At 70.9% G+C, this 57,671-nt stretch carries 40 protein-coding genes (2 of these 40 cut by a window edge); 24 read left to right on the forward strand and 16 right to left on the reverse strand.

Annotated elements, in window-relative coordinates:
• The 4 genes in view from ABTZ59_RS22540 to ABTZ59_RS22555 are tightly spaced (at most 11 nt apart) and all read left to right on the forward strand, a layout consistent with a single transcriptional unit that may run on beyond the window.
• Positions 1-7,617: the 3' portion of an SDR family NAD(P)-dependent oxidoreductase gene (locus ABTZ59_RS22540; protein ID WP_351410913.1), read on the forward strand. 1,629 nt of this gene lie to the left of the window's left edge; the window shows 7,617 of its 9,246 coding nt (coding positions 1,630-9,246); the start codon falls outside the window, past its left edge; the stop codon is at positions 7,615-7,617.
• A gap of 11 nt (positions 7,618-7,628) precedes the next feature.
• Positions 7,629-10,073 (forward strand): beta-ketoacyl synthase N-terminal-like domain-containing protein, encoded by a 2,445-nt coding sequence (locus ABTZ59_RS22545; protein ID WP_351410923.1) that lies wholly within the window; start codon positions 7,629-7,631, stop codon positions 10,071-10,073.
• Positions 10,070-10,861, forward strand: a complete 792-nt coding sequence (locus ABTZ59_RS22550) for a thioesterase II family protein (protein ID WP_351410930.1) — start codon at positions 10,070-10,072, stop codon at positions 10,859-10,861. Before ABTZ59_RS22545 ends, ABTZ59_RS22550 begins: the two co-directional genes overlap by 4 nt.
• Positions 10,858-11,415 carry a flavin reductase family protein gene (locus tag ABTZ59_RS22555; protein ID WP_351410939.1) on the forward strand — a complete coding sequence of 186 codons (558 nt, stop codon included), beginning with the start codon at positions 10,858-10,860 and terminating at the stop codon, positions 11,413-11,415. The genes ABTZ59_RS22550 and ABTZ59_RS22555 overlap by 4 nt, the downstream gene beginning before the upstream one ends.
• A 72-nt stretch (positions 11,416-11,487) precedes the next feature.
• Here the strand turns inward: ABTZ59_RS22555 and ABTZ59_RS22560 are convergent, their stop codons facing one another.
• The gene (locus ABTZ59_RS22560) at positions 11,488-12,606 is read right to left on the reverse strand and encodes an MFS transporter (protein WP_351411371.1); all 1,119 of its coding nucleotides are present in this window, start codon (positions 12,604-12,606) and stop codon (positions 11,488-11,490) included.
• A gap of 184 nt (positions 12,607-12,790) precedes the next feature.
• On the opposite strand from ABTZ59_RS22560, the gene ABTZ59_RS22565 reads away from it, so the two are divergent.
• The 9 genes from ABTZ59_RS22565 to ABTZ59_RS22605 all read left to right on the forward strand — a co-directional run bounded on the left by ABTZ59_RS22565 (position 12,791) and on the right by ABTZ59_RS22605 (position 24,160).
• Positions 12,791-13,408, forward strand: a complete 618-nt coding sequence (locus ABTZ59_RS22565; protein ID WP_351410971.1) for a TetR/AcrR family transcriptional regulator — start codon at positions 12,791-12,793, stop codon at positions 13,406-13,408.
• Between the two features lie 103 nt (positions 13,409-13,511).
• Positions 13,512-16,073 (forward strand): hypothetical protein, encoded by a 2,562-nt coding sequence (locus ABTZ59_RS22570; RefSeq protein WP_351410986.1) that lies wholly within the window; start codon positions 13,512-13,514, stop codon positions 16,071-16,073.
• A 46-nt stretch (positions 16,074-16,119) separates the two neighbouring features.
• Positions 16,120-18,648, forward strand: a complete 2,529-nt coding sequence (gene pigE / locus ABTZ59_RS22575; protein ID WP_351410993.1) for a prodigiosin MAP biosynthesis aminotransferase PigE — start codon at positions 16,120-16,122, stop codon at positions 18,646-18,648.
• Positions 18,649-18,653: 5 nt separating this feature from the next.
• Positions 18,654-18,923 carry an acyl carrier protein gene (locus ABTZ59_RS22580; protein WP_351411000.1) on the forward strand — a complete coding sequence of 90 codons (270 nt, stop codon included), beginning with the start codon at positions 18,654-18,656 and terminating at the stop codon, positions 18,921-18,923.
• The gene (gene fabF / locus ABTZ59_RS22585; protein WP_351411013.1) at positions 18,920-20,161 is read left to right on the forward strand and encodes a beta-ketoacyl-ACP synthase II; all 1,242 of its coding nucleotides are present in this window, start codon (positions 18,920-18,922) and stop codon (positions 20,159-20,161) included. The genes ABTZ59_RS22580 and fabF overlap by 4 nt, the downstream gene beginning before the upstream one ends.
• A 332-nt stretch (positions 20,162-20,493) precedes the next feature.
• On the forward strand, positions 20,494-20,727 hold the full coding sequence (locus ABTZ59_RS22590) for a hypothetical protein (protein ID WP_351411022.1): 234 nt from the start codon (positions 20,494-20,496) through the stop codon (positions 20,725-20,727).
• Positions 20,728-20,866: 139 nt separating this feature from the next.
• Positions 20,867-21,979 (forward strand): GNAT family N-acetyltransferase, encoded by a 1,113-nt coding sequence (locus ABTZ59_RS22595; RefSeq protein ID WP_351411027.1) that lies wholly within the window; start codon positions 20,867-20,869, stop codon positions 21,977-21,979.
• 13 nt (positions 21,980-21,992) lie between these two features.
• Entirely contained in the window at positions 21,993-22,517 is a 525-nt protein-coding gene (locus ABTZ59_RS22600; protein WP_351411033.1) for a truncated hemoglobin, read from the forward strand.
• A complete protein-coding gene (locus tag ABTZ59_RS22605) occupies positions 22,514-24,160 on the forward strand; it encodes an FAD-dependent monooxygenase (RefSeq protein ID WP_351411043.1) in 1,647 nt (548 codons plus the stop codon). The genes ABTZ59_RS22600 and ABTZ59_RS22605 overlap by 4 nt, the downstream gene beginning before the upstream one ends.
• Positions 24,161-24,218: 58 nt before the next feature.
• Here the strand turns inward: ABTZ59_RS22605 and ABTZ59_RS22610 are convergent, their stop codons facing one another.
• Positions 24,219-24,716: an SAM-dependent methyltransferase gene (locus ABTZ59_RS22610; RefSeq protein ID WP_351411048.1), complete on the reverse strand. Its 498-nt coding sequence runs from the start codon at positions 24,714-24,716 to the stop codon at positions 24,219-24,221.
• Between the two features lie 50 nt (positions 24,717-24,766).
• Between ABTZ59_RS22610 and ABTZ59_RS22615 the strand changes: the two genes are divergently transcribed.
• From ABTZ59_RS22615 to ABTZ59_RS22635, 5 genes are all read left to right on the forward strand, one after another.
• Positions 24,767-26,065 (forward strand): MFS transporter, encoded by a 1,299-nt coding sequence (locus ABTZ59_RS22615; RefSeq protein ID WP_351411054.1) that lies wholly within the window; start codon positions 24,767-24,769, stop codon positions 26,063-26,065.
• 47 nt (positions 26,066-26,112) lie between these two features.
• On the forward strand, positions 26,113-26,649 hold the full coding sequence (locus ABTZ59_RS22620) for a DUF6879 family protein (protein ID WP_351411059.1): 537 nt from the start codon (positions 26,113-26,115) through the stop codon (positions 26,647-26,649).
• A 28-nt stretch (positions 26,650-26,677) separates the two neighbouring features.
• Entirely contained in the window at positions 26,678-27,388 is a 711-nt protein-coding gene (locus ABTZ59_RS22625) for a PIG-L deacetylase family protein (RefSeq protein WP_351411378.1), read from the forward strand.
• 95 nt (positions 27,389-27,483) lie between these two features.
• Positions 27,484-28,320, forward strand: a complete 837-nt coding sequence (locus ABTZ59_RS22630; protein ID WP_351411070.1) for a class I SAM-dependent methyltransferase — start codon at positions 27,484-27,486, stop codon at positions 28,318-28,320.
• A gap of 183 nt (positions 28,321-28,503) precedes the next feature.
• Entirely contained in the window at positions 28,504-29,814 is a 1,311-nt protein-coding gene (locus tag ABTZ59_RS22635; RefSeq protein ID WP_351411079.1) for an AMP-binding protein, read from the forward strand.
• Between the two features lie 66 nt (positions 29,815-29,880).
• Here ABTZ59_RS22635 and ABTZ59_RS22640 read toward each other — a convergent pair whose 3' ends face one another.
• From ABTZ59_RS22640 to ABTZ59_RS22665, 6 genes are read right to left on the reverse strand one after another with little or no spacing between them, the layout of a single operon-like run.
• The gene (locus ABTZ59_RS22640; RefSeq protein ID WP_351411097.1) at positions 29,881-33,003 is read right to left on the reverse strand and encodes a ThuA domain-containing protein; all 3,123 of its coding nucleotides are present in this window, start codon (positions 33,001-33,003) and stop codon (positions 29,881-29,883) included.
• Between the two features lie 44 nt (positions 33,004-33,047).
• Positions 33,048-33,920 (reverse strand): sugar phosphate isomerase/epimerase family protein, encoded by an 873-nt coding sequence (locus tag ABTZ59_RS22645; protein WP_351411113.1) that lies wholly within the window; start codon positions 33,918-33,920, stop codon positions 33,048-33,050.
• Positions 33,917-35,158 (reverse strand): ABC transporter substrate-binding protein, encoded by a 1,242-nt coding sequence (locus ABTZ59_RS22650; protein ID WP_351411119.1) that lies wholly within the window; start codon positions 35,156-35,158, stop codon positions 33,917-33,919. Before ABTZ59_RS22650 ends, ABTZ59_RS22645 begins: the two co-directional genes overlap by 4 nt.
• Entirely contained in the window at positions 35,155-36,162 is a 1,008-nt protein-coding gene (locus ABTZ59_RS22655; RefSeq protein ID WP_351411131.1) for an ABC transporter permease, read from the reverse strand. Before ABTZ59_RS22655 ends, ABTZ59_RS22650 begins: the two co-directional genes overlap by 4 nt.
• Positions 36,159-37,145 carry an ABC transporter permease gene (locus tag ABTZ59_RS22660; protein ID WP_351411391.1) on the reverse strand — a complete coding sequence of 329 codons (987 nt, stop codon included), beginning with the start codon at positions 37,143-37,145 and terminating at the stop codon, positions 36,159-36,161. The genes ABTZ59_RS22655 and ABTZ59_RS22660 overlap by 4 nt, the downstream gene beginning before the upstream one ends.
• 26 nt (positions 37,146-37,171) lie before the next feature.
• Positions 37,172-38,668: a sugar ABC transporter ATP-binding protein gene (locus tag ABTZ59_RS22665; RefSeq protein WP_351411145.1), complete on the reverse strand. Its 1,497-nt coding sequence runs from the start codon at positions 38,666-38,668 to the stop codon at positions 37,172-37,174.
• Between the two features lie 165 nt (positions 38,669-38,833).
• On the opposite strand from ABTZ59_RS22665, the gene ABTZ59_RS22670 reads away from it, so the two are divergent.
• Complete coding sequence (locus ABTZ59_RS22670; RefSeq protein ID WP_351411153.1) at positions 38,834-40,033, forward strand: ROK family transcriptional regulator; 1,200 nt, start codon at positions 38,834-38,836, stop codon at positions 40,031-40,033.
• Between the two features lie 147 nt (positions 40,034-40,180).
• Here the strand turns inward: ABTZ59_RS22670 and ABTZ59_RS22675 are convergent, their stop codons facing one another.
• Entirely contained in the window at positions 40,181-43,201 is a 3,021-nt protein-coding gene (locus ABTZ59_RS22675; RefSeq protein ID WP_351411162.1) for a 3-keto-alpha-glucoside-1,2-lyase-like domain-containing protein, read from the reverse strand.
• Between the two features lie 307 nt (positions 43,202-43,508).
• The gene (locus tag ABTZ59_RS22680; RefSeq protein ID WP_351411175.1) at positions 43,509-44,273 is read right to left on the reverse strand and encodes an SDR family NAD(P)-dependent oxidoreductase; all 765 of its coding nucleotides are present in this window, start codon (positions 44,271-44,273) and stop codon (positions 43,509-43,511) included.
• A gap of 125 nt (positions 44,274-44,398) precedes the next feature.
• On the opposite strand from ABTZ59_RS22680, the gene ABTZ59_RS22685 reads away from it, so the two are divergent.
• The 5 genes from ABTZ59_RS22685 (at position 44,399) to ABTZ59_RS22705 (ending at position 49,743) form a co-directional block, all read left to right on the forward strand.
• Complete coding sequence (locus ABTZ59_RS22685) at positions 44,399-44,914, forward strand: MarR family winged helix-turn-helix transcriptional regulator (protein ID WP_351411183.1); 516 nt, start codon at positions 44,399-44,401, stop codon at positions 44,912-44,914.
• Between the two features lie 142 nt (positions 44,915-45,056).
• Positions 45,057-45,767, forward strand: coding sequence for a response regulator transcription factor (locus tag ABTZ59_RS22690; protein WP_351411400.1), 711 nt, complete (start codon positions 45,057-45,059; stop codon positions 45,765-45,767).
• Between the two features lie 68 nt (positions 45,768-45,835).
• The gene (locus ABTZ59_RS22695) at positions 45,836-46,147 is read left to right on the forward strand and encodes a hypothetical protein (RefSeq protein WP_351411405.1); all 312 of its coding nucleotides are present in this window, start codon (positions 45,836-45,838) and stop codon (positions 46,145-46,147) included.
• Positions 46,148-46,237: 90 nt separating this feature from the next.
• On the forward strand, positions 46,238-48,064 hold the full coding sequence (locus ABTZ59_RS22700; RefSeq protein ID WP_351411189.1) for a flavin-containing monooxygenase: 1,827 nt from the start codon (positions 46,238-46,240) through the stop codon (positions 48,062-48,064).
• On the forward strand, positions 48,061-49,743 hold the full coding sequence (locus ABTZ59_RS22705; RefSeq protein WP_351411196.1) for a hypothetical protein: 1,683 nt from the start codon (positions 48,061-48,063) through the stop codon (positions 49,741-49,743). Before ABTZ59_RS22700 ends, ABTZ59_RS22705 begins: the two co-directional genes overlap by 4 nt.
• A 151-nt stretch (positions 49,744-49,894) precedes the next feature.
• Here the strand turns inward: ABTZ59_RS22705 and ABTZ59_RS22710 are convergent, their stop codons facing one another.
• The 6 genes from ABTZ59_RS22710 to ABTZ59_RS22735 all read right to left on the reverse strand — a co-directional run.
• Complete coding sequence (locus ABTZ59_RS22710) at positions 49,895-52,114, reverse strand: NADP-dependent isocitrate dehydrogenase (RefSeq protein ID WP_351411206.1); 2,220 nt, start codon at positions 52,112-52,114, stop codon at positions 49,895-49,897.
• A gap of 102 nt (positions 52,115-52,216) precedes the next feature.
• On the reverse strand, positions 52,217-52,603 hold the full coding sequence (gene rbsD / locus ABTZ59_RS22715) for a D-ribose pyranase (protein ID WP_351411219.1): 387 nt from the start codon (positions 52,601-52,603) through the stop codon (positions 52,217-52,219).
• Positions 52,600-53,580, reverse strand: coding sequence for a ribokinase (locus ABTZ59_RS22720; protein ID WP_351411238.1), 981 nt, complete (start codon positions 53,578-53,580; stop codon positions 52,600-52,602). The genes rbsD and ABTZ59_RS22720 overlap by 4 nt, the downstream gene beginning before the upstream one ends.
• 50 nt (positions 53,581-53,630) lie before the next feature.
• Positions 53,631-55,607 (reverse strand): ABC transporter permease/substrate-binding protein, encoded by a 1,977-nt coding sequence (locus ABTZ59_RS22725; protein ID WP_351411243.1) that lies wholly within the window; start codon positions 55,605-55,607, stop codon positions 53,631-53,633.
• Positions 55,597-57,153 carry a sugar ABC transporter ATP-binding protein gene (locus tag ABTZ59_RS22730; RefSeq protein ID WP_351411254.1) on the reverse strand — a complete coding sequence of 519 codons (1,557 nt, stop codon included), beginning with the start codon at positions 57,151-57,153 and terminating at the stop codon, positions 55,597-55,599. Before ABTZ59_RS22730 ends, ABTZ59_RS22725 begins: the two co-directional genes overlap by 11 nt.
• Positions 57,150-57,671, reverse strand: the 3' portion of a protein-coding gene (locus ABTZ59_RS22735; protein WP_351411264.1) for a LacI family DNA-binding transcriptional regulator. It continues 648 nt past the right edge of the window; the window shows 522 of its 1,170 coding nt (coding positions 649-1,170); its start codon lies off the right edge, out of view; the stop codon is at positions 57,150-57,152. Before ABTZ59_RS22735 ends, ABTZ59_RS22730 begins: the two co-directional genes overlap by 4 nt.

The following is a 57,671-nucleotide window of genomic DNA, read 5'->3' on the forward strand; positions in this document are numbered from 1 at the left end:
GTGACCCTCGCCGAGGGGGTGGCCCCGGAGGGCGGCCAACTCGGGGACGCGCTGCCCCGCGACGTCATCGATCTGCCCGCCTATCCCTGGCAGCGCACGCGCCACGCGCCCGAGACCCTGCCCACCGGGCCGGTGACGCCCGCGGCTCCGGACGGCGCGGCGGCCCCGGCCGACGTGGCGCGCCCTCCCTTGCCGACCGCGCACCGTACGGTGTGGCAGCCGGCCGAACCGACCCGTGCCGCGCCCCCCGATTCCCTGATCCTCGCGGGCGACGACCAGGAACTCCTGGAAACGCTCGTCCGCGAAGCGACCGCCCGGGGGGTGCGGGGGACCCTGCTCACTCCCGTGCCTCCCGGGTGGGCCGACGGCTGGGCCACCGCGGAACTCCCCACCGACGCCCGGGCCTGGGAGCGGTTCTGGGCGGACCGCGAGGACCCGGAACCGGGGGCCCTGCTGCTGGTCATGAAGGGCGACAGGCTGCCCGCCGGTCCGGACACCGACGAGCCCGGCGCCGCCGGATCCGGCACCGCGGACCCCTCGGTGGACCCTCTGGCCGACGGGGCGGCCCTCTGCGCCGCCGTGACGGCCGCCGTCTGCGCCGCCGCGGGCGGCGAGGCGTACCGCGGCCGCGCGTTCGTCCTCACCCGGGCCGCGGTCCGCACCTCGGACGGCGACCGCACGGTGTGCACGGGACACGGACTCCTCCACGGGCTCGCCCCGGTGCTCGGACTGGAACTGGGCACCGCCTGGGGCGGGATCATCGACCTGCCCCTCGCCCCCGGGGATGACGACACCGGCGCCCTCCTCGACTTCGTGGCCGACCAGTTCACGTCGGCGGCGCCCGGTGTCGAGGACCTGGCGGCGATCCGCGACGGCCGGGTCATGGTGGCCCGGCTGACCGAGGCCGCCGGGCACACCGCCGAGCTGACCGTGCGTGAGGACGCGACCTACGTCGTCACCGGCGGGCTCGGCGCCGTCGGCAGGGAACTCGTCGCGGACCTCGTGCGCCGGGGCGCACGCAACCTGCTGCTCATCGGCCGCCGTCCGGAAGGTGAGCTGGGCGCGGAGGCGGCGGCACTGCTCAGGAACCTCGCCCGGAGCACCGACCGCACCGTCTACCGGGGCGGCGGCTGCGACACACCGGAGGCGCTGGAACGGGCCTGCGGGGTACTGGCCGACATGCCGCCCGTGAGAGGTGTGCTCCACGCCGCGGGGACCCTGCGGCGGAGTCCTGTCAGGGAGACGGGCGCCGAAGAATTCGCGGCCGCCCTGAGCGGCAAGGCCGCCGGCGCCTGGTGGCTTCATCTGGCCGGCTGCGCCTGGCCGCTGGACTTCTTCGTCCTCACGTCCTCGGTCTCCGCCCTCTGGGGCACCGAGGGCTGTGCCGCCTACTCGGCCGCCAACGGCGCCCTCGACACCCTCGCGGCGCATCGCAGATCGCTCGGGCTCCCCGCGGTGAGCATCGCCTACGGTCCCTGGGCGCTCGGCGGCGAGGGCATGGCCGACTCGGCCCTGCGCGAGCGTTCCGCGCGCATGGGGGTCGGCACCCTCGACGCCGATACCGGCCGGGCGGCCCTGACCGGGCAGGCACCCGGCGCCGATGGCCGACTGGTGGTCTGTCCGCTGGATCTGCCCCGGCTCCGCCAGGTGATGGCGGGGCTCCGGCCACGCGGCCTGTTCGGTACGCACGACACCACGCCCGCCGCACCGGCGGTGGCTGCGGGTGCGCACCCCTTCCTCGACGGGCTGACGCCGGGCGAGCGTCCGGCCGCGGCGCGGGCCATGGTGACCCGTCTGCTCGCGGCCCAGCTCAGCCACGCCGACAGCACCGCCGTGCGGGAGAACGTCGGCTTCTACGACCTCGGCCTCGACTCGATCATGGCCGTCGATCTGACGGCGCGGCTCTCCGAGGTGTTCGGGACGACCGTCCAGGTCGCGGATGTCTTCGACCACCCGACGGTCGCCGAACTGGCCGCGTTCCTGCTGTCCAGGAGCGACGGGGCCCCGGCGCCGTCCGAGGGACGGCCCGCGGCGGCGGCGAGTGGCGGCGCCGCGCGGGCGGTGGCCGAGCCGCCCCCCACCGTGGCCGGGACGACTCCCACCGCGGCCGAGACGGCCCCCACCGCGGCCGAGACCACCGGCGAACCCATCGCCATCGTCGGCATGGCCGGCCGATTCCCCGGCGCCGACTCCGTCGAGGAACTGTGGGAACTCCTCCGCGACGGCCGTGACGGTGTCACCGCGGTGCCCGCCGGGCGCTGGGACACCGCCGCGGTCCGCCCGGGTACGGTCACCACCGACCAGGGCGGTTTCCTGAGCGACATCGACCGCTTCGACGCGGGCTTCTTCGCCGTCCCGGCGCGCGAGGCCGAGAACCTCGACCCCCAGCAGCGGCTGCTCCTCGAATCCGCCTGGCACGCGATGGAGGACGGCGGTATCGACCCGTCGTCCCTGCGCGGATCCCGCACGGCCGTCTTCGTCGGCGTCAGCTATGCCGATTACGCGAGGCTGTTGACCCAGGACGGCCTGGAAGGGGTCGACGCGTACTACAGCACGGGCACCGCGCTCAACGCGGCGGCCGGCCGCATCGCCTACACACTCGGGCTGAACGGGCCCGCCGTCGCGGTGGACACCGCGTGCTCCTCCTCGCTGGTGGCCCTGCACCTGGCCGTCGGCTCGCTGAGGTCGGGCGAGAGCGACACGGTGCTGGCCGGTGGGGTGAACGTCATGCTCGACCCGGCCTCGTGGGCCGCCGTCAGCCAGGCGCACATGCTGTCGCCCGACGGCCGCTGCCGTACCTTCTCGGCCGACGCGAACGGATTCGTGCGCTCCGAGGGCTGCGGTGTCGTCGTCCTCAAACGGCTCGGCGACGCCCGGCGCGACGGCGACCGGGTGCTCGCCGTCATCCGCGGCAGCGCCGTGAACCAGGACGGTGCCTCGTCCGGGCTGACGGCCCCCAACGGCCGGGCGCAGGAGAGCATGCTGGAGGCGGCTCTGACCCAGGCCGGTGTCGCCGGCTCCGACATCTCCTATCTGGAGGCGCACGGCACCGGCACCGCGCTCGGCGACCCGATCGAACTCGGCGCCGCCTGGCGGGTCCTCGGCGCGGGGAGGGAGCCGGACCGGCCGCTGCGCGTGGGATCGGTGAAGAGCAACATCGGCCACTGCGAGTCGGCGGCGGGCATGGCGGCGCTCTTCAAGACCGTGCTCGCGCTGCGGCACGACCTGATCCCCGCCAACCTCCACTTCGGGCAGCCCAACCCGCATGTGGACTGGTCCGGGATGAATGTGCGCGTCGTGGACACCGCCACCGCCTGGCGGCGCGGCGACGGGCCCCGGGTCGCCGGCGTGTCCGGATTCGGCTTCACCGGCACGAACGCCCATCTGGTGATCGCCGACGCCCCGGCCGAGACCCCGACCCTCCATCGGGTCACCGTCCCGGCCGTGCCCGCGGCGGACGCGGAGAGCCGGCCGAAACCGCCTGCGCGCCTCATTCCGCTCTCCGCCCCCGACCCCGCGGGGCTGGAGCGTCTGACCTCGGCCTGGGCCAGGAGACTGGAGAACGCCACCGAGGAGGAGTTGGACTCGCTGGCCGCCACCGCCGGTGCCGGGCGTGCCCACTTCCCGTACCGCCGCGCTCTGCTCGGCGCGACCCCGGAGCAGCTCTCCGACCAGCTGGGCACCCCGGCCGAGGCCGCCCCACGCGCGCCGCGTGTCGCGTTCCTCTTCACCGGCCAGGGCAGCCAGTACCACGGCATGGGCCGCGAACTGTACGAGAACGAACCGGTGTTCCGGGAGACCTTCGACACCTGCGACCGGGTGCTGACACCACTGCTCGGCGCGTCCCTCGCGGACCTCGTGTACCACGGCGACGACCGGACCGCCCTCAACGAGACCCGGGTCACCCAGCCCGCCCTTGTCACCCTGGAAATGGCCCTGGTCAGCCTCTGGGCGTCCTGGGGTGTCCGCCCCGCCGTCGTCATGGGGCACAGCGTCGGCGAGATAACGGCCGCCATGGCCGCCGGGGTGATGGACCTGCCCACCGGCCTCGGGCTGATCGCGCACCGTGCCCGGCTGATGCAGGGCACCGAACGCGGCGCGATGCTGGCCGTCGTCGCCACCGAGGCGGACGTCAGGGGCTGGACGGCGGACACCGGGCTGGACATCGCGGCCGTCAACGGCCCGGAGTCCGTCGTGGTGTCGGGCGCGCCCGACGCGGTCGAAAGCCTGGCCGTCCGGCTGAAGACGCGGGGGGTGCGCGCCCGTAGGCTCAGCGTGTCGCACGCCTTCCACTCCAGCCTGCTGGATCCCTCGCTGGCGGAGTTCGACGCGGTTCTCGCCCCGCTGGAGTTCACCGAGCCGGACCTGCCCATCGTCTCGAACGTGACGGGCCGCCTCGCCGCGCCCGGCGAGTACGACGCCGGATACTGGCGCCGGCACGCACGCCGGCCCGTGCGTTTCCTCGACGGCGCGCGCCAACTCGCCCTTCTGGGCGTCGACATCTGCCTGGAGATCGGCCCGGACCGTACGCTGGTCAACCTCGTCAAGGGCGCGGGACTCGCGGAGCCCCCCGGGCTCGCCTCCTCACTGCGGCGGGGGACCGGTGACCGCGCCGCCCTGCTCGCCGCCGCGCGGCAGCTGTATCTGGGCGGCCAGACCATCGACTGGGAACAGGTGACCCCGCGTCGCTCCCGGCCGCGTGCCGGCGCGCCGCGCTATCCCTTCGCGCGGACGCGGTACTGGACCGGGGCGGGCGGGCGTGCCGCCGCCCTGGGAACCCGGCCCGTGACCCGGGGCCCCGCCTGGGGGACCGAGTTCCACTCGCCCGCCCTGGGCGGCCGGGTCTGGACCACCGAGCGCAGTACCGCGTACCCGGCCCACCTCACCGACCACCGGCTCTACGGCACGGTCTCCGTGCCCGGCGCCTCCCAGACGGCCACCGTCCTTTCCGCTCTCGGCAGCGGCGGCGTTCCCGTTGTGCTGGCGGATCTTCACTTCCCGCGCGCCCTGGTGCTGCGGGACGGGGAGCGTTACGAGCTCCAGATCGTGGCGGAGCCGCCGGGACGGCAGTCCCGTGGCGTCAGCGTCCACAGCCTGCTCGACGGCCGGACGGGGCGCTGGCAGGAGCATCTGGTGGCGAGGATCGCCGACGCGGGCAGCGGGCCGGAGACCGACCCGCACCCGGTGACGCCACCCGACCCCGCGGCGTTCATGGCGAGCGCGGACAGACACCTCTCGGGAGCGGACTTCTACCGGCATCTGCGCGCGCTCGGCTACCACTTGGGACCGTCCTTCCGGTGGATCGGTGACGCGTACATCCGTGGCGACGAGGCACTTGTCCGCTTCGTCGAACCCACGGAGATGAACGAGTCCCCGGACGGCTACGAGATCCACCCCGGTCTGCTCGACTCGTGCCTGCAGAGCGCCGTGGCGTTCGCGGTCACCGGCGAGCGGGTGACGGAGGAGGACGGGCTGGCCATTCCGTTCTCCATCGCCCGGCTGTCCTTCCCCCGCCGCCCGGTCCCCGGCCGGGAGTTGTGGGGACATGTCCGCGCGGTACGCGAGACCGGACCGGACGACGGCCTGCTCCAGGTGAGGTCCGCGGACCTGCGTATGTTCGACAGCGGTGGTGCCACGGTGCTGGCGGTGGACGACTTCCGGTTCCGCCGTGCTCCACGTGATCTGCTCCAGCGTTCGCTGAGGGAGGGCGTACGCCACACGTACGACCTCACCTGGACGGTGCGGAAGCCGGCCACGGCCTCCGTGACCGGTCCGGTGAGGAGCCGGCGGATCGCCCTGCTGGGCGCCGGCACCGAGCTCGGCCGCGCGGTGCGCGAGGCCTGCGCGGCGCACGGCCACGAGGTGGACCCCGTACCGGACGGCGGGGCCGGCACGCTGAGAGCCGACCTCGTGGTGGACGCCCGGTTCGTACCGGGCCGGGAGGGTGGCGTGGGACCGGCGGACGCTCTCGCCGCGGCACGGGAGCTGACCGGCACCCTGCACGCGGTGGACCGGACCATTCCGTACGCCGTGCTGGGCGACATGGGCGACATGGGCGGCGACCGCGCGGAGGGCGGCGGCGTCGGCGCTCCGGTCCGCGAGGCGGTATGGGGCCTGCTCGCCTCACTGGAGGCCGAGCAGACCGACCGGCGGCTGCTCCGGGTCGGGCTCGCCGCCGACTGGAACCCCTCGGTCCTGACCGAGGCGCTGATCCGGTCGCTCGACGAGGGTGTGCCCGAGCCGCGGCTCGTGATCGGCCCGGACGAGGTGCGGGTCGCCCGGCTCGTCCCGTACGACGCCGGCCCGGGGCCGGAGCCGGACGCCTCCGCGAGCGGTGGCGCGGCCCTGATCACCGGGGGGCTCGGCGCGCTCGGCCTGAGCACCGCCCGGTTCCTGGCCCGTCGCGGTTTCACGGCGATCACGCTCATGGCCCGCTCGGCGCCGGATGCCACGGCCCGGGCCGTCATCGACGAACTGGCCGCACGTGGCGTCCGGATGGGCGTCGTGCGAGGAGACGTCACCGATCCGGCGGCCTGCCGTGCGGCCGTGGCCCGAGCCGGACAGGAGGCGCCGCTGCGTACGGTGCTGCACCTCGCGGGCGTCACCGACGACCAGGCGTTCGACCGGCTGGACACCGACTCCTTCGACGCCGTCTTCGCCGCCAAGGCGCACGGGGCGGCGCACCTCGCCGATGCCCTGGCCGGCCAGGAACTGGACGCCTTCGTGCTCTTCTCGTCCGCGTCGGCGGTCCTCGGCAACGCCGGACAGGTCAACTACGCGGCGGCCAACGGATATCTGGACGGTCTGGCCATGACGCTGCGCGCCGCGGGCGTCCCCGCCACCAGCGTCAACTGGGGCCCATGGGCGCCGGAGGCCAGGGGTGGCATGGCCGCCTCCGCCGCCGTCGAACGGGCCATGGAACGGCGAGGTCTGCGGTCACTCACCGACGAGGAGGCCGAAGCGGTGATCCGGGCGGTCCTGTCCGGCGGCCCCAGGGGCCGGCTCGTGGCGGTGGCCCTGGACCGTGAGAGGTACGCACAACAGCTCGCGGACCATCCCAGGGCCGCCCTCGTACGGTCACTCGCCACCCGCCAGGTCCGTCCCACCGGAGCGGAGCCGGCTCGTGGCCGGCTGACGGAACAGCTCACCGGGCTCGACCGTGACGACCTCGTGGACCGGCTCCGCCAGGCCGTGCGGACCGTGGCCGGTGAGGTGCTGGGGGACGAGACCGCCATCGTCGACGACCTCGGGTTCACCGAGACGGGGCTGGACTCGATCATGGTGATCGACCTGCGGACGCGGCTGTCCCACGCCCTCGGCACGGACCTGCCCGCCACGGTGGCGCTCGACCACCCCACCGTCGACCAACTGGTGTCCTACGTCACCGATCTCCTCTTCGCGGCCGAGCCCTCCGAGCCCTCCGAGCCCTTCGGACCCTCCGGACCGTCTGCCGACTCGGCGGAACAGACGACAGCGGCACCACTCACGGCACCGGCCGCACCGGCCGCACCGGCCGCACCGGCTGACTCCGGTACCGGTCTGGAGGACCTGTCGTTCGAGGAGCTCGTCCAAGCCGTGCAAGCAGATGTGGTGACAGATGTGGTGACAGAGAAATGAGGGCGCACACCATGGAACCCGCGCAGATCCGGCAGCTCATGGAGGATCAGCTCAGGCACTCCCGGCGGCTCCAGGCACGAATTCAGGAGCTTGAGGACGAGCGGCACGCACCGCTCGCCGTGGCGGGCATGAGCCTGCGGCTGCCCGGGGGGCTCGACACTCCGGACGCCTACTGGGACTTCCTGCGCGCAGAGGGCACGGCCGACTCGGAGATTCCCGAGGACCGCCCCGGCCTGCGCGCGGCGTACGACCCGGTCCCGGGCAAGCCCGGCCGCTCCTACGTCGACCGAGCCGGCTTCCTCTCCGACATCGCCCACTTCGACGCCGAGTTCTTCGGTATCTCGCAGCGCGAGGCCAAGCTGCTCGACCCGCAGCAGCGGATGCTGCTGGAGACCGCGTGGGAGGCGATGGAGCGGGCGGGCATCGCCGTCCGCCGCTCCGACCGGCTCGACGTCGGCGTCTATCTGGGCATGATGGCCTCCGAGTACGGGGAGCGCCTGGCGGACCGCTCCGATCTGACTCGTATCGACCCGTACTTCACGACCGGCGGGGGGCTCTGCTTCGGAGCCGGCCGCATCAGCCATGTGATGGGTTTTCGCGGGCCGGTGCTGAGTGTGGACACCGCGTGCTCCTCGTCGCTGAGCGCCCTGCACCTCGCCGTCCGGGCGCTGCGCGACGGCGAGTGCCGCTACGCCCTGGTCTGCGGGTCCAATCTGCTGCTCTCCGCCGGCCTGATGGTCTCGCTCTGCCAGACCCGCGCCGTCTCCCCGGACGGCCGGTCGAAGTCCTTCCTCGCCTCGGCCGACGGATACGGACGGGGCGAGGGAGTCGGTGCCCTCGTCCTGATGCGGCTGGACGACGCCGAGAGCGAGGGGCGCCCCGTGCTCGCCACCATCCGGGGCTCGGCGGTCAATCACGACGGGGCGGCCGCCGGGCTCACCGCGCCCAACGGCCCTGCCCAGCAGGAGGTGTTCCGCGCCGCGCTCGCCGATGCCCGCGTAGGACCCGGTGAGCTGGGCTACGTGGAGGCGCACGGCACCGGTACCGCGCTCGGTGACCCCATCGAGGTCGGCGCCCTCGACGAGGTGGTCGGCGCGGCCGTACGCGAGCGGGGCGTGCCGCTGCCGATCGGCAGCGTCAAGGCCCGCCTGGGGCACCTGGAAGCGGCTTCCGGTATCGCCGCCGTCATCAAGACGGTGCTCATGCTCCAGCACGGTGAGATACCCGCCGCGCTGCCGGACGACGGCGCGGAACTGAACCCCCACATCCCGTGGGACCGGCTGGCCCTCACCGTGCCGCGCCGCGCGCGGCCCTGGCCGCTGGCCCGCAAGGTGGCCGGGGTCAACTCGTTCGGCATGAGCGGCACCAACGCCCATGTCGTTCTTGAGGCGTACGAGCCGGCCGGGCGGCCGGCACCCGCCGTCACCGGCCGTCCGGAACTGCTCACCCTGTCGGCCAGGGATCCGGTGGCCCTCGCGGAACTCGTGGGCGCGGTGAGCGGCTATCTCAAGAAGACGGACGAGGCCCAACTCCCCTCGCTCTGCCACACGTTGCGCACCGGGCGAGCCACCTTCGCCCACCGGATCGCCGTCACAGGAACGACGGCCGGTGAACTCGCCGACGGGCTCGCCGACGGACTCGTGACGGCACAGAACCTTGCTCCCGCCGTCGCGCGCGGGGAATCGGCCCTCCGCACGGTCGTGTTGCGGTTCTCCGGCGACGAGACACGGCTGGCCGAAGGGCTCGCCGAGCTCGCGGACGCCTTCCCCGCGGCGGTCGCCGGACAGACGGGGCAGGAGCGGGGGCCGGGCGGCGCGCTGGCCCGGCTCGTCGGGCGGTTCGGGATCCGTGTCCGTCCGGAGCGCGACACCGGGGCCGCGGAACCCGCGCGCCTGGAGTGGGAGTCTCCCGACGGCACGCGCTCGGTGCCTCTCGTCGGGCACGACCACGGCACAGCGCCCGGGTTGTTGCTCGCCGCTCTCGCCGGACTCTTCCGGGCGGGCGCGGATCTGAGGTTCGGAGAGCTGGGCGCGGCCGGTACCCCGCTGCTCGGCGATCTGCCGACGTATCCGTTCCAGCGCAAGCGCTTCTGGATCGACGAACCACCGGTCGGTGCGGGCAGCGCCCAACAGGACGCGGCCGTCGCCGGCCGACGGCGGGGCGCACCCGCGCCCGTGGACCGGGAGGCCGTGCGCGCCTACCTCATGGCCGAGCTCGCCGACGCCCTGCACGCCTCCGAGGAGCCTGACGCCAACGGGTCCTTCCTGGACGCCGGTGGTGACTCCATGCTGTCGGTCCTGTTCATCACCAAGGTCGAGGAGAACTACCGGCTGGGTCTGACGGCGGAGGAGCTACCGCTGGATCTGCCGCTCGGAGAGCTCTTCGGCCGGCTGGCCGACGACATCGCCGACCAGGCCCGTACCGCCGCTGCCGACGGGCGGGAGCAGGGCGTATGAGTCATTTCGTACGCCCACGGAACCTGGCGCGGCCCGCGCTCCGTCTCGTGGCCTTCCACCACGCGGGCGGATCGGCCGCCTCGTACTTTCCGCTGACCCGGCGGATGCCCGCCGACTGGGACGTGCTGCTGCTCGATCTGCCGGGCCGGGGCAAGCGCTACGCGCAGCCCGCCCTTGAGGACATGGACGAGATCGTGGCGGCGGTTACCGAGGACGTCCTGCCCTGGGCCGACGGGACGCCACTGGCCCTGTTCGGGCACAGTCTCGGGGCCGTCGTCGCCCACGAGACCGCGCGGGCGCTGGAGGCACGCCGCGCCGGACCCGGCTGGGTCGGTGTCTCGGGCCGGGGGGCACCGGGCCACGAGGTACTGACGAGGCTTCCCGACCACGACAGTTCGGACGCGGAGCTCATGGCCCGGCTGCGGGACATGGGCGGCATGCCGGCCCAGCTCGACGCCGTACCGGAGTTCCGCGACCGCTTCCTCCGGGTCGTCCGCAGCGACCTGCGCGCCGTCGCGGAGTACCGCCCCGACGCGCACCGCCCGCCGCTGGCCGCGCCGCTGACCGTCTTCGCTGCCACGCACGACTCCTGGGCGCCGCTCGCGTCCATGGCCGCCTGGGCCCGGCAGACGCGCGGGCGGTTCACCGAACGCGTCTACTCCGGCGGGCACTTCCACTTCCTCGGCGGTACGCGCGAGTCGTTCACCACGGACATGGTCGACGAGATACGGGCCGCGCTGCTGCCCATGTCCACCGTTCCGCCCTCTCCCGTCCACACGTCCCCGTGACCTATCAGCAGGAGGCGAGCACCATGGTGCCGGAAGCCGACCAGCCCGACATCCGTCCGCTCATGGCCGGGTTTCCCACCGGCGTCGCGGTGGTCACGACACTCGCGCCCGACGGGGAACCGTGGGGGATGACCTGCACCTCGCTGTGCAGCGTCGCGCTCGATCCGCCGACGCTGCTGGTCTGCCTGCGTCAGGGCAGTCCGACGCTGGAGGCCGTGAAGGGCAGCGGGGCCTTCGCGGTGAACATCCTGCACAGTCAGGCCCGTTCGACGGCGGAGCTCTTCGCCTCCGGCGCGAAGGACCGCTTCGAGAGGGTCCCGTGGCGCACGATGGGACCGATCGGAGGCCCGCACCTGTACGAGGCGGCGCACACGATCGCGGACTGCGCGGTCCAGGACGTGCAGTTGGTCGGGGACCACGCCGTGGTCATGGGGCGGGTCGTCGCCATCACGCAGTTGCAGTTGCAGCTGCCGCTGCTGTACGGCATGCGTCGCTACGGGTCCTGGATCGACGCCGCCGAGGACAGCCACCTGTACTACGACTTCATGTCCTGAGGCGCCCCGGCGGCCGAGGCGCGACGATGGTCCGGGCCGGTGCTGTGACCGGAAACCATTCCGGCCACAGCACTAGACACTGGCCCGGACAATCCGCCTGCCGCCCCAGGAGCAGAGGCCGGCCACCGCGAAGACGGCCGTCACCAGGGCCCAGCCCGCCGCGAAGCCGCCGGTCGCGTCGACCAGCAGACCGAAGGTGACCGGCCCCACCACGAACCCCGCGAAGAAGCCCATGGAGACCAGGGCCGACGCGTGGCCCGTGGAGCCGAAGCCGCTGCCCTGGGTCACCGCCACCATGGAGACCGCGTTGGCCGCGGCGGCCGAGCAGCCGAGGCCCACGGCTCCGATCCATACGAGCCAGGTCGCTCCGGTGGCCGCGGGGAGCAGAGCCCCGGACACCACCGAGGCGACGCTCAGGATGAGGAGCGACCTGGGGACGTCCAGCCGGTCGCTGAGCCGGGACCACAGCACTCGGCTGGCGATGCCGGACACGCCGATGGCGGCGATGAGCGCACCCGCGCTCCGTTCCCCCATGGACAGCCGCTGGTGCGCGTAGAGCGGCAGATAGGTGTTGAGGGCGGAGAGCCCGCAGCCGACGCACAGCGATACGGCCATCAGCCACCGGGTGGGGAGATTGGGCGCCTTGGGGAGGGCCGGCCGGAGTTTCGCCGGCCGTCCGGTGTCCCTGGGCAGCAGCAGCGCGGCCGCCAGTGCGGCCGCCAGCGCGACCGGGATGACGAGGGCGAGAGCGGCGCGCCAGGACATCGCCTCGGCCAGCGTGGGCAGGGTCAGTCCGGCGGTGAACGCGGCGAGCGGTACCCCCGACTGCTTGATCCCGACGGCCACCGCCCGCCGCTCGGCCGGTACATGAGTGGTGATCAGCTTGTTCGTCGACGGATTGGCGAGCGACTGGGCCGCTCCGCCGAGCACCAGCGCGGCGAGCAGGAACCAGTACGTCCTGGTGGCGATCAGCAGGGCGAAGTCGGCTGCGACGAGCGTCATCAGCACGGTGAAGGCGCGCCGGCCCCCCAACACGTCCGCCACCTGTCCCGCGTACAGGGAGAGAACGGTCGCCGAGCCGAAGGTCACCGCGGTCAGCACCCCCAGTCGCGAGCTCGACATGTCCAGATCCTCGATGAGGAAGGGCCCGAGCGCGCCTATCGCGTAGAGAACGAACATGGAGAGACCCATGCCGCCCGTCACGAGTACGAGGAGCGATGGCGGGACACGGGCGGTGTGTATCGGCCCTTTTTCGCTCGGATCGGCCGGCACGCTTGCACCCCCTGTCTTCGATGTGAATATATGACAACTCTAGACGGGGACTATAGCAAGGGGGGGTGTGGTGCTGGGCCCGAAAATGCCGGACACCAGGCGTGTGCGAGCGCAGTTGACGCGTCGGCGCATTCTCGACGCCGCTATGGAGCTCTTCTCCGAGCACGGCTACGAGGCGACGACCATCGCGTCCATCGCCAGGGAGGCCGGCGTCGCCGTGCAGACGGTCTACTTCTCGTTCGGGAACAAACAACAACTGCTCAGGAACCTGCTCAGTCTTCATCTCCCCTGCGACGACACCGCCGGAGCCGCGGAGCCCCACGCCGGGATCGCCGAGGCGCTCGCCGTGGCCGACCCGCGAGCGCAGCTCAGGCATCTGGTGCGACTTACCCGTGCGATCAACGAGCAGGCGGCCCCGCTCCTTGAGGTGCTGCGCAACGCGGCTGTCGCCGAGGACGACGGCGGGGACATGTGGCAGACGAACAAAGAGCAACGGCGCCTCTTCCAGCGGCAGTTCGTACACGCTCTGGCGGACGGGGAACTCCTGCCGGACGGGCTCGGACCCGAGCGGGCCGTCGACATCTGCTACGCGCTGCTGGGCCCGGAGCTGTACCACCTGCTCGCCTCGGAGCGGAAGTGGACACAGGAGCAGTGGGAGGACTGGGTCCACGAGGGCCTGTGCAGGCACTTGATCAGGGGCGGCGACCAACCGGACGGCTGATCCCTCTCCAGAGGTTATGCAGATCTCCTTCAGATCCCCTTCAGCGCGAGCCGTGCAGACTGCTGGGCGGAGTGGGTCATGCGTGTCCGACGGGGGAGTGACTGTGGGAAGCGACAGCGACAAACGGCCCCGGTTCCTCGTCGTCGCGGTGGGCGGGCGAGCCGCGTTCCACGGGACGATCGCCACCGCCCTGTCGGATCTGGCCGGCCGTACCGGACCGGCCGCTGCGGCGGACACCGGCGCGTCCGTACGGGAACTCGTGGCCCCCGGATCCCCTCCGCCCCCCACGGCTTCCCCGGAACCCGCGCCGGACGCCTATCGCCACGCGGTGGTGCGCGCCCGCAGGTTTCTGGACCGCGCGCTGCCCGACGCCGAGATCCGTCTGGTCAGCGCCGAAGGTTTCGCCGACGCCGCGCACGAACTACGGCGACTGACGGCCGACGAGCCGCGCGACGGCGACGACGCGCTGGCTCTCGTCCTGGTGGACGCGGGGCCCGGCGACGTACCGACGGCCACGCCGGGCGACGGCGACGGCCTCGGCGCGGGCCTCGCCCTCCTGCGCGCGGCGGTCGCCGCTTCCGTACGGTGCGACGTCGGGCCCTACACCGTCTTCGTCTACGACGAGGCGCCTTTGGGACCCGCGCTGCTGGCGCACCCCTACACCCGGCGGCGACTGCCCGCGCTGCCCTGGGTCCTGGCCGCCGACATCGTCTGCGCGTTCACCGACTACGTACAGGTCGGCCGCACCGGAGCCCCACTGCGCGGTGCCGCCCCGAGCACGCCCGCGCTGCTCGGCGACGAGCTGGCCGGTTTCCTGGACGAGCGGGCCGGCTCGGGCTGGGGCCTGCACTACTACACGGGCTCCGTCGTGTCCGGTCTGATCGAGGACCTGGAGGCGCGTGCGGATCGCGGCGGCAATCCCGTGCTGCGCGGTCCGAGCGAACACAGCCTGGCCTGCGGGGCACTCGCCCGGTGGCAGCTGGACGAGACGCCCTTCCTGATCGTCGTCACCAGCGGGATGGCCGACGAGTTCCGCGGCACCCTGGCCAATCTCCGGGACGCGCGCGCCCGGGGATTCATCGTCTGCGCCGAGTCGCCGCGGGACACGTGGTTTCCGTTCCAGGGCACGGTGCACGGCGCGGAGGACACCAGAGAGGTACTGCGGGCCAAGGGCATCCCGTTTCTCTATCTCGACGACCCCGAGCGGTTGACCGACCAATTGAACGAGGCGTTCGCGGCCTACGAGGCCGACCGCGGGCCGGTCGTGCTGCTGGCCACGCCCGAGGTGCTGCGCGCGACGGCGGTCACGGCCCGGACGCCACCCGCGCGGCACCCCGCCGGGACCCGCGCCGCGCCGGCCTCCCGGCCCGTCCGGGAAACCGCCCCGCGCGCACGGTTCACCGTCCACGAGGACGCTATGGCGCCTGTCGTGGAGATCGTCAATCGCGGCCCGGACAGGCTGCTGTGGCAGTGCGGCAGGCTCAGTACCGAGGAGCGCGATCTCGTCCACGACATCGCGGCGCGGGCCGGGATCGCCCTCGCCGACTCCCTCACCCGGCCCGGCTCGGTCGCCCGCTACCGGGACGGCGCGGTCGTACCGCAGTACCTCGGCACACTCGGCGTCTTCGGCTACTCGGACCGTATCCATGACTTCCTGCACCGCGGCGGACGGCTGCGGCCACGGGACGAACAGTGCCTGTTCTTCCTCAAGAGCCGGATCGCCGAGGCCGCGACGCCCTTCTCCCCGCGAGCGCTCGCCCGCTCGCTGCGCATCGCGCAGATCACACGGGAGCAGGAGCATCTGGCGCCCTTCGCCGACCACCGGCTGAGGTGCGACGCACTGGAGTTCCTGCGTGAGCTGCGCCGGCGGCTCGATGTCGCGGAACCGCTGCGGGCGCGGCGCCACCGCGCCATCGGGGAGAGCCGCGACAGCGCCTCCGACATCGTGCACACCCTGCCCCTTGTGCCGATGAGCCCCAACTACTTCTTCGACCGCCTCGGCTCGGTCCTCGACACCCTGATCACCACGCACGGGTACACCTACACCGGCGTCTTCGACGTCGGACGTGGCGGGCTCTCCGCCATCCGTAACCTGCCGCGCACCGGGCCCGGATTCTCCGGCTGGTACGGACGGGCCCTGATGGGCGACGCCCTCCAGGCGCTGCCCGCGGTGGCTCTGACCCGCGATGACAACGTCCTCGCCTTCGTCGGGGACGGCGCCGCAGCGATGGTGCCCGACATCGTGCCCACGCTGGTGCAGGAGGTGACCGTCAACGGACACCGGTTAGCGGGGAATCTGAGCGTCTTCCGGCTCATCGACGGCGGGCACTCGGTGATCCGCACCTACCGGGAGGGCCGCCAGGGCGGCGGGGCGGGCCGTCAGACGCGGCTCCTGCACCTCCTGGACGGCGAATGGGAGTGCGGCTACGGGGAGTTGACCGTCAGCCATCGTCATCTCACCGATGTGCGCCCCGGCGAACTCGTGGACCGGCTGCGCAGGCCGTCCACCGTCGATCTCTACTCCGTGCCGATGGCCCACAACAACGAGGGGGACGGGCTCAGTTCGCTCTCCTCCCTCGGCTGGCAGCGCGACCGGCTTCCCGAGCTGACCTTCGACATGGCCCGCCGGCCCGCCGCGCGGGTACGCGTTCGTCCCGGACGCTGACGTGCGCCCCGCCGCACGTGCCCGCTCACACTGAAGGAGAGCCCCGGTGAAGTTCGGCTTCCTGGCCCACGCGGTCAGCCCGGCCCACCGCAACCAGATACGCGGCCTCGACCTCTTCGGCCGGCTCCTGGACGACCACCGGGGCACCGTACGCGCGCCCGGCCCCCGTCGCCACGTTCCGCTGCCGCTGCTCGGCTCCGTCACCTCGCTCACCGGCAGCCGGTGCGACGGCGAGATCCGCGCTCTCGCCCACACCGCGGAGCAGATCCTGCGACGGCCCACCGCCGCCCGGGAGACGGTGGCCGACGAGGTGAGGGCACTGCGGGAGGCGGGCGCGGACATTGTCGGCCTCGGCGGTGCCACCTCGATCGTGGGGGACCGCGGACTCTGGACGGCATCGCACGTGGACGTGCCCGTGACCAGCGGCAACTCCCTCACCACCTATGCCGCTCACCAGGCACTCCACACCTGTGCGCGGCTCCTCGCGCTGCCGGTCGAGGACACCCCGGTCGTGGTCGTCGGTTACCCCGGTTCGATCGCGCTCGCCGTCGCCCGGCTGCTGCTCGCCGACGGGTTCCGGCTGGAGCTGGTCACCCGCCGCGGCCGTCGTTCCCCCTCCGCCCTGCTCAGCCATCTCGACCCGGCCGACCACACGCGAGTGACCCTGCGTGAGGACGTCTCGGAGTGCTACGCGACCCCCCGTCTGTATGTGGCCGCCTCCTCGTCCGGAGACGTCATCGACACCGGCCGGCTGCACCCCGGGTCCGTGGTGGTGGACGTCGCGCTGCCCCGGGACGCGCCGTCGGCGCCGACGGGCCGCGATGTGCTGGTCGTCGACGGCGGGCTCGTCAGCGCGGTCGAGGCGGTCGTGGTCGGTGACGGCGGCGGGCCGGCGCCCACCCAGCAACTCAACGGCTGCCTCGCGGAGACCATCGTGCTGGCCCTGGAGGGCCGCGCGGAGTGCTGGTCGCTCGGCCGCCGGATCGATGTGGAGGGGGTACGGTTGATCGGGGCGCTCGCGGCGCGGCACGGCTTCCTGCCGAAGCCGCTCGCCACCTTCGGCCGCACCCTTGCGGACGACGACATCGCACGGCTGGGCGACCACCACAGGCCGCGGTCCCGGCCCGCCCCGCAGCGGGACATCACCGCGGTGACCAGGCGCCGCTTCCGCGACCACGTCAACCCGCCGATGGCGAGACTGTTCGCCGCCCATGGCATGGACCGGGTGTTCACCCGCGCCGAGGGGTGCGTGCTCACCACCGTCGACGGCGTCGAGTATCTGGACTTCGTCGCCGGCTACGGCGCTCTCGGCCTGGGCCACAACCATCCGGACGTGGTCGCCCGGCTGCGCGGCTTCCTGGACCTGGGCGCGCCCACCTTCGCCCAGTACATCTCCATGCCGGTGCAGACGGCCGAGCTGGCGGAGCGGCTCAGCGCGGTGTCACCGGGCGGGCTGGAACGTGTCTTCTTCAGCAACTCCGGTACGGAGGCGGTCGAAGCCGCGCTGAAGGTCGCCCGCGCGGCCACCGGCCGCACCCGGCTGGTCCACGCCGACAACAGCTACCACGGCAAGACACTGGGCGCCCTGTCCGTCACCGGCCGGGACACGCACCGCACCCCGTTCGCCCCCCTGGTGGGCGATGTCGTGGGTGTGCCGTACGGGGACGCCGCCGCCCTCGCGGCCGTCATCGACGGCGCCGCGGCCTTCATCGTCGAACCGGTACAGGGCGAGGGCGGTGTCGTGCCGCCGCCCCCGGGCTATCTGCTGGAGGCGCAGCGTCTGTGTGCCGACGCCGGGGCCGTCTTCGTCCTCGACGAGATCCAGACGGGCCTGGGCCGGACCGGTGCCATGTTCGCCGCCGAGCACGACGGCCTGCGGCCGGACGTCGTCTGTCTGGCGAAGTCTCTCTCCGGCGGACTTGTCCCGATCGCCGCCACCTTGATCAGGGCCGGTCTCTGGGACGACGCCTATGGCAGCGGTGACCGCGCGATGCTCCACTCGTCCACCTTCGGCGGCGGCAACCTCGCCGCCGTCGCGGGCCTCGCCACGCTGGACGTCCTGGCGGCGGAGAAGCTGCCCGAGCGGGCCCGCGACACGGGGGCGTATCTGCGTGCCCGCCTGCGCGCGGTCTGCGAACCGTACGGATTCATCCGCGAGGTGCGTGGCGTCGGACTGATGAACGCCATCGAGATCGACGGCGACTTCTCCGGCGCCGCGGGCGCCATGGCCGACGAGATCCTCACCCGGCTGCCCGGTGATCTGCACACCCTCGTCGACTGGCTGCCCGAGGACGTACGCACGGCGATGAGCCGGGCGGGCAAGGCCCTGGAGGCCTCGCTGGGCGACTTGATGTGTCTGCGCTTCGTCGGACAGCTCGCCCGTGATCACCGGATACTCACGTTCGTCACGGCGAACCGCAACCGGGTGCTGCGTATCCAGCCCCCACTGTCGCTGACCACGGAACAGGCCGACCGGTTCGTCATGGCGGTCGGCGCGGTCTGCCACGACCTCGCCCTGCACGCGGATGTCATCGGCGTCCGCACGGCGGGGACCCCGACCCTCGACGAAGGATGATCACTGTGAACACAGGAGTCACTTCTGCCGGCGCGATCCTGGAGCGGCTGACAGCCACGCTGGAGGAGAAGCTCGGCCTTCTTCCCGAAGAGATCAGCCCCGAAGCGAAGTTCAAGGAGGATCTGGGTCTCGACTCCCTCGACATGGTGGAACTGCTCACCATCGTGGAAGACGAGACCGGTGCACCCGTCGAGGACGAGACGGCGCTCGCGATGACCACGATCGGCGATGTCGTCGACTACCTGTCCGCCTTCGGGACCGGAGAGGGGGCGTGAGCGGGCGGCGCGTGGTGGTCACCGGCCTTGGGCCGGTCACGCCCATCGGCGTCGGCCGGCACGAGTTCTGGCAGGCACAGCTCAAAGGGGTCAGCGGTATCCGTCCCATCACCCGGTTCGACGCGACCGGACTGCCCGTACGCATCGCCGCAGAGGTGGACCTCCCCGACGCTCTCGCCCCGAGCCGGCGCGAGGAACTGTCCACCGACCGCTGCACCCACCTCGCGCTCGCGGCGGCCGGGCTCGCCCTCCAGGACGCCTCGCTGGATCTCTCGCACGAGGACAGGGACCGCGTGGGCGTGGTGCTGGGGACGGGCGCGGGCGGGGTGGGCAGCTGGGAGACGAACGTCCATCTGCTGGAGACAGCGGGGCCGAACAGGATCGGTGCGCGCTCCGTGGTCATGTCGATGTCCAACAGCGCCGCCTCCCATATCGCTCTCGCGCACGGCATCACCGGCCCCAGTACTTCCGTGGGGACGGCCTGCGCGTCCGGTGGCGAGGCGCTGATCGGTGCCCACCAGATGATCTCCTCCGGGGAGGCCGATGTGGTGCTGGCCGGTGGCGCCGAAGCACCGGTCACCCGCCTGCTGGTGGCGGGTTTCGCCAGGACGAAGGCGCTGTCCACGCTCAACGAGGAGCCCGAGCGTGCCAGTCGTCCGTTCAGCGCCGACCGGGCCGGCTTCGTGCTCGCGGAGGGAGCGGCGGTGCTGGTCCTCGAATCGGAGGAGCACGCGCGTGCCCGGGGAGCCGATGTGCTCGCCACACTGAGCGGCTACGGGCGTTCGTCCGACGCCTACCATGTGACCAGCCCGCACCCGGAAGGGGCGGGGGCCGCGCGCGCGATGCGCGAGGCCCTGCGCTCGGCCGGCTGGTCGGCCGCCGGAATCTCGTATGTCAACGCGCACGGCACGGGGACGGTGTACAACGACGCGTCGGAGGCGAAGGCGCTGCGGACCGTCCTGGGAGAGGCCGCCGGGCGGATACCGGTCTCCGCGACCAAGTCGATGACCGGCCACAGCCTGGGAGCGGCCGGCGCCCTGGAGGCGGTGGTGTGTGTGGAGGCGCTGCTGCACGGACTGGTGCCACCGACCGTCAACCTGGAGGTGGTGGACCCCGAACTCGGCCTGGACGTGGTGGGCGCGGAACCGAGAGCGGCTCGGCTCACCACCGCCCTCTCCAACTCGTTCGCCTTCGGGGGACACAACGTAGTCCTCGCCTTCGGGGCCGGAACGACCTGACGTCGCAGGCGTCGCGGCCCGTGCCCGAGCCCCGTCCCCCGGGACGTCGCGGCAGCGGGGGCGGCCCCTTCGGCCTGCGGTTTTACGGTCTTTCCCGCCCGCCGGAGCCGTCTCGCGTCCGAGCAACCTGGGAGAAGACGGGCGTCGGACCCCTCTGCGACACTCACCGAACCGGGGGCGGAAGCGAAGCCCTCACCGGCCATGGTCAGGAATGGCTCATCTCCTCGTGAGCGGCCTCGCGGCCCGAGCTCATACGGCATGTGCCCACCGGCCCACGGCGAGGCGGTGATTCCTGGGTGACCGGACTGCCGCACTCTTCGGAAGGACATGACATGCACGACGCGCACACCACAACACGTCCCGTCTGGGACCGGATCGAAGACCTGGACGAGCTGAGGGTCTGGGACGAGCTCAAGGTCTGGGACGAGCTGAAGGTCTGGGACGGGCTGAAGGTCTGGGACGGGCTGAAGGTCTGGGACGAGCTCACCGTGTGGGACGAGCTCACCGTCTGGGACGCACACGACATCAGTGGCACGGCCGAGGTGTGGGACCTGGCCACCGTCTGAAGCCCCGTGGTCGAGGTCTGATCCCACTCCGTGCGACGGACCACCTCGGGCTCGGCGCAGGGCCCGGCACATCCGGGTCCTGCGCCGGAGACAGCGCCGGAGACAAAGGCGGCCCAGAGACAACCGAAGGAATACCGCCGTGACGCAGATGGACGATCCGCCGTCAGCCGCCGCCCTCGTGCGGCCTTTCCCCGGCACCTTCGCGGTGCGGACAGGGGTGGCGGACGACTGGGACGAGTACCTGGGCGCCGGCGCTCCGGTGACACTGAGCCGACGCTGGATCATGCTCGCCGAGGGGCGTATCCCCGGGGGTGCGCGCACGCTGGAGCTCTCCGGTGACGGAGGACCGTCCGTGGCGCTCGTCGGCGGCCCCATGGACCGGCCGACCGGCCATGTGCGGTTCGACCCCCACCGCGTGCTCTCCGGCGGGTCGGTCGACGACGGCGTGGCCGTGCACGGACCGCACCCCTGGCGGGGGCTCGCACCCGAAGAGGCCTTTCCCTGCTGCCTGTTGATGTTCCCGAACTACGAGAGCGCCCCGGTCGGACCCGGTGCGCACGATCCCGCCGCGGTGCGGGCGTATGTCGACGGGCTCGTCGACTGGTGCCGGGAACAGGGCATGCGCAGCATCGCGGCGCTGTTCCTGAGGCCCGACTTCCCGGAGTTCCTGGACGCCCTGCGCACGCGGGGTTTCGATGTGGTCCCGATGGTCGACCGCTGTGACATGGACGTCACCTGGCCGGACTTCGACGGCTATGTGGCCGGGCTGCCGCGCAAGCGCCGCTTCGCCGTGCGCCGCGAACTGCGGGACATCGCGCTCCGCGGTGTGGTGATCAGCGAGCGCGCGGTCCGGGACCAGGAACCGGAACTGGTGCGGCTGCGCGCGCAGATCGTGACCAAGTACGGCGGGACCCCGGACCCGGAGCGTGAGGCCGGCTCGCTGCGACACCTCCGCGAACACTTCGGCCCGGGGAACGTCATGGTGGTGGAGGCGCGGCAGGACGACGCCCTCCTTTCCTTCAGCATCCTCGTCCGCGACGGAGCGCGGTGGACGGTTCTGATGAGTGGCACCGACTACGACCGCCCGGACGCCTCGTTCACCTACTTCGCCACGATGTTCTACCGGCCCGCAGAACTCGCCCCCCGGATGGGCATTACGTCGATGGCCTACGGCCTCGGCACGCTCCAGGCGAAGAAGCTCCGTGGATGCACCGTCAGCACGCTGTCCGCGGCCGCACTGTTGCTCGACTGAGGAGGAGAGGTCCGTGCCGCCACAACCGGTACCACACCACGACGGCAAGGTATTGCTCGTAGCCGACCAGGGGCTCAAGTCCGGTGACCGGCTGACCCCGTCACAGGTCGACCGCAAAGTCGAGGACTTCTACGCGGCGATCGGCGGTGAGCCGTTCTTCCGGGCTCTGACCGCACGCTTCTACGAACTCGTCGCCGAGGACGAGGTGCTGGCGCCGCTGTTCCCGGTGCCCGACTGGGCTCTGCACGCCGATCGCCTCGCCGGGCACTTCGTCAGGATGTACGGCGCCAACGATCTGACCGCGGCCTGGGAACCGCGTCTGCATCAGGCGCACAGCCAGGCCCTCATCGCCCGGGAGCACCGGCTGCGCTGGCTGGAGCTGATGGCCCGGGCCGGTGCCTCGCTGAACGCCCCGGAATCCGAGTTCGGCGAGTTCATGACCATCATGAAGGTGGCCAGCGGCGAGATGATGGCCGCGTCGAGGGGCGCGGCGCTGGCGCGCGGCGAACGATTCCACTGGGACGGGTCGCCTCGATGACCGGTCGGCCGCCGCGCCGTGTGGCGGTCGTCGGGGCGGGGGCGGCGGGGGCGTTCTTCACCCTGGAACTCTCGCGGCTGCGACCGGACATCACCATCGATCTCTACGACCGGGACAGTCGGGGACCGGGCGCCGGAATCGTCATGTCCACCGACTTCATGGACCGCGTCCAGCGCGTCTTCCCGCGCGCCTTCGCGCTGCCTTCGACGGCCAGGGGCAGCTGGCACCGCACACTGACACTCTGTGGTGACGAGCGCATCTGGTCGGGTGCCTACGGCATGGTGGGACTGCGTCGCAGGACCTTCCACAACCATGTGCGCGCACTGGCGGCCGACGCGCCGCGGGTGCGCCTGATCCGCCGGACCGTCCCCTCGATACCGGAGGGGCGGGACGCGCCCGATGTGATCGTCCTCGCCGACGGGGCGGGCAGCCGATTGCGCCGCTCCCGGCCCCAGGCGTTCGGTACGACCGTCACCGCCGGGCGGACCCGCTTCCTGTGGGCCGCCGCGCCCGTCGTGCGGGAGCCCTCGTTCGTCCTCAAGGACCTGCGTCCGGGGCTGCTGATCGTGCACTCCTATCCGCACGCCGCCGACGAGAGCACGTTCATCGTCGAGGCGGACCCCGCCACTCTGGCCGGCCACGGGCTGGACGACCGGCCGCTCCCCGAGATCGAGAAGCGGCTCGCCGCGATCTTCACCGACGAACTGCGCGGTGCGCCGCTGTACGCCCAGACAGCGGGCTGGCAGCCGTTTCGCACGATCGTCAACGACCGCTGGCACGACGGCCGTTCCGTGCTCATCGGGGACGCCGCGCACACCGTGCACTTCTCCACCGGCTCCGGAACCACCCTGGCGATCGATGACGCGCTCTGCCTCGCCGGTGCGCTCGCCGAGGGGACCACGGTCCCCGCGGCGCTCGACACGTACGCGCGCACCCGCCGACCGGTGATCGCGGCGGCGCAGGCCGAGGCCCGGGAGAGCGTGGAGTGGTTCGAGACCCTCTGCCGCCGCGGCCGGACGAACGGCCACCGCACGGTCTTCGCTCTGCGCAGCCGCAGGACGGTGAACACCTTCGACCGGCTGCGCCACCGCGACCCGGAGTTCGTGGCACAGACCGTGCACCGGCTCGCGGGCCTGCCCACCGACGCCGAGCCCCGTGATGTGCCGCTCACGATCGGAGGGCTGATCCTGGCGGGCCGTGTCGCGGAGGCGGACGGCTCCTGGGAGAAGCCCGGCGCACTGATCCTGCGCACGGCGGACGGCGCCGTGCGCTGCCCCGTCGTGGACGGCGCGACGGATCCGCGCGTGTTGAAGGCCGCGGGTGCGCGGGCGGTGGGGCTGCTGGTCCAGGTGTCCGCCCCGGACGGGTCAACGACCGGGGATCCGGCCACCGTCGCGGGCGATGCCGCGGCGCGGGGCTTCGACTTTCTCGCCGTACCCGCCCAGCCCGGTACGGGCCGCATCGCCCGCACCAGGCGCGCCGAGGAGCTGACGTTCGCCGGAGACCTCCCGGTGGCGCTGCTCTCGGCGGCCGGCCTCTCGGCGGACGAGATCAACACACTGATCGCCTCCGGACGCACGGACCTGGTCGCTCACGTGCCCGCCGATCCGCCGGGCACCCAGGCCCGGCACGAACCGGCGTAGGGACGCGATGACCACGCGTACGACACAGCCGGGACCGACGGTGGAGAGGACGAGGAGCTCAGAAGTAATGGCTCATCAATTCGGTGGACCACCGGGGTACTTGGATCTCGCCACGCGGCGCGAACTCCGGCAGGCAGGGCTTGATATCGAGCACCGGGCTGCCGTCGAGGGCGTCGAGTCCGCGCACGGAGAGCGTGAGACCGTCGACCGCCACCAGCTCACAGATGGTGACGCCCAAGTGATTGGGCCGGTTCGGCGCGCGCTGGGCGAGTATCCCCGTCCGGGGCCACGACGGATTTCCCCGGGGGTGTTGTGTTCCCCGGCAGACCCGGTCGATCCGATGAAAGAGGAACACGACCTCGATATGAGAGTAATCGCCCAGTCCGAGCGTCGCGTCCGCGTCCAATTCCTCCGGATCGATTTCGATGCGGCATTCGACGCCTCCCCAGTTGTCCTCGACGGACTCCCGCCGCGATCCGCGGACGGTACCGATGGGGACGAACGAATGTGGCATGGAAATCCCTTTCGACGCGGCCGTCCCAGAATTTTCGATCATGCCCCTGTCCTGACAGGGCGTCAATCCTCATTTCGGGCGGGAGCCTGCACATGACCGATGCCGAGCGGATTCAGCGGGGCCGTACCTCGATCTGGTCCAGGCTGTTGCCGGACCCGGGACCGGGGCGGCTTCTCGTGCTGTGCACAGCCGTGGCGAGTCTCGGCAACGGCCTGTACATGACGGGCGGTGCCGTCTACTTCGTCCGGGTGGTGGGACTGTCCCCGGGGCAGGTGGGCATCGGCCTGTCGACGGCCGGTGTGATGGCCCTCGTGCTCGGTGTCCCGGTCGGCTTCCTGGCCGACCGCTTCGGGCCGCGCGGCACGACCGCCGTGCTCGCGCTGTGCAAGGCGGCGATGCTGATCTCAGCGGCGTTCGTCCACTCCTTCCCCATGTACGTGCTGATGGCGGCGTTGCTGGGCACCGCCGAGCAGACCGGCCATGTCGCGCGCGGCGCGCTGGTGTCGGGGGTCATGGGCAGGGAAGGGCGGGTGAAACTGTCGGCCTATATGCGCTCCGTGTTCAACGGGGGTTTCGCGCTCGCCTCGTTGGCGGCCGGCTTCGTCATCGCCGTCGACTCGCCCGATGTCTATCTCGCCCTGTTCTGGGGGAACGCCGCCGCGATGGTGGTCGTGTCCGGTCTGTACATGCGGTTGCCGCGGGTGCCCCGGCAGCCCAGGAAGCCACGCCGGAAGGGCGGGCCCTCGGCGGTGCGGGACATGCCGTACATCCTGGTCGCCCAGGTGTCCGGGCTCGCCAGGATCGGTCCGACGGTGCTCGCGCTCGGCATACCGCTGTGGCTGGTGACCCATACCGACGCGCCACGGGCGATGGCGGCGTGGCTGATGCTCATCAACACGCTGATGGTGGTGTTCCTACAGGTCTATGTCGCCCGTGACGCCGACACGGTGCCCGGCGCGAGCCGCCTGCAACGGTGGGCGTTCCTGGTGCTCGCGGTCGCGTGCGCGGCCGCGGCTCTGTCCGGCGGCATCCCGGGGTGGGCCGCCGCCGCGGTGCTCGCCGTCGCCACCGTACTCTTCACGCTCGGCGAGATCTGGGGGGAGGCGGCCCGCTGGGGCCTGCGCTACGAGTTGGCGCCCGACAACGCCCAGGGGCAGTACGGCGGGGTCTTCGCCACCGGCGACGCCTTGGCGGTGATCGCGGGCCCCGTCCTCGTGACGACCGTGCCGGACCGTCTCGGCCTCGTCGGCTGGCTGTTGCTCGCCGCCCTCTTCCTGATCTCCCTGGCGCTCAGCGGTCCGGCCGTGCGCTGGGCCGTGCGTACGCGCGTCTCCGATTCCGAAGAGAGCAATTCACGAGACGCCGTGCCCACCACCACGCCGCGACAATGAGCCTTCGACCCGACCAGATGGATTCGGCTCGCCCCAAGGAGTCAGTGATGTCCAGTAATCTGCCCGCCTTCAAGGAACTCATCGGCCAGGCGAAGCATTCGGCCATTCATCTTGAGATGCGCGACATGTACACCCCGCAAGGCGCGCTTTTCGTGGACTGGCAGGCCGGTAAGCCGATCGAGTACGACCGGCACCTCGACTGGGTCGAGCTCGTGCAGGAGACCGTGGGCCGCGGTGTCGACTGGCGGCGGCTGCGGATCGTCTCGGAGCCGGTCACGGACTTCATACGCTACGAGTGGGAGACGACGACCATCGTCAACGTCCCGGCGGGCGAGAAGGTGCGCTGGCTGCCCCGCCGCCTGGTGTCCGACCTGCTGCTTCCTGGCAACGACTTCTGGGTGTTCGACGGCAAGTTGGTCCGGTTCACGCACTTCGCGGGCGACGGCTCGTGGGGACCGCACGAACTGACCGAGGACCCGGCCCTGGCGAAGATGTGCACCGACGCGTTCCACGCGGTCTGGGAGCGCGGCATCGACCACGCGGAGTACGAGCCGGTGTGGGCCCCCGCCGCCGAGAAGGGCTGAGCCGCCCGTGGCCGAACCGTACGCCCCGATGCCCGACGACTGGCAGCGCGCGCTGGCCGTCGTCGCCCACCCCGACGACCTGGAGTACGGCCCGGCGTGTGCCGTGGCGGCCTGGACCGCCGCCGGCCGCGAGGTGGTCTATCTGATGGTGACCCGTGGGCAGGCCGGCATGGACACCATGGATCCCCTGGAGGCGGCACGCGTCCGGGAGGAGGAGGAACTGCGGGCCGCCGCCCTCGTCGGCGTGAAGGAGGTCGAGTTCCTCGACCACCGGGACGGCGTCATCGAGTACGGTCTCCCGCTGCGCCGCGACATCGCCGCCGCCATCCGGCGGCATCGTCCCGAGATCCTGGTCACGCTCAACTTCCACGAGCGATGGCGGGGCGGTGACTGGAATTCTCCCGACCACCGTCATGTGGGCCGCGCCCTGCTGGACGCGGCGGGTGACGCCGGGAACCGCTGGATATTCCCCGAACTCGCCGAGGAGGGGCTGCGACTCTGGAAGGGCGTACGGTACGCCGCCGTCGGCGGTTCCCCGCTCGCCGACCACGCCGTCGATGTGACGGGCTTCGTGGACCAGGGGGTGGCCGCCCTGGAGGCTCACCGGTCGTACCTCGACTATCTGGGCCCGGACCATCCCATGGCGGACGCCCGCGCGTTCCTGGAGAGGAAGGTACGGACGTTCGGCGAGCGGTTCGGTGGTATCCCGGCCATCGCGTTCGAACTGATCGGCGTCTGACCCCGGTCGGCTTGACGTCACCCACGACCGCGCTCTATCTCTGGAGTTGAACACTGGAGATCAACTCCAGTTGAAGCCGGAGCCGCGGAGTGTCCATGCAGCCGATCGCCAACACCCAGCAAGCTGAAGCGTGGAATGGTCACGAGGGGGCGCACTGGGCCGACAACCCCGACCGCTACGACTCGTTGAACGGCGGATTCAACGACGCGCTGTTCGAGGCCGCCGCGATCGGCGAGCGCGATCGCGTGCTCGACATCGGATGCGGCACGGGCCAGACCACCCGCCTCGCCGCTCGCAGGGCGGCCCTGGGGCAGGCCGTGGGGATCGACATCTCCGCACCCATGGTGGAGCGGGCGCGGACCGTCGCCACCGGGGAAGGCATCGACAACGCGGTCTTCGAGCAGGGTGACGCGCAGGTCCACGCCTTCCCCGCCGGCCACTACCATGTCGCCCTCAGCCGAGGCGGGGTCATGTTCTTCGCCGACCACGTCGCCGCGTTCAGCAATATCGGCGGCGCGCTGCGGCCCGGCGGGCGGCTCGTCTTCATCTGCCCGCAACTGCCCTCCCCGGAAGGGGACTCGGCCCGGATCTTCGCGCCGGTGAACGCGCTCATCCGCCGCCCGTCTCCCGCGCAGCGGGGCATGGTGTCGCTCTCCGATCCCTCTCACGTCCACGAAGTGCTCACAGCCGCGGGGTTCACGGAGGTGACGGTGGACGGCGTCGAAGGCCTCGTCGACTGGGGGCGGAACGCCGACGAGGCCGTGGACTTCTACTTCGCGATGGGGCCGGTCCGCTTCAATCTCGACGGCCTGGACGAGGGGGTCGTCAGGGATGCCCGCGAGCGGGTGAGGACGGCGCTCCAACCGTACGAGACCCCGGAGGGCGTCCGGCTGCGCGGCGCCGTCTGGCTGGCAACGGCCACGCGTCCCTGACCTCCACCCCGAACAGAGGTCTACAGAGGTCTCCCGGCGCGGGGACGAATGCACATTGTCTTAAGAAGTTGCCCAGACCGGCACCGCGACACTGGGCGGGGCGCCTGGGGCGGGAATCACTGATCCACCGGATCCCGGGCCTCCCTTCCGGCGAAGCGAGCATGTCATTCCTGGGGGCCCTGAGTGAGCACAGCGACCACGATCATCGCGGGCACGCCCGATACGAGCGGGCGCGGCGGGGGCCGCGCGGTCCTGCCCGGACTCAGGGAGGGCGCCGCGCATTCGGGCACCCTGGACGGGCTGTTCAGTCTCGCTGCGGCCAGGCGCCCCCACGAGGTCGTCGTCGCCGACGGCGGCCGCACACTCACCTACGAGTCGGCGGAGAGCGGTTCGGGCCGCCTCGCCTCGGCGCTGCTGCGCTACGGGGTGCAACTCGGTGACCCCGTGCTCGTGCACTGCTCGGACCATGCCCAGGCGCTGGTGGCCCAGCTCGCCGTGCTCAAGCTGGGCGCGGTGTGCGTGCCCGTACCACTGGGGGTCGACGACGCCTCCCTCGCGCGGATCGCCTGCCTGAGCGGTGCCACGCTCGTTCTGTGCAGCGGTGCCACCAAGGAGCGGTGGTCGCTTCCCGCGATGGTGCTGGACGACGAGCGGACCTGGGCGAAGATCACGCCCCTCCGGGTGGACGGTTCCCTGCCACGGTCGGGCCCGGCCGATGTCGCCTACCTCCTGACCGAACTCGGCGCCGACGACGGTGTGACGGGGCATCTCGTCGACCACCGGGCCTGGCTGTTCGCGGTCGGTGCCCGGCTGCGCCGGGCCGGCCGGCCCACCCGTGGTGTGACGGTCGGTCAGGAAGCCGGTGGTGTGCGGGCCCTGCTCGCGGTGTGGTGGGCGGTCGCCGCGGGCAGCGGGTTTCACGGACCGCGTCCTCCGGGTGCGATCGAGTCCGTGCCCCGCCTGCGCGGGTCGGGTACGGCCACGGTGTACGGACCGGACGAGTACGAGGCGGTGCTGGCGGAGTCCCGGCCGGGCACGCGGGAGCGGCTGGGCACGGTCCTGATCACCGGCGGTCCGTTGCCGGCCGGGCTCGTGGAGCGCCATGCCGAACTGCTGCCCTTCACCCGGCTGTTCGCGGAGTTCTCACCGCGCGACGGCGTCATGCCCTGGACGGCGGTGGACTGCACGGCGGGCGCCCGGAACCCGGCGGGCCAGGTCGGTATGGGTGCCGCTGTGCCTCGTGTCCGTGTGACGGTCCGCGATGGGGACGGCCGGGTGCTGCCCACGGGCGGTACGGGGCAGATCTGGGCCGCGGGCACCGCCCTGCCCTTCGACAGACTGTGCGACGGCTGCTACGAGCCGGCCGCCAGCCACCGGGGCTCGTTCACGGACTCCGGGTACACCGGGCGCTGGACCGAGAACGGCTCGCTCGATGTCATGGGCCGCACCCGGCCCCTTGGTTCCGGGGCCGCGTCGCACGCGGGTTTGTACTGAGCGCGAAAAAGCGCGCCGCGCGCCCGGTGGACCCACCGGGCGCGCGGCGCCTGCTGTACCGCTGTCCTACGGGCTGGTGAACTCCACCGCGTCCACGTCGAACGAGTTGTTCTGCGGGGAGGTGAACACCAGATACAGCCTGTGGGTGCCCGCGAGCGCCTCGACGGGCACGGCCGGGGTGGCCCTGTAGGTGTCCCAGCCACCGGTGTTGGGGACCGGGGTGGTGGCGAGGAGCCGCCCATCGGGAGCGTCGGCCCGGAGCTCGATCGCGCCGACGCCGTACGGCGAGGACAGCGTGTAGCTGACACCGCTGATGCCTTCGACGCTCATCGGGTCGAAGGCGATCCAGTCGCCGTCGCTGATGTCGCCGATGCGCTTGCCGTTCTCGGCGCCGGCCTGTGAGATCACGCGGGTGCCGGACTGCGCGTCGTAGTACTCGGCCTGCTTGTGCCTGGGCTGGAGGACGGCGCGGCCGTAGCCGGTGAGCGCGGAGGCGCCCGGGGCGCCCTTGTCGGTGTACTTGGCGTTGAGTACGTAGGTGAGGTCCGCGCCCTCGGGATGACCGCCGAGGTCACCGGTGTCCACGGTGCCCTCGCAGCCCGGGATGTCGGTGGTCGGGTGCTCGTGGTCGTCATGGCCGAGAGCCGGGTTGACGGTGACCTTGGAGCAGTCGACCGGCCCGTCCTCCGGATCGGTGACCGTGACCTTGTAGGGGATCTTGTCGCCGAACGTGATGAGTTTGCCGTTGACCGGGAAGTCGATGGTCACCTTCGGCGCGGTGTTGCCCGCCGTGATGGGGATGTTGGCGTAGCCCGACTTGCCGGTGGAGTCGGTGACCTTGAGCTGGGCGGTGAAGTCCCCCGCGGTGGTGTACGTGTGGGTGGGGGCCGCCTCGGTGGAGTCGTATGTGCCGTCTCCGTCGAAGTCCCACGCGTAGGTCAGCGCGTCGCCGTCCGGGTCCGTGCTGCCCTCGCTGGAGAAGGCGACGTCGAGCGGCAGGGGCCCGTTCGTGACGGAGGCCGAGGCCTTGGCGACCGGGATGCGCTGCCCCTGGGCGTAGTCGATGCGGTACAGGCCCGAGTCGTTGTTGCCGCCGCCGAAGGAACTGCCCCATTCGAGGACGTACAGCGAGCCGTCGGGTCCGAAGGTCATGTCCATCGGCTTGTTGAACTTCGCCGAGGACAGGAAGTCGTTGATCTTGAGGAGCTTCGCGTCCTTGTCGAACCGGATCTCCTTGACGTAGTTGCGCGCCCACTCGTAGAAGAAGCCGGCTCCGTCGAAGTAGGCGGGGAACTTCGTCGGGGAGGGGTTCGCGCTGTCGTAGCGGTAGACCGGGCCGCTCATCGGGGCGGACCCGCCCTCACCCATCTCCGGGAACTCCTCGGAGGCACCGTAGCCGTACCAGATCTCCGGCTGTGTCAGGTCCGGCAGTTCGGTGAGCCCGGTGTTGTTGGGCGAGGGGTTCGTGGGGTTCGCGCAGTCGAACTTGGCGCCGACTTCCTTGGTGTCCGGGTTGTACGGCGCGTACGCCTGGTTGTTGCCGTGGCAGAACGGCCAGCCGAAGTTGCCCGCCTTCTTGATGACGTTGTACTCGACCAGGCCCTCCGGTCCTCTGTTGGTGGTGGGGGCCCCGCGGTCCGGTCCGTAGTCGGACACATGGACGTATCCGGTCTTCTGGTCGACGGTGAAGCGGAACGGGTTGCGGAAGCCCATCGCATAGATCTCGGGGCGGGTCTTCTTGGTGCCGGGCTTGAAGAGATTGCCCTTGGGGATGGTGTAGCCACCGTTCTTGGTGGGCTTGATGCGCAGGATCTTGCCGCGCAGGTCGTTGGTGTTGCCCGCGGTGCGCGCGGCGTCGAGCATCTCCTTGCCCGGACGCCAGTCGATCGGCGCGTACCCCTGCCAGTCGGGGTCGAGGTTGGGCGGTACGTCGTCGCCGACGCTGAGATAGAGCGTGCCGTCCGGGCCGAACTCGACGGCGCCGCCGGTGTGTCCGGGCTCCGGGAAGGTGCGGTCCCGGTAGGCGGGCACGTCGAGGAGCTTCTTCTCGCTCGCCATGTCGAGTGTGTTGCCCTTGATGGTGAAGCGGGAGAGGCGGTTGATGTCCTTCGTGGCGCCGGCGGGGGAGTGGTACAGATAGATCCAGCCGTTCTTGCTGAAGTCCGGATCGAGTTCCATGCCGATCAGGCCGTCCTCGCCGCCGGTATAGACGTCGAGCTTGCCGGCCGTGACGGTGGAGTGGGCTTCGGGGTCGAAGATCTTGACCTCGCCGCCCCGCTGGACGTAGAAGACACGGCCGTCCTTGGCGACGTCGAGCTCCATCGGGTCGGCGGTGTTGTCGTCGAGGGTGACCTTCTCGTAGCCGCTCCAGACGGTGCCGCCGCAGTCGCCCGCCTCGGTGCCCGCGGCCCACTTCAGTCCGCCGATGACATGGTCCCGGAAGAACGCTTCGCTGTAGGCCGGGGTGTCATGTCCCATCGCGGTGGCCCAGACCTTGCCGCCCTGGGTGTTGCGACACCAGGAGATGGGGTGGTCGGCGCCCATCGCGGAGCCGCCCGGGTCGTAGGTCGTCTCGTCCGCGGTGACCAGGACGTGCACGTCGCCGCGGGGGTTGCGGTCGAAGTTGTACCACTCCTCGGGGCGCTCCCAGCGCTCGGGCAGGCCCTTCGTGGAGGGATGGACGCGGTCGGCGACCTTGGCGGTTCCCTGGAGCACGCCGGGTGAGTGGGCCGGCATATGGACGCCGCCGTTGATGGTCTCGTCCCACCACGGGAACTGCTCCTCGACGCCCATGTCGAGGGTGTTGTGGATGGCGACGACGCCCTTGCCGCTGCGTACGTACTTCTCCATCGCGTCGCGCTGTGCGTCGGTGTCCCACACCATGCCGGAGTTCTGCAGCATGACGATGGCGTCGAAGTCCTTCAGCTTCTCGTCGTCGAAGACGGCCGGGTCGGCACTCTGGACGATCTCGAAGTTGTTCTCGGCCGCCTCCTCCTCGAACATCTTGATGCCGGCGGGGATGGAACCGTGGACGTACCCCACGGCGCGGGTGAAGAGCAGGGCACGGAAGGCGGGTTCCTCGTTGGTCGCGGAGGTGGTGGCGGCGGCGGGAATCGCGGCGAGCCCGAGCAGTAACGCGCTTGCCGAGGCGATGACCGCCCTTCTTATGCCGCGAGCATGACGGCTCATTACCGGTCCTCTCTGAGGGAGTTCGGTACGCGGGTCGGTACCGGTCAGGGGGTGTGTGCTGCCAGAGCCTGGCGGAGGAAGGCGAGGCCCTCGGTGGCGATGCCGTCCTGAGTGGCCGCGAGGGGACGCCAGACGGACGCGGCGACGGCGATCGCGTCGTTGTGCGCGGTGAAGGACTCGACACACAGGGCGCCCCGATAGCCGCCACCGGCCAGCGCGGTGAGGAACCCGGCCCAGTCGAGATGGTCGGCACCGGGCGTGCCACGGTCGTTGGCACACACCTGGACATGGACGATGCGGGAGCCGGCCTCGTGGACCGCGCCCGGCAGTGTGCGCTCCTCGATGTTCTGGTGGTACGTGTCGAGGGCGACCCCGATGACCGAGGTGTCGAGGCCGTCCAGGGCGGTGAGGGTCTGGCCGACGGTGTTGAGCAGAGCGGTCTCGTAACGGTTGAGCGGCTCGACCCCGATCCGGACCCCCGCGGCGCGCGCGTGGTCGGTCACGGGCGCGATGTGCTCCCTGAACTCCGCGTAGGCGGCGGTCCGTTCGGCGGGGGTCATGCGCCATGTACGTCCGACCGCCGCATACACCGGGCCCGCCACGACGGGGGCCGACACCGCGTGGGCCGCGTCGACGCACCGCAGCAGATAGTCCTGGGTGGCCCGTACGGTGCCCGGATCGGTCCGTACGAGATTCCGGTCCTGCGGCATGACCGCGATCACGGCCGCCGGGGCGAGCCCGGTCGTGTCCAGCAGCTTGGCGGTGGCCGTCGGCTCCCAGTCGTCGGGCTGCTCAAGCGGCAGCTCGACGCAGTCGAAACCCCAGCCGGCCAGTCGTGGCAGGACCTCCGCCAGGGCGCCGCCCCCGACGGGGGAGTGCCAGATCCATGGGTTGGCGCCGAGCGGGAAGCGCGTCATCCCTTGCCTCCCCAGTCCTTGGGGAACCCGGGCAGATCGGCGCAGCCGCACATCGCGTAGTGCAGCGGCGGCATGCCCGGCTCAAGATACGAGTCGAGGTTGTCCTCCGTGACGGAGGGCTGCGGGAGCTTCCACTCCTTGGGGACCTGCTGTCCCTGAAGAATCTTGAGAGCCGCGATGACGGGGGTGCGCCACTGGAAGGTCGGGTACGTGGGGGCGATCGCGGTGAGCTTCTTCTCCTTCCACGCCTGGAGGAAGTCCTGCTGGTCCTCACCGGTGATGGGCGGTACGTCCTGCCCGGCGTCCTCGAACGCCTCCACCGCGGCGACGGCCGTCGCGCCGGAGTCCATCCACACGCCGTCGATGGAGCCGTGCCGGGTCAGCGCGTCCGTGACGACAGCCTTCGCCTTGGCCGGGTCGCCGTCGGTGAACTTCACGTCGACGACGTCGAGTTCGCTCTTGTCGAAGGCCACCTTCGCGGCCGACCAGCGGGTCTCCAGTACATCCACACCGGGCGAGATGCGCAGGGCGAGGATCTTGCCCTTGGGCTTGACCTTCTCGACGAGGAAGTCGGCGGCGACCGCCCCGTATCCATAGCCTCCGACCGGATTGATGAAGGTGACCGCGCAGTCGGTCTCCACACCGCGGTCGAAGACGATGACCGGCACCTTGGCGCAGGCCTGTTCGACGGCGGGCGTGAGGGTCGCGGTGGTGTTCGGGGAGACGATCAGGGCGTCACAGCCCTTGCCGGTCAGCTCCTGGATGTCGGAGATCTGCTTGTCGTCCTTGCCCTGTGCGTCGAGGACGGTGAACTCGGTGATCTCCTCGTGCAGTTCGACCTCCGCCGTCATGTTCTTCAGACCGACCTGGCGCCAGGGGTTGAACACACCGGCGTTGGAGAAGCAGAGGTGGACACCGCCCGCCCGCTGCTTCTTGTAGCGCGCGGTGTCGATGAGTTCGGGGCTCAGCATCTGTTCCCAGGGCTTGTCCGCCGGGCCTTGCGGTTCTTCCTTGGCGAGGGCCAACTGGCGGTCGTACTCGGTCTGTTCGAAGAACTCCGACTGCTCGCCGCTGCCGGAGTCGGCGGCGGAGGCGGAGGCGCTGCCGGGGGCGGCCTGTGCGTCCGGGGGCGTGTCGCTCGTACAGGAGGCGAGAAGACCCGCCACGAGCAGGGCGGCGGCCGAGGTGAGGGCGCGGTCGCGGAGCGCGTGTGCGCGCGGGGGGCGGATCGCTGTCATGAGGCTTGTCCTCCCGAGGGTTTCGTACGTCGGCGCCGCAGCCGGGACCAGTCGGCGGCTCCCAGACCGACGGCGGCGATGACGATGCATCCTTGAACGGTCGACTCCAGCGCGCCCGAGACGCCCTGGAGGTTGAGCAGGGTGAACAGCGCCTGGAGCGAGAAGGCGCCGGCCATGGCGGCGACGACGGAGCCCCGCCCGCCGCCGAGCACCACACCGCCGAGGACCACGGCCGTGATGGCCTCGAACTCATAGCCCCTGCCCGCCTGGGCGGAGACCCCGGAGAAGCCGCCGACCAGGACGGCGGCAATGGCCGCGGCGGCCCCGGAGAGGACGAAGGCGATGATCCGGGCGCGGGCGACCCGCACCCCGGCGAGGGCCGCGGCGCGTTCGCTGTCGCCGGTGGCGACAAGCGTACGGCCGAAGTCCGAGCGCATCAGCAGCACCGCGGCGGCGCCGACGACGAGGCAGACGATCACCGCCCAGGGCAGCCAGCCGAACGCGGTGCCGCGCCCGAGTTGACGGAAGGCGGCGGGCAGGGCGCCCTGCGGAGAGCCGCCGGTCCAGAAGAACACCGCCCCTTCGAGGATCAGCATCATGCCGAGCGTGGTGATGAACGACGGCACCCGCAGTGCCGTGGTGATCAGCCCGCTGACGAGTCCCGCCACCCCGCCCGCGACGAGCAGCAAGGCGGTCACGAGTGGCCAGGAGGCACCGGGGAACGAGCCGTACAACTCGGCGGCGACCACCACACCCGCGGTGACGATCGCCCCTACGGAGAGGTCGAACTCGCCGCAGACGATGACCAGATACTGGCCGGCGGCGAGGATCACGAGGGGCGCGGCACGCTTGACGAAGGAGAGGAAGCGATCGGGTTCGTAGAAGCCGGGATCGGTGACGGCCAGCGCGGCGAGCAGCACGGCGAGGAGCACGAAGACGGGGGTGCCGGTGCCCAGTGCCCGTACGACGCGCTTGCCGTGCTGGGTGACGGTTGCCGTGGTCATGCGGTCGGCCTTCCCTTCGCGGCACGGCGGGGTCTGGCGTAGACGGCGACGGCCGCGATGATGACGACACCGCGGACCACGTTCTTGAAGAACGGGTCGACCGCCAACTGGTTGAAGACACTGTCGAGCACGGCGAGGACGAGGACTCCGCCGAGGGTCCCCGCCACCCCGCCGCGCCCGCCGGCCAGCGCGGTACCACCGAGAACCACCGCGGCGATCGACTCCAGGTCATAGCGGGCCTCCGTACCCGCCCAGGGCGCTCCCGCGCCCAGCCGCGCCGCGAGGAACAGCGCCGCCGCGCCGACGCACAGGGAGCAGATGATGTGCGCGATGACGACGGTACGGCGGGTGCGGACGCCGGAGAGCCTGGCGGCGTGCTCGTCGCCCCCGGTCGCGTACATGTGATGGCCCAGGCGGGTACGGCGGGTGAGGAACCACACCGTGCCTGCCACCGCCGCGAGGAGGAACACCGATACGGGGACGGGACCGACTCGGTCGTAACCGAGATGCTGGAAGGAGGCCGGTACCTTTCCGGCGGGGCCGGTGTAGTTGTCCTCGATCCAGCCGCGCAGGATGAACGCCGTGCCCAGGGTCGCGATGAACGCGTTGACCTTCAGGCCCGTGACGATGAGTCCGTTGGCGAGTCCGACGGCGGCCGACAGCGCGAGGACGGCGATCACGGCCGTCACCACCCCGCCGCTCGCCATGGTCTCGGCGGCGACGAGGGTGCCGAGGCTGATGAGATAGGCCACCGACAGATCCAGGGAACCGGTGAGGATCACCACCGACTGACCGACGGCGACGAGGCCGAGCGCGACGCTGTTCTGCAGGATCGCGACCACATTGGTGGTGGTGAGGAAATCCCCGCCGCGCGCGGTGACGACGATCCAGCCGAGGAGTGTGACGGCCAGCACCGCGAGCCAGACACCGACGACGGGATCGCCGAGCCGGACTCCGAGGGGGCGGGCAGCGGCCCGGGGCACGGCGAGCGGTCCGCGTTCGGTCGTGGTCACGCGGCCTCCTCCCGCTCGCCACGGCGCCCGCTGGTGGCGAGCCGCATGATGTCCTCCTCCGCCGCGCCGGCGGGCAGTTCGCCCACGAGACGGCCCTCGGCCATCACGAGGAGCCGGTCGCTCATACCGATCAGCTCGGGGAGTTCGGAGGAGATGATCAGTACGGCGAGTCCTTCGCGGGCGAGTTCACGGACCAGGGTGTGGATGGCGGCCTTGGCGCCGACATCGACGCCCCGGGTCGGCTCGTCGAACAGCAGCACCTGGGGCCGGGCCGCGAGCCACTTGGCGATGACGACCTTCTGCTGATTGCCGCCCGAGAGATACAGCGCCTGTTGGTCCTCCCCACGAGCCTGGAGACGTACGCGCTCCAGAAGCGCGGTGATCTCGCCGCTCTTCGGCGGTGGCGGCCCGCCGCGCGGGGCGACGGCCCGGGTGACGAGCAGCGCGTTGTCCCGCACCGACTGGTGCAGCGCGAGCCCCTCTGTCTTGCGGTCCTCGGTGACCAGCGCGATGCCGGCGCGGATGGCCTGGCGTGGGCGGCGGGGGCGCAGGGGACCGCCGCCCACGGTCATGACGCCCCTGGTGAAGGGGGCCGCGCCGAACAGGGCACGCGCCAGTGAGGTACGTCCCGATCCCTGGAGCCCGGCGACACCGACGATCTCGCCCGCCCGCAATGTCAGGTTCATGTCATCGATACGGTCATTGCCGCCGCCGGTGACCGTGAGCCGCTCCGCCCCGATCTCCTCCGGGCGGGCACGCGGCGGGTAGTAGGCGGTCAGCTCCCGCCCGACCATGCCGCGTACGACCTCGTCGGCGTTCGTCTCGGCGGTGCGCAGTGTGGTGACGCGGCGGCCGTCCTTGAGGACGGTGATGCGCCCCGAGAGGTCGAAGACCTCCGGCAGACGGTGCGAGATATAGAGAATCCCGAGGCCGCGCGCGGCGAGTCTGCGCACGAGCGCCGCCAGGAGTTCGCTCTCGTGGTCCGCCAGGGGCGCGGTGGGTTCGTCCATGACGAGGACACGGACGTCGGAGGCGAGCGCCTTGGCGATCTCGACGGTCTGCTGGCGTGCCACGGACAGTTCCCGGACGGGGGTGCGCGGGGTGATACCGGTCTCGTCGATCTCGGCGAGGAGCTCGGCCGTACGGCGCTCCATGGCCGTGCGGTCCACGAGTCCGCGGCGGACCGGTTCACGGCCGAGGAAGACGTTCTCGGCGACCGTGCGGTGCGGGAGGAGCGCGAACTCCTGGTGGATGATGCCGATTCCGGCCGCCTGCGCCTGCGCCGGATGGGTGAACGTGTGCGCGGTGCCGTCGATCGTGATGGTGCCGGTGTCGGGGATGTGCTCGCCGGCGAGGATCTTCATCAGGGTGGACTTGCCGGCGCCGTTCTCGCCCACCAGGGCATGGACTTCGCCCCGTTCGAGGTCGAGCTCCACGTCGTGGAGCACACGCACCCCCAGGAAGCTCTTGGACACGCCCTGCATCGTCAGCATCAGCCGGCTCCTCGGTCAGCGGTCTGTTGTGCAGAGTCGTGACTCGCCTTTGACCTGTCAAGAGCTCAAGCCGCTTTGTTTTTCGGCGACTTGACGGGAACTTGTGTCGACGGACGAACGCGGGATGCCTTGTGAGCAGCGAAAGTCGTCCCTAGGGTGACTGGCATGTCTGCGCCGTCGGATCACAGCGGTTCCGCCACCTATACGCCCGGCGAGGTGCTGGGGCTGATCAGTTCCGGAGCCGTGGCGACGCGCGCGGACATCGCGCGCCTCACCGGACTGGCCCGCTCCACGGTCTCCCAGCGGGTGGACGCGCTGATCGCGCACGGACTGGTCGACGAATCCGCCCCAGCGCCCGGGGACTCGACCGGAGGCCGACCGCCGCGCCGGCTCCAACTGCGCACCGACGGACATCTGGTGGCCGGGGTGGACCTCGGCGCCTCGCACTGCGCGGTGGCCCTGACGGACATCGGCGGGGCGACGCTGGCCACGCACAAGGAGCCGCTGTCGATCGCGGACGGCCCGGAATCGGTACTGCGCAGGGTGGAGCGGGCGCTTCAGGCGCTGCTCAAGGAGACCGAACGGGATCCGCGCACACTGCGCTCGATCGGGGTCGGGGTGCCAGGACCCGTCGAATTCTCGACCGGTCGCCCCATCGATCCGCCGATCATGCCGGGCTGGCACCAGTATCCGATCCCGGAGTTCTTCGCCTCGCGCTTCGGGGTGCGGGCGCTGGTCGACAACGATGTGAATGTGATGGCACTGGCCGAGCAGCGCCGCGCGTTTCCGGACACCCGCTACCTCCTCTACATCAAGGTCGGTACGGGCATCGGCTGCGGCATCGTGGCCGACGGCCGGCTCCACCGCGGCGCTCAGGGCAGCGCCGGCGACATCGGACACATCCGGGTCGGGGACGAGGGCGAACCATGCCGGTGCGGCAACACCGGGTGTCTGGAGGCGGTGGCGGGCGGTGCGGCGCTCGCGGCGAAACTGGCCGGTCTCGGTCTGGACGCGACCTCGGGCAGCGATGTGGTGCGGCTGGTGGCCTCCGGCAACCGGGACGCCGTACGGATGGTGCGTGAGGCGGGCCGGGCCGTCGGCGAGGTGCTGGCGGGACTGGTCAACTTCTTCAACCCGGACACGGTCGTGCTCGGCGGCGCCCTGGCCGCCGTACACGACCAACTCCTCGCCGGGGTGCGGGAAGCGGTGTACCGCCGCTCCCATCCGCTGGCCACGCGAGTGCTGCGGATCGAGCCGAGCCGCACGGGCGAGAACGCCGCCGTCATCGGGGCGGGGATCCTCGCGACCGAGCACGCCATGTCGCCCTCGCAAGTGGATCGCCGACTGGCACGGGCGCTGGCCTGACCGGGGTGACCCCGGCCGACCGGCACCATCGCGCGATCCGCACCTGACGCCTCCCCCGGCCGGAACCGGCCGGGGGAGGCGTCGAAGGCCAGTCGGCCCACCACCTGGAGTACCGCGTGGAGTGCCACGCGGAGTGCCGCGTGGAGGTCAGCCCAGCGGTTCGATCCACACGTTCCTGAACCGGACCTTGTTGCCGTGGTCCTGGAGCCGGATCGCGCCCGCCGCGGCCGATTCCGCGTCGCCACTGCCGGTCGGGCCGTCCACGGCGACATTGTCGTGGACCTTGGTGCCGTTCCACACCACCGTGATCCTGGCGTCCTCGGTCTTCTTCCCCGCGGCGTCGAACCGGGCCGCGCGGAAGACGATGTCGTACGTCTGCCATGTCTCGGGCGCGGTACTGGCGTTCACGTTCGCGGCCACCTTGTTGTAGATCGCGCCCGCCTCGTTCACGGCCAGTTTCTCCACACCGAACGAGTCCAGGATCTGGATCTCGTACCGCTCCTGGAGGTAGACACCGCTGTTGCCGCGATCCTGCCCGGTGACGTCCGGCGGCAGCTTCGGCACCCGGAACTCGGCGTGCAGCTTGAAGTCGCGGAAGGACTGTTTGGTGCGGATGTCGCCACAGCACACCTCGACGGAGTTCTCGGCGGTACGTGGCCATTGGACGCCGCGGCCGTCGGTGTGCTGCCAGGCGGTGGAGATGCTGCCGCCGGAGAACAGATCGATACGGCTGCCGGGTCTGCGCACCTCGATCATGTCCAGGTTGACATGGCCGGTGTCCTCGGGCCGGTAGCTGTAGGTGAGGGTGTTACGGCCCTTCTTCAGGGCGAATCGCTCGGTCGAGGAGGACCACCGGTTCCAGGCGCCGGTGGAGGGCAGACTGATCTGCCGTGTCTGTCCGCCGTTGACGCCGGCACCTATCGTCTTCGTGCCGGTGAAGGGGTTGGGACCATTGGCGTAGCGCAGGCTCACATCGTAGGTGCCCTTCGCGGGAACCTCGATGTCGAAGGTGGCGGTGGCGCCCTGGGTGCCGAAGCCGTCGACGAAGCCGCCGCCCGTGTAGCCGGCGTGCTCGGTGTCGATGTCCGCGCCACCGGAAAGGCGCCCGGACTCGGCGTCGTACGACGTGACGGGCTCCTCGGGGCCGGGCCGCGCGTTCAGGGTGTACCAGGCCTCGGTGGACCACAGCTGCTCGCCGTCGGCCGAGGCGAACGGGCGCGGCGAGCGCACATGCACCACCCGGTCGGTCTTGAGCCCCGGGATGGTGAGCCGGACCGTGCGGCGGTCCTCGGAGAGCCGGGCGGACGCGACGGGCAGACGCTCCTCGTCCACCTTGGGGCCGCCGTAGGCCGGCGTGGGTACGTAGCGCCACTGCTCCACGGAGTAGCCGGTCGCCAGTTTGGCGGCGGTCTCCTCCGACAGCGGCTTCGTGTAGGTGAGTTCGAAGCCGTCGCGGGTGGCGCGCATGGTCTTGATGTCGAAGGCGTTCGTGCCGTTCGGGGTGAGTTTCTGGAGCCCGAAGCGGAGCTTCCCTTCCTGGCCCCAGTTCCCGTCGGCGCCGAGACCGCCGGCGTAGATCGCACCGTCGGGACCCGTGCTGATCCGGGTGATGCCCGCCTCCAGACCCTGCGTATGGCGGAACACCGCGCCCTGGTACTCGCCGTCCACCTTCTCCAGATCGGCGCGTTGGAGCCCGCCGTAGGTGACATCACCGAAGAGCAGTTGACCGGCGAAGGTCCCCTTGTCGATCAGCATCGGTGTGGAGGGTGAGTTGGCTATCTCGTTCTGCGGCAGCCAGAGCACCGGCTTGGTGACCGCGCGGTCGTCGAACGGGCCGTCCGGGTTGGTGTAGTGGTTGAAGAACCGGCCCTGCTTCACATGGACGAGCTTCGAAGCGGGCAGCCAGCCGCCCTGGTTGTCGGTGACGAAGAGATCGCCCTCCGGGCCCCACCCGATCCCGTTCGGGGTACGGAGCCCGCCGGCCAGATAACTGACTTCTCCTGTCGCCTTGTTGACCTTGACGGTGGTGCCGCGGTTCGCGGCCGGCTGCGGATCGGTCGTCGCACCGCCGTAGTTGATGGCGACCGAGAGATTCAGATAGAAGTTCCCGTCCTTGTAGAGCAGGCCGAAGGCGAACTCATGGAAGTTGCCGCCGAACGGCCAGGACGCGACCTTGCGGGTCACGTCGGTGACGTCATCACCATTGGTGTCGGACAACTCGGTCAGCTGGTGTTTCTCCGACACATACAGCTTTCCGTCGACGTACTTGATGCCCATCGGCTCTTTCAGCCCGCCGGCGATCTTCTTGTACGTGACCTTCTCCGGGCCGGTGTCCCCCGTGACATGGTCGAGGATGTACGCCTCTCCCACGGTGTTGTTGCTGCCGCCCCAGGTGGTCACGGCGAGCCGGCCGTCCGGCAGCCAGTCCATGGCGGAGACCTGCGGCTCGAAACCGTCCGGGCGCAGGTCGGTGAGGGTGTAGCCGGGATGGACGGAGGTCAGCGGAAGGCCGTCGCCGGGGGTGTCGTACGTACCCTCGCACTCCTTGCGCCCGGGGGCGGTGACACGGACCACGCCCGCGTCGGTGCTGAGCACGGAGTTCGGGACGAGGCTGAAGTCGTCGGCGCCCGGCGGCTTCCACTGGAGGGTCACCTGCTGCTCGCCGCCGCGGTCGAAGTGGTCGATGCGGAGCGCGTGATAGCCGGCGGTGAGGGTGATCTCACCGTCCTTGGGTTCGGCGCCGTGCAGCCCGTCGTGATCGATGACCCGCTGGTCGCCGAGGAAGAGGCGAGAGCCGTCGTCGCTGATCAGCCGGAAGGTGTAGGCGCCGTCGGCGGGAATGGAGATATTGCCGATGATCTGCGACACGAAGTTGTCCGTGAAACCGAAGCCCTCGGTGGAGGACCAGTCGACCGTGGGTATCAGCTTGTCGACATTGGGGGTCTGGGCCGGTTTCAGATCGCAGAGTTTGCTGAGCGGGGACTGGATGTCGAAGACACGGAGGGTGACGCCCGGTTCCTGGGGCGGCAGTTCCGCGGGGGCCCTGGCCTCCGCGCCGACCGCGGGCGCCACCAGACCTCCGGTGATGAGGGCGGCGAGGAGAAGCCCGGTGAGGGTCCGTGGTCTGCGTCGACCGGTGCGGGGGCTCTGGTACTCGTGTGGCTGCACTCGTCCTCCTGCTGGGAAGCTGCGAGCGGGCGGGGGCCGGGGCGGCCCCGCGTCCGCGGCGTGGAGTTCGTACACGTACCGGCGGTGCGGCGGCGGAAACGGTTACGCCGCGCTTCACGCGGACTTCCGCGCGAGAACGACGCCCAGGGTAGGGACAGCGCCCCACACCGTCCATACTTTGTCCTCAACAAGGAAGAACTGGCCGATAGTTGAGGGCGCGCTCAGCGCCGACGCCGACGCAGCCGACGCCGCCGACGCCCCGGGGGGCCGAGTGCGCCGGAGCCCCGGGGTCGGACGACTGACCAGTTCAGACGGCTGACCAACCGTTGTCGACGGGGAGGACGGCGCCGTTGATGTTGCCCGCGGCGTCCGACGCGAGAAAGAGGATGGCGGCGGCCTGCTCCGCGGCGTCGGCCACCCTGCCCGAGAGACCGACGTGGGAGCCGATCACGCTCGGGCCGTGTGCCGTCGCCTCGGCATCGACCCGGATATTGGTCGACGTCGCGCCGGGGGCGATGGCATTGGCGCGGATTCCCTTGTTCCGGTACATCACGGCGAGGGACTTCGTCAGGCCGACGATGCCGTGCTTGGCGGCGGTGTAGGCGGCGCCTGCCGCGCTGCCGCGCAGACCGGCCTCGGACGCGGTGAAGACGATCGCGCCGCGGCCCCGTGCCAGCATGTGCGGCAAGGCGGCACGGGTCAGCATGAAGGGCGCCGTCAGATTGACCCGGATGACGCGCTCCCATTCGGCGTCCTCGGTGTCCGCGAGGGCCGACATACGGTCCATGATGCCCGCGTTGTTCACCAGCACGTCCAGGCCGCCGTACGCGTCCATGGCCGTGGCGACTATCTCGTCCACCACCCGCTGCTCGCCGAGATCACCGACGACCGCGCGAGCGACGCCTCCCGCGGTCCTCACCGCCTCGACGGTCTGCTGGGCGGTCTCCCGGTTGAGATCCGCGACCAGTACGTTCGCCCCCTCCTCGGCGAATCGCAGCGCCGTGGCCCTGCCGATTCCCGATCCCGCTCCGGTGACAACGACACCGCGTCCCTCGAAACCGGTACCGCTCATGCGTACTCCTTCCGCCGTGATGGACAGCTGATTGCTTGAGTCAGGCAAGCAGATGTGAGTTACTTGAGTCAAGCAAGTGAATACGTAGTTGCTTGAGTCAGGCAAATAGATGGTAAAGTGTATGGATGTCCAAGTCACCGCCAGCAGTTGCCACGGCCGCGGCCTCGGCCGATGTGATCGAGATCGAGCGGGCGCTGAGCCGCGTCGCCTATCTGTCCAGCAGGGTCCGGCAGCACGACCGCCTCATGGTCCAGGCCGGGGTGTCACTGGACCGGGCCGCCGTGGCGCTGATGCGGCAGATCGCCGACACCGAGCCCCTTCGCCCCGGCGAGCTGGCGACCCGGCTGGCCGTGGAGGCATCGCATGTCACCCGGCAGGTACAGCAGTTGGAGAAGTCGGGGTATGTGACCCGCGTCCCGGACCCGCAGGACGGTCGTGCCCAGCGCATCCAGCTGACCCCGGTCGGGCGGGAGGTGATCGACCGTATCCGCGAGGCGAGTCGCCGGGGGATGCAGGCGGCCCTGGCGGACTGGTCGCCCCAGGACCTGCGGCAGCTCGCCGCCCTGTTCCACCGGATGGTCGACGACTTCCTCGGCTATGCCGACGCCGAAGCCGGCGCCCATCCCGAGCGCCCTGCCTGACGCCGTGGCCCACGGTGCCCGGGACCCCGGCGCTGCCGCTCGGACGTGACACGTGAGCCGTACGCGAAGTGGTCCTTCCAGATACGGGATGTGCGGGGTGAGCGAGATGCGGAGCGTGAGCGACATACCGGGCGTGAGCCAGATGCGCCGGGGTGTCCGCGAGAGACCGTCGGCGGTTCGTGGGGACGGGCAGCACGTCCTGGTCATCGTCGGTGACCGGGAGATCTCCGACCTGCTCACGACGACACTGGAACTGGCGGGTTATCGGGTCGGGACGGCGCGTACCGGCGCCGAGGGCATGGAGCGGGTCGCGGGACACCGGTTCGATCTGCTGGTCCTCGATACGACGCTGCCCGACCTGACCGCTCTCGCCCGCGGGCGTCGCCGCGTCGCCGACCGCCCCCCGGTGCTCTTCCTGGCCATGTGCGAGTACCTGGACAGCCTCCTTCCCGAACTCGGGCCAGGCCGCGAGGACTACGTCACCATGCCGTTCCGGATCGCCGAAGTCCTCGCCAGGGCACAGGTGTTACTGCGCGGCCCTGGCCGCGGGCGAGGTCCCGCGCGGCGAGGGCCGTGCTACGGCGACCTCGTCCTGAACGACGCCACCTGCCAGGCCTGGCGCGGGCCGCGGGCGCTCGACCTCACCCCCGCCGAATACCGGCTGCTGCGTCATCTGCTGGTCAACGCCGACCAGGTGCTGACGAAGGAACAGATCTGCCGTCATGTCTGGGGCGACGGCCGCGCCGACAACGCCATCGAGAAACTCATCTCCCGCCTCCGGCAGAAGGTCGACCAGGAGGAGCCCCCACTGATCCATACCCGCAGGGGATTCGGCTACCTGCTGGGCCGCTGACCGTGTGTGATCGTCCTCACGTCAGCTTGCTGTCAGGCAATTGACCGGAAGGTGTCAGTGCGCTCCGGTTGCATGTGTCCATCAAGGCGTCCCGTCACCTTCCCCGTTCTCCGTTCCGGCGGAGCCCCCACCGAGGAGAGACATGGCCGACACACTGGCAGACACCGAGGACGACAGGGAGCGGGGCACTCCGGAGTTCCGATGCCCAGGGCGGCCGGCTGGACATCGCGAAGGTCACCCCGCGGCTCATCACCAACACGGACGCCCCCGAGGCCGAACGGCTCGACCTCACCCGGCAGGCCCGTCAGCACAACGCCTTCGGCTTCGGCCCCCACCAATGCCTGGGCCAGTCGCTCGCCGCGACCGGGCGGCCGGCATGACAACGCAGCCGACCTCACAACACAGCCGACATGACAACACGGCTCACACCACTGCACAGCAGCGGTCCAAGAACTCCTGAGAGGACACGTATGCCCACCCCCCACGCGTCATCCGAAGACCCACGGCCGGACCCGGGGGCGCTCGGATTCGATCCGGACGCCCTGCGCGCCCGTTACCGAGCCGAGCGCGACCGCCGGATCCGCCCCGACGGCAGCAAGCAATACCTGAGCACCACGGGGGAGTTCGGCTACTACGTGGACGATCCGTACGCGGCTCCGGCGCCCGACCTGGAGCCCCTCGACGACCGGGTCGAGGTCGCGATCATCGGTGGCGGTTTCGGCGGTCTGGTCGCCGGCGCCCGGCTGCGCCAGGCGGGCGTACGGGACATCCGGGTGATCGAGAAGGCCGGGGACTTCGGCGGAACGTGGTACTGGAACCGGTATCCGGGGATCCACTGCGACATCGAGTCGTACATCTATCTGCCGCTGCTCGAAGAGGTCGGCTATGTGCCGAAGTGGAAGTACGCGCCGGGGGAGGAGATCAGGCAGCACGCGCGCGCGATCGGGCGGCGGTTCGAGCTGTACCGTGATGTCCGCTTCCAGACCGAGGTGACCGAACTCCGCTGGGACGAGGACAAGTTCGAGTGGATCATCCGCACCGATCGCGGCGACCGTATGAGGGCGCGCTATGTGGTGGTCTCCAGCGGACCGTTCAGCCGGCCGAAGCTCCCCGGCATCCCGGGCATCGAGACCTTCCGGGGGCATACGTTCCACACGAGCCGCTGGGACTACGCGTACACGGGTGGTGACGCGGACGGCGGTCTGCACAAGCTCGCCGACAAGAAGGTCGCGGTCATCGGCACGGGCGCGACCGCCATCCAGTGCGTGCCGCACCTGGGGCGTGACGCCGGGCATCTCTACGTGTTCCAGCGCACGCCGTCCTCGGTCGATGTACGTGACAACCGCCCCACGGACCCCGAATGGGCCCGGACGCTGACCCCTGGCTGGCAGCGGCGCCGCCAGGAGAACTTCCTGGCACAGGTCGCCGGTGGCGGAGCGGACGAGGATCTGGTGTCCGACGGTTGGACCACCAGCGCCCGGCTGCTCCAGAGCCTCTTGCCGGGCGCGAGCGGTGGCGATGACCAGGTGTCCCCCGAACAGCGCGGTCTCATGGCCGAGTTGGCCGACTTCACGAAGATGAACGAGATACGCGCCCGAGTGGACGCCGTCATCGAGAACCGCACGACGGCCGAGGCGCTCAAGCCCTGGTACCGCTATATGTGCAAGCGCCCCACGTTCAGCGACACCTACCTGTCCACGTTCAACCGGAGCAATGTCACGCTGGTCGACACGGCGGGGCGTGGCGTCGAGCGCATCACCGAGAGCGGTCTTGTGGCCGGCGGCGTCGAGTACGAGGTCGACTGCGTCATCTTCGCGACCGGTTTCGACATCGGCGGCCCGCCGGCGGAGCGGGCCGGACTCGACGTACACGGCCGGGACGGTGTCACCCTGGCCGAATCCTGGAAGGACGGTCCGAAGACACTCCACGGGTTCTACAGCCATGGCTTCCCCAACTTCTTCCATCTCGGGACCCTGCAGAACGCGGTCTCCGTGAACTTCGTCCACGTCCTCGACGAGCAGGCGATCCATCTCGCCGAGATCATCGCCGAGGCGGACAAGCGGCAGGCGCGGTACATCGAGCCGACCGCCGAGGCACAGGCCGCCTGGGTCGCAACGATCCGGGCCAGGGCGGTGGACGCGCGGGCGCTGCTCGCCGAGTGCACCCCGGGCTACTACAACAACGAGGGCATGCCGAGCAAGGAGAGCCAGTCGTACGGCGGCGGGCCGATCGAGTTCTACGAGCTGATCAAACGCTGGCGCACGGACGGCGACATGGGCGAGGCGATCATCCAGTGACCAGCACCTTCCCCGAAGAGGGGGCGAGGAGGCAGCCCAGCCGATTCGACGCGACCGGCCACTGGCGGACCACGAGCGAGCGCTGGAACACGACGAGACTGAACCCGCCGAACCGGCTGTGGGGTTCGAACGGCGTCACATTCGGGCCCGACGGGCGGCTGTACGTGGCGCAGTTCATCGCCGGACAGATCAGCGCCGTGGATCCCGCCTCGGGGATCGTCGACGTGGTGGTGCCCATGGACAGCCCGGTCCAGGCGCCGGACGATCTCGCCTTCGGCGCGGACGGCTCGATGTATATCGCCGACATCACACCCGGCCGGGTCTGGCGCCGGGACCCCGCGGGCGAATTCACCCTGGTCTCCGACGCGATGACACTGCCCAACGGCATCACCTGCGTGGGAAATCGCCTCTTCGTCAACGAGATGCGCGGCAATGGCCGTCTGATGGAGCTGTTCCCCGACGGTGGCGAGCCGACGCTGCTCACGGACGGACTGGCCTGGGGCAACGCGATGCAGCTCGGTCCGGACGGGCTGCTCTACTACCCGCACATGATCGCCAATGAGGTGTGGCGGATATCCCCCGACGGCGGTGAGCCCGAGCTGGTCGCGGAGAACGTGGACGACCCGGTCGCGGTCCGGTTCGACCAGGGTGGTGTGCTGGTGGTGCTGTCGCGCGGTGTGGCGGGCATCGTGACCCGTATCGATCTGGGCACCGGAGCACGCTCGATCGTCGTCTCCGGTGTCGCGGGGCTGGACAACGCGGCGTTCGACGACGAGAACCGGATGTTCGTCTCCAGCTACGCGAGCGGCGGGGTCACGGAGATGCACACCGACGGCCGGATCCGGGAGATCGTCCCCCGCGGGCTCGACGGCCCCTTCGGTGTGACGGTCGATCTGGGCGGCACGGTGTACGCGGCCGACCACTACCGCCTGGCGGGCCCCGACGGACCCGATGAGCACGCGAGCGTGAGCGCGAAGGCGAGCGGGACGGAGAACGCCGACGCCCGCACGCACACGTCCGGTGGCATCGTCACTCACGATCTGCGGCCCTTCGTGCACGGCATCACCGCGGCCGACGGGGTCCTGCACCTCACCTCGCAGCTCGGTGAGGTCCGTACCTACGACCCCGTGGCGAAGACCACGCGAATACGGGCGACCGGACTGAGCGAGCCCACCGGCATCGCGGTCGCGCCGGACGGCTCACTCGTGGTCGCCGAGACGGGCGGCGGCCGGATTCTGCGGATCGACGCGACCGACACCGTCGCCGTACTCGCGGCGGGGCTCGAACACCCGGTGGATGTGGCCTTCGACGGAGAGGGGCGCTGTTACGTCAGCGACGACCGACTCGGGGCGGTGCTCCGGCTCGACAACGGCGAAGCGGTGACGGTCGCGGACGGTCTCGGCGCGCCGCAGGGTCTGGTCGTACGCCACGACGAGCTGTTCACGGTGGAGACGGCGCACCGCCGGCTCCGGTCGATATCGCTCGTCACGGGGAAGAGCGGGATCGACGCCGAGAATCTCGCGGTCGGCCTGCCGCCCGGCACCACCCGCCCCACCCCCCGCCTCGTCCCCGGAGTCCCGGGCCCGCCACGCCAGTTCGCCGGTCTGGCGCTCGGCCCGGACGGCTCGCTCTTCCTCTCGGCCAACGGCGAGGGGAGCGTGCTGCGACTCTCCCGTTGACGCCCCTGTCCCATTGATTCCCGCACACTGCCGGGCCCGTACGCGTACGGGCCCGGCAGTGTGCGGGCCCGGCAGTGTGTCCGGAACCGCCCCGGCCGACGAGGAGGTCGGACGGGGCGGAACCGAGAGGCACCCCGTGGGCGCCGTCGTGTCAGCCGAGGAGCGCGAGGGCCCGGGTGAAGGTGGCCGACGGGCGCATGACGGCCGCGGCCTTGACCGGGTCGGGCTGGTAGTAGCCGCCGATGTCCGCCGGCTTGCCCTGTACGGCGATCAGCTCGTCGACGATGGTGTTCTCCTGCTCGGCCAGCGTCTTGGCGAGGGGCGCGAACGCCTCGGCGAGCTGCCCGTCGTCGGTCTGCTTCGCCAGCTCCTGCGCCCAGTAGAGCGCCAGGTAGAAGTGGCTGCCGCGGTTGTCGATGCCACCGAGACGGCGGCTGGGCGACTTGTCCTCGTTGAGGAAGGTGGCCGTGGCGCGGTCGAGGGTGTCCGCGAGCACCTGGGCGCGCGCGTTGTCCGTCGTCTGCGCGAGGTGCTCGAAGCTGACCGCGAGCGCGAGGAACTCGCCCAGGCTGTCCCAGCGCAGATAGTCCTCCTTGACGAGCTGCTGGACGTGCTTGGGCGCGGAGCCGCCCGCACCGGTCTCGAACAGCCCGCCGCCGTTCATGAGCGGGACGACGGAGAGCATCTTCGCGCTCGTGCCGAGTTCGAGGATGGGGAACAGGTCGGTGAGGTAGTCGCGCAGCACATTGCCGGTGACCGAGATCGTGTCCTCGCCCCGGCGGATGCGCTCCAGGGAGAACGCGGTCGCCTCGACCGGCGACATGATCTCGATGTGCAGGCCCTCGGTGTCGTGCTCCGCGAGGTAGGTCCTGACCTTGGCGATGAGGTTCGCGTCGTGCGCGCGGCCCTCGTCGAGCCAGAACACCGCCGGGGCGCCGGTCGCGCGGGCGCGGGTGACGGCGAGCTTGACCCAGTCCCGGATCGGCAGGTCCTTGGCCTGGCACATCCGCCAGATGTCGCCCGCGCTCACCACGTGCTCCAGTACGACGGCGCCGGAGCCGTCGAGGACCCGCACCGTGCCGGTGGTGGGGATCTCGAAGGTCTTGTCGTGGCTACCGTACTCCTCGGCCTTCTGCGCCATCAGACCGACGTTGGACACCGAGCCCATCGTCGACGGGTCGTACGCGCCGTGTGCGCGGCAGTCGTCGACGACGACCTGGTAGATCCCGGCGTAACTGCTGTCGGGAATGACCGCGAGGGTGTCGGCCTCCTGGCCGTCAGGACCCCACATATGACCGGAGGTGCGGATCATGGCCGGCATGGAGGCGTCGACGATGACATCGCTCGGTACGTGCAGATTCGTGATGCCGCGGTCGGAGTCGACCATCGCCAGCGCGGGGCCGTCGGCGAGCTCGGCCTCGAAGGACGCCTTGATCGCCGCGCCGTCGGCCAGGGAGTCCAGACCGGCCAGGATCCCGCCCAGGCCGTCGTTGGGCGTCAGACCGGCCGCGGCGAACACCTCGCCGTACTCGGCGAACGTCTTCGGGAAGAACGCCCGGACGACATGGCCGAAGATGATCGGGTCGGAGACCTTCATCATCGTGGCCTTCAGATGCACGGAGAACAGCACGTCCTCGGCCTTGGCCCGGCCGATCTGGGCCTTGAGGAACTCGCGCAGCGCCGCCACCCGCATCACCGACGCGTCGACGACCTCGCCCGCGAGCACGGGCACCGACTCGCGCAGGACCGTGGTGCTGCCGTCGTCACCCGCCAGCTCGATACGGAGCGAGCCGGGCTCGGCGATGACCACGGACTTCTCGCTGGAGCGGAAGTCGTCGGCGGTCATGTGCGCGACGTTCGTCTTCGAGTCGGCCGTCCACGCGCCCATCCGGTGCGGGTGCGCCTTGGCGTAGTTCTTGACCGAGGCGGGGGCGCGGCGGTCGGAGTTGCCCTCGCGCAGGACCGGGTTGACGGCACTGCCCTTGACCTTGTCGTAGCGCGCGCGGACGTCGCGGTCCTCGTCGCTCTTCGGGTCGTCCGGGTAGTCAGGCAGCGCGTAGCCCTGCTGCTGGAGCTCGGCGATCGCGGCCTTCAGCTGCGGGATCGAAGCCGAGATGTTCGGCAGCTTGATGATGTTCGCACCGGGCGTCTTGGCCAGCTCACCCAGCTCGGCGAGCGCGTCATCGATCCGCTGGCCCTCCTCAAGACGCTCGGGGAAGCCCGCGATGATCCGTCCCGCCAGAGAGATGTCGCGGCTCTCCACGGAGACCCCGGCCGTCGAGGCATACGCCTCGACCACAGGCAAGAAGGAATACGTCGCCAAGGCCGGGGCCTCGTCGGTGTGTGTGTAGATGATGGTCGAGTCAGTCACCGGGTGCTCCGCTCCACGTCTGCAACATTGCTCGACATCAAGATATCTCCTGACCGGTCCCTGTCGAGACCGGGCCCCGGCATCGAAGCCACGCGACGCGGCTCAGAAGAACACCCCGCAGCGCAACAGCACATTCGCGTACGGCCGCGCCTCCCCGGTGCGTACGATCAGACGCGCGCCCGCCGACAGCTTCTTGAGCTCCGTGTGCGGGACGAACGCGAGAGCGGGCAGCTCCGCCAGCAGCCGAGCCGCCTCCGGATTCCCCTCCCGGACCTCGTGGGCCGCCGTCGCGCCCGCCACGACCAGCTCCGCCAGCAGACCGTCGAGCACCTCCGCGAACCGCGGCACCCCGGCCCGGAACGCCAGATCCACCACCCTCGGGCCCGCGGGCAGGGGCATCCCCACGTCGCAGACCAGGACACCGTCCCCGTGACCCAGCTCCGCCAGGGCGCCCGCGAGATGGCGATTCAGGATCCCGGACCTCTTCACCCGGACACTCCCCGCTCCGGTGTGGCCACGGACTGTTCGGAGCGCGCCGGTGGTTCCGAGGCCGCCGGGGTGAGCGACGCCACCTCCGCCGCCGTGGGGAACGACACCTGCGCCCCCTCCTTGGTCACCGCCGCCGCACCCACCCGCACCGCGTAGGCGGCGGCCCCGGCCAGGCTCTCACCGGCGCCCAGCCGCCAGGCCAGCGCGGCGGTGAACGCGTCACCGGCCCCCGTCGTGTCCACGGCCCGCACGCGTACGGACGGCACGAGCGTCGTCGTACGGCCGTCAGCCACCAGCGCGCCCCGCGCGCCCAGCGTGATCACCACCGAGCGTGGCCCCAGCGCGAGCAGCGCCCTCGCCCACCGCGCCGGATCGTCACCGTCGTCACCGGCCGACGCGCCGAGCACCACGCGCGCCTCGTGCTCGTTCACGATCAAGGGGTCGCAGGCCGCCAGGATTCCGGCCGGCAGGGGTACCGGGGGAGAGGGGTTCAGTACGAATCTGCTGCCCGGCGCCATCCCCGCCACCACCTCCCCGACCGTCTCCAGCGGGATCTCCAACTGCGCGGAGACCACGCGCGACGCCCGCAGCAGATCCGACGCGTCCCGGATGTCCGCCGGAGACAGCCGGGCGTTGGCGCCGGGCGACACCACGATGCTGTTGTCCCCGGTCGGATCGACCGTGATCAGCGCGACCCCGGTGGGCGCGCCGCCGGACAGTACCCCGGCCGTGTCGACATCCGCCGAGCGCTGCGAGTCGAGCAGCAGCCGACCGTGCGCGTCGTCGCCGACCCGGGCCAGCAGCGCCGTACGGGCGCCGAGGCGAGCGGCGGCGACCGCCTGGTTCGCGCCCTTGCCGCCCGGATGGACCGACAGATCCGAGCCGAGCACCGTCTCACCGGGGCCGGGGCGCCGCTCGACACCGATCACCAGATCGGCGTTGGCCGATCCCACGACCAGCAGGTCATAGTCGTTCATCACAGTCTTTCCGTCCGTTTCCCTGTCGCGATCGCGAGGCCGTCGGGTGGTCAGGAGAAGTCGGCGACATTCTTCGCCGTGACCACCTTGACCGGCACCTTCACCGTCGAGGCGATCCCGTCGCCCTGCGCGGCCTTGATGGCGTTGAGCACGGCGAGCCTGCCCAGTTCGGCCGGCTGCTGGGCCACCGAGGCATAGAGCGTGCCCGCCTCGACCGCCTTCAGACCGTCGGGTGTGCCGTCGAAACCGACGACCGGGACAGACGCGCCCGCCTTGGAACCGAGTGCCTTGATCGCCCCGAGAGCCATCTCGTCGTTCTCGGCGAAGACCCCGTTCACCCCGCTGTGCGCCTGGAGCATATTGGTCATCACATCGAGCCCCTTGGTGCGGTCGAAGTCGGCGGGCTGCCGCGCGACGACCGTGATGCCGGGGTACGCCTTGATGCCCTCGGCGAAGCCCTGACCGCGCTCACGGCTGGCCGAGGTGCCCGCCGTGCCCTGGAGGATCACGATCTGTCCCTTGCCGCCCAGCTTCTCGGCGAGCGTCCTGGCCGCCTGCCGGCCGCCCGCGACATTGTCGGAGGCGACCAGCGTGGCGATGTCCGCCTCGTTGACCCCCCGGTCGGCGGCGATCACCGGGATGCCGGCCTTGTTGGCGGCCCGTACGGACGGACCCGCCGCGTCCGAGTCGACCGGGTTGACGATCACCGACGACATGGCCCCGCTGGTGAAGTTCTGAATCTGGTTGGCCTGTTGGGAGGCGTCGTTCTGCGCGTCGGTGACGGTGAGATCGACGCCCTTGGCCTTCGCCTCGGCCTCCGCGCCCGCCTTCAGCTGGACGAAGAAGGGGTTGTTGAGGGTGGAGAGGGACAGCCCCAGCTTGGTCCCGCCGCCGGAGGAGCCGTTGTTCCAGAAGGAGACACCGCCGATGACGGCGGCCACCAGCACCGCCGCGATCGTGTATGTGGCCGCTCGCGCGCCCTTGCGGCCAGGACCGCCCCCGCCCCCCGAACCGGATGTGCCGGGGGCCGTGGCCGACGCCCCCGCGCGGGAGCGCACCGTGTCGAGCAGCACCGCGAGCGCGATGACGACACCGATGACGACCTGCTGCCAGAACGCCGACACCGACAGCAGGTTGAGACCGTTGCGCAGCACCGCCAGGATCAGCGCGCCGATGAGCGTGCCGGAGGCCTTGCCGACACCGCCCGACAGGCTGGCGCCGCCGATGACGACCGCGGCGATGGCATCGAGTTCGTACCCCTGCGCGGCCTGCGGCTGCGCCGAGGAGAGCCGGGAGGCCAGGACGATACCGGCGACCGCGGCGAACAGTCCCGACAGCGCGTAGACGGCGACCTTCTGCCGCTTGACCCGGAGCCCGGACAGCCGCGCCGCCTCCTCGTTGCCGCCGATCGCGTACATCGAGCGGCCCAGATACGTACGGCCCAGGATCAGGGCCGTGATCAGCCCCATCGCCACCATCACGAGCACCGGCACCGGCAACCAGGCGCCGAGCGTGTCCCCGATCCGCGAGACGGAGGCGGGGAAGGCGATCGGGCTGCCCTGCGAGATCACCAGGGACAGACCGCGGCCCACCGAGAGCATCGCCAACGTGGCGATGAACGGCGGCAGTTTGCCGTACGAGACGAGCGCCCCGTTGACCAGCCCGCACGCGATGCCGGTGCCCACGGCGAGCACGACGGCCAGCCACACCGGCACCCCCTCCGACGTCGCCGACCAGGCCAGGACGGTCGCCGAGAGCGCCGCCACCGAGCCGACCGAGAGATCGATGCCCGCGGTGACGATGACGAACGTGACACCGAACGCGAGGATCGCGGTCACGGCCGCCTGCACCCCGACGTTGAGCAGGTTCTGCGTGGTCAGGAAGTCGCCCGACAGCAGCGACATCGCCACCACCAGAACGACCAGGGCGCTCAGCGCGCCATTGTCGAGCAGGAGCCGGCGGACCGACCGGGCGCTCGCGCCACCGCCACCGCCGTCCGTCTTGTTCTTGAGCGTGTCAGTGGCCACGGGAGCCCTCCACCCCTTCTTCCTCGTCGTCCTCGCCGATCGCCGGTCCGGTCGGTCGCGCGGCGCCGACGGCCAGCGCCATCACCGCGTCCTGTGTCGCTTCGTCCGCCGTGAGTTCACCGGCGATCCGGCCCTCGGCCATCACCAGCACCCGGTCGCTCATCCCCAGCACCTCGGGCAGATCGCTGGAGACCATCAGCACGGCGTGACCTGCGGCCGTGAGTTCGTTGATGAGTTCGTAGATCTCGACCTTCGCGCCGACGTCGATACCGCGCGTCGGCTCGTCGAGGATCAACACCTTGACCTCGGCCAGCAGCCATTTGCCGATGACGACCTTCTGCTGGTTGCCGCCGGACAGGGTGCGCACCCGCTGGTCGAGCCCCGCCATCCGGACGCCGAGCTGTCCGGCGATCCGGGCGGCGGCGGTGTGCTGCGACGCGCGGTCCACCAGCCCGGCGTGGGTCGCCGAACGCAGGGTGACCAGGCCGAGGTTCTCCTCCACGGACGCGTCGAGCAGCAGGCCCTGGCCCTTGCGGTCCTCCGGCACCAGCCCGATCCCGGCGGCCATCGCCGCGCTGACGTCATGGCGCGGCAGCGCGGCGCCCGCCACTCGTACCGAGCCCGTGTCGTAGTGGTCCGCGCCGAAGACCGCGCGTACGACCTCCGTACGGCCGGCGCCCACCAGCCCGGCGATACCGACGACTTCGCCTGCGCGTACCTCGAAGCCCACGTCACGGAAGACGCCTTCCCTGGTCAGTCCGGTGACGGACAGCAGGGCGGCGCCGGTCCGCGCGGCCCGGCGCGGATACTGCTGGTCGATGTCGCGGCCCACCATGAGGCGTACGAGCTCGTCCTCGGGGGTCGACGCGGGCAGCTGCCCGACGCTGCGGCCGTCGCGCAGGACAGTGACCCGGTCGCCGAGCGCCGCGATTTCCTCCAGATGGTGGGTGATGAAGACGATGCCGACGCCGTCCTCGCGCAGCGCGCGCACGATCCGGAAGAGCTTGTCGACCTCCTCGGAGGTCAGCACGGCCGTCGGCTCGTCCATGATCAGCACCCGCGCGTCCAGGCTGAGCGCCTTGGCGATCTCGACCATCTGGAGCCGGGCGATGCCCAGTTCACGCACCTTGGTGTCCGGTGGGGTGGTGACTCCCACGCGCTGAAGGAGCTCGGCCGCGTCGGACTCCATCTTCTTGCGGTCGATCAGGCCGAAGCGGCGCGGCTGGCGGCCCAGGAAGATGTTCTCGGCCACCGTCAGATCGGGGACCAGGTTGAACTCCTGGTAGATGGTGGCGATTCCCAGCCGTTCGGCGTCCTGCGCGCCGTGAATACGGACCTCCTGTCCGCCGACGAGCACGCGCCCGGCGTCCGGACGGTAGGCACCGGAGAGCATCTTGATCAGAGTGCTCTTGCCGGCGCCGTTCTCGCCGAGCAGGACATGCACTTCGCCGCGGCGCAGATCGAAGTCGACACTGTCGAGCGCGACCACGCCGGGAAAGGTCTTGCGTATCCCTTCGACACGCAGCAACTCGTCCGGGTGACTCACGGGTTGCTCCTTCGCGTTCGTACGGACGGGTTCGGAGCCGACGGGCCCTGTGCTGACGGCCCGCGTTCCGCTGACGCGCGTGCCGGCGGTGCGTGTTCGGGCGGTGCGTTCTCCGGTGGTGCGTGTTCCGGCGGTGTGTTCTCCGAGGAGTCCGGCCGCCGGGGGGCCGGTGGGAAGCTCGCACCGCAGGAGCGGCGTACGACCAACCGGGCCGGGAGCGTGACGGACGGCGGGACCCGGCCCGCGATGCGCTCGGCCAGCGCCCGCACGGCGGCCCGGCCGAGCTCGTCCGTCGGCTGCGCGATGGCCGTGATCGGCGGATCCGTGTGCACGAACCACGGGATGTCGTCGAACGCCGCGAGCGCGATGTCGTCCGGCACGCTCAGCCCCCGGGCGCGGATCGCGTCGAGCGCGCCGAGGGCCATCAGATTGTCCGCCGCGAACACGGCGTCGGGAGGCTCCGGCAGATCGAGGAAGCGCTCGGCGGCCCGGCGGCCGCTCTCGGCCTGGAAGTCGCC

The sequence above is a fragment of the Streptomyces sp. NPDC094034 genome, assembly GCF_040303865.1.
Lineage (GTDB): Bacteria > Actinomycetota > Actinomycetes > Streptomycetales > Streptomycetaceae > Streptomyces.

What these genes read in the sequence shown, in the direction of transcription:
- ABTZ59_RS22655 (WP_351411131.1), bottom strand. Translation starts at nt 36,162, where the DNA reads ATGACCACGGCAACCGTCACCCAGCACGGCAAGCGCGTCGTACGGGCA.
- ABTZ59_RS22640 (WP_351411097.1), bottom strand. Translation starts at nt 33,003, where the DNA reads ATGAGCCGTCATGCTCGCGGCATAAGAAGGGCGGTCATCGCCTCGGCA.
- ABTZ59_RS22670 (WP_351411153.1), top strand. Translation starts at nt 38,834, where the DNA reads ATGTCTGCGCCGTCGGATCACAGCGGTTCCGCCACCTATACGCCCGGC.
- ABTZ59_RS22560 (WP_351411371.1), bottom strand. Translation starts at nt 12,606, where the DNA reads ATGGGTCTCTCCATGTTCGTTCTCTACGCGATAGGCGCGCTCGGGCCC.
- ABTZ59_RS22680 (WP_351411175.1), bottom strand. Translation starts at nt 44,273, where the DNA reads ATGAGCGGTACCGGTTTCGAGGGACGCGGTGTCGTTGTCACCGGAGCG.
- ABTZ59_RS22625 (WP_351411378.1), top strand. Translation starts at nt 26,678, where the DNA reads ATGCCCGACGACTGGCAGCGCGCGCTGGCCGTCGTCGCCCACCCCGAC.
- ABTZ59_RS22620 (WP_351411059.1), top strand. Translation starts at nt 26,113, where the DNA reads ATGTCCAGTAATCTGCCCGCCTTCAAGGAACTCATCGGCCAGGCGAAG.
- ABTZ59_RS22720 (WP_351411238.1), bottom strand. Translation starts at nt 53,580, where the DNA reads ATGAACGACTATGACCTGCTGGTCGTGGGATCGGCCAACGCCGATCTG.
- ABTZ59_RS22605 (WP_351411043.1), top strand. Translation starts at nt 22,514, where the DNA reads ATGACCGGTCGGCCGCCGCGCCGTGTGGCGGTCGTCGGGGCGGGGGCG.
- ABTZ59_RS22700 (WP_351411189.1), top strand. Translation starts at nt 46,238, where the DNA reads ATGCCCACCCCCCACGCGTCATCCGAAGACCCACGGCCGGACCCGGGG.
- ABTZ59_RS22615 (WP_351411054.1), top strand. Translation starts at nt 24,767, where the DNA reads ATGACCGATGCCGAGCGGATTCAGCGGGGCCGTACCTCGATCTGGTCC.
- ABTZ59_RS22610 (WP_351411048.1), bottom strand. Translation starts at nt 24,716, where the DNA reads ATGATCGAAAATTCTGGGACGGCCGCGTCGAAAGGGATTTCCATGCCA.
- ABTZ59_RS22630 (WP_351411070.1), top strand. Translation starts at nt 27,484, where the DNA reads ATGCAGCCGATCGCCAACACCCAGCAAGCTGAAGCGTGGAATGGTCAC.
- ABTZ59_RS22665 (WP_351411145.1), bottom strand. Translation starts at nt 38,668, where the DNA reads ATGCTGACGATGCAGGGCGTGTCCAAGAGCTTCCTGGGGGTGCGTGTG.
- ABTZ59_RS22550 (WP_351410930.1), top strand. Translation starts at nt 10,070, where the DNA reads ATGAGTCATTTCGTACGCCCACGGAACCTGGCGCGGCCCGCGCTCCGT.
- ABTZ59_RS22685 (WP_351411183.1), top strand. Translation starts at nt 44,399, where the DNA reads ATGTCCAAGTCACCGCCAGCAGTTGCCACGGCCGCGGCCTCGGCCGAT.
- ABTZ59_RS22545 (WP_351410923.1), top strand. Translation starts at nt 7,629, where the DNA reads ATGGAACCCGCGCAGATCCGGCAGCTCATGGAGGATCAGCTCAGGCAC.
- ABTZ59_RS22590 (WP_351411022.1), top strand. Translation starts at nt 20,494, where the DNA reads ATGCACGACGCGCACACCACAACACGTCCCGTCTGGGACCGGATCGAA.
- ABTZ59_RS22645 (WP_351411113.1), bottom strand. Translation starts at nt 33,920, where the DNA reads ATGACGCGCTTCCCGCTCGGCGCCAACCCATGGATCTGGCACTCCCCC.
- ABTZ59_RS22690 (WP_351411400.1), top strand. Translation starts at nt 45,057, where the DNA reads ATGCGCCGGGGTGTCCGCGAGAGACCGTCGGCGGTTCGTGGGGACGGG.
- ABTZ59_RS22650 (WP_351411119.1), bottom strand. Translation starts at nt 35,158, where the DNA reads ATGACAGCGATCCGCCCCCCGCGCGCACACGCGCTCCGCGACCGCGCC.